At 42.2% G+C, this 57,671-nt stretch carries 45 protein-coding genes, 1 tRNA gene, 2 pseudogenes and 1 other annotated feature (1 of these 49 running past the window's edge); of the genes and pseudogenes, 22 read left to right on the top strand and 26 right to left on the bottom strand.

Annotated features, from left to right (window positions below; translation table 11 throughout):
* The 5 genes from rpoB to NWP25_RS14940 form a co-directional block, all read left to right on the top strand.
* Positions 1-1,288, top strand: partial view of a DNA-directed RNA polymerase subunit beta gene (gene rpoB, locus NWP25_RS14960; protein ID WP_280651565.1) — the 3' end only. Its footprint begins 2,021 nt before the window's first position; the window shows 1,288 of its 3,309 coding nt (coding positions 2,022-3,309); the start codon falls outside the window, past its left edge; its stop codon occupies positions 1,286-1,288.
* Between the two features lie 116 nt (positions 1,289-1,404).
* Positions 1,405-3,282, top strand: a complete 1,878-nt coding sequence (locus tag NWP25_RS14955) for a DNA-directed RNA polymerase subunit gamma (protein ID WP_280651564.1) — start codon at positions 1,405-1,407, stop codon at positions 3,280-3,282.
* A gap of 40 nt (positions 3,283-3,322) precedes the next feature.
* A complete protein-coding gene (locus tag NWP25_RS14950; protein WP_280688569.1) occupies positions 3,323-7,375 on the top strand; it encodes a DNA-directed RNA polymerase subunit beta'' in 4,053 nt (1,350 codons plus the stop codon).
* A 137-nt stretch (positions 7,376-7,512) separates the two neighbouring features.
* Positions 7,513-8,058: a GIY-YIG nuclease family protein gene (locus NWP25_RS14945; RefSeq protein WP_280651562.1), complete on the top strand. Its 546-nt coding sequence runs from the start codon at positions 7,513-7,515 to the stop codon at positions 8,056-8,058.
* A 224-nt stretch (positions 8,059-8,282) separates the two neighbouring features.
* Complete coding sequence (locus tag NWP25_RS14940) at positions 8,283-10,067, top strand: serine/threonine-protein kinase (protein ID WP_280699686.1); 1,785 nt, start codon at positions 8,283-8,285, stop codon at positions 10,065-10,067.
* Between the two features lie 70 nt (positions 10,068-10,137).
* Here the strand turns inward: NWP25_RS14940 and rplL are convergent, their stop codons facing one another.
* The 8 genes from rplL to rplS all read right to left on the bottom strand — a co-directional run bounded on the left by rplL (position 10,138) and on the right by rplS (position 14,934).
* The gene (rplL, locus tag NWP25_RS14935) at positions 10,138-10,533 is read right to left on the bottom strand and encodes a 50S ribosomal protein L7/L12 (protein WP_280651560.1); all 396 of its coding nucleotides are present in this window, start codon (positions 10,531-10,533) and stop codon (positions 10,138-10,140) included.
* A gap of 101 nt (positions 10,534-10,634) precedes the next feature.
* Entirely contained in the window at positions 10,635-11,192 is a 558-nt protein-coding gene (gene rplJ, locus NWP25_RS14930) for a 50S ribosomal protein L10 (RefSeq protein WP_280651559.1), read from the bottom strand.
* 316 nt (positions 11,193-11,508) lie between these two features.
* Positions 11,509-11,677 (bottom strand) — a sequence feature (ribosomal protein L10 leader region).
* Positions 11,678-11,741: 64 nt separating this feature from the next.
* Positions 11,742-12,458: a 50S ribosomal protein L1 gene (gene rplA, locus NWP25_RS14925; protein WP_280651558.1), complete on the bottom strand. Its 717-nt coding sequence runs from the start codon at positions 12,456-12,458 to the stop codon at positions 11,742-11,744.
* A gap of 106 nt (positions 12,459-12,564) precedes the next feature.
* Positions 12,565-12,990, bottom strand: a complete 426-nt coding sequence (gene rplK / locus NWP25_RS14920; RefSeq protein WP_280651557.1) for a 50S ribosomal protein L11 — start codon at positions 12,988-12,990, stop codon at positions 12,565-12,567.
* A 5-nt stretch (positions 12,991-12,995) separates the two neighbouring features.
* A complete protein-coding gene (nusG, locus tag NWP25_RS14915; protein ID WP_280651556.1) occupies positions 12,996-13,628 on the bottom strand; it encodes a transcription termination/antitermination protein NusG in 633 nt (210 codons plus the stop codon).
* Complete coding sequence (gene secE, locus NWP25_RS14910) at positions 13,628-13,849, bottom strand: preprotein translocase subunit SecE (RefSeq protein ID WP_280651555.1); 222 nt, start codon at positions 13,847-13,849, stop codon at positions 13,628-13,630. The genes nusG and secE overlap by 1 nt, the downstream gene beginning before the upstream one ends.
* A 499-nt stretch (positions 13,850-14,348) precedes the next feature.
* A tRNA-Trp gene (locus NWP25_RS14905) sits at positions 14,349-14,421 on the bottom strand.
* A 150-nt stretch (positions 14,422-14,571) separates the two neighbouring features.
* Entirely contained in the window at positions 14,572-14,934 is a 363-nt protein-coding gene (gene rplS / locus NWP25_RS14900) for a 50S ribosomal protein L19 (RefSeq protein WP_280651554.1), read from the bottom strand.
* Positions 14,935-15,108: 174 nt separating this feature from the next.
* On the opposite strand from rplS, the gene NWP25_RS18730 reads away from it, so the two are divergent.
* Positions 15,109-15,270 carry a hypothetical protein gene (locus NWP25_RS18730; RefSeq protein ID WP_374914072.1) on the top strand — a complete coding sequence of 54 codons (162 nt, stop codon included), beginning with the start codon at positions 15,109-15,111 and terminating at the stop codon, positions 15,268-15,270.
* Here the strand turns inward: NWP25_RS18730 and NWP25_RS14890 are convergent.
* Both NWP25_RS14890 and NWP25_RS14885 read right to left on the bottom strand, forming a co-directional pair.
* Positions 15,267-18,500, bottom strand: a complete 3,234-nt coding sequence (locus tag NWP25_RS14890) for an efflux RND transporter permease subunit (protein WP_280688567.1) — start codon at positions 18,498-18,500, stop codon at positions 15,267-15,269. The two genes, NWP25_RS18730 and NWP25_RS14890, sit on opposite strands and share 4 nt — an antisense overlap.
* 77 nt (positions 18,501-18,577) lie before the next feature.
* Positions 18,578-20,032, bottom strand: a complete 1,455-nt coding sequence (locus NWP25_RS14885) for an efflux RND transporter periplasmic adaptor subunit (protein ID WP_280651552.1) — start codon at positions 20,030-20,032, stop codon at positions 18,578-18,580.
* 479 nt (positions 20,033-20,511) lie between these two features.
* Between NWP25_RS14885 and NWP25_RS14880 the strand changes: the two genes are divergently transcribed.
* Complete coding sequence (locus NWP25_RS14880) at positions 20,512-21,048, top strand: phycobiliprotein lyase (protein WP_280651551.1); 537 nt, start codon at positions 20,512-20,514, stop codon at positions 21,046-21,048.
* Positions 21,049-21,065: 17 nt separating this feature from the next.
* On the opposite strand, the gene NWP25_RS14875 is transcribed toward NWP25_RS14880, so the two are convergent.
* Both NWP25_RS14875 and NWP25_RS14870 read right to left on the bottom strand, forming a co-directional pair.
* Entirely contained in the window at positions 21,066-22,775 is a 1,710-nt protein-coding gene (locus NWP25_RS14875; RefSeq protein WP_280699684.1) for a diflavin flavoprotein, read from the bottom strand.
* Between the two features lie 89 nt (positions 22,776-22,864).
* Positions 22,865-24,589, bottom strand: a complete 1,725-nt coding sequence (locus tag NWP25_RS14870; RefSeq protein ID WP_280651549.1) for a diflavin flavoprotein — start codon at positions 24,587-24,589, stop codon at positions 22,865-22,867.
* 404 nt (positions 24,590-24,993) lie between these two features.
* On the opposite strand from NWP25_RS14870, the gene NWP25_RS14865 reads away from it, so the two are divergent.
* Positions 24,994-25,764: a pantothenate kinase gene (locus tag NWP25_RS14865; RefSeq protein WP_280651609.1), complete on the top strand. Its 771-nt coding sequence runs from the start codon at positions 24,994-24,996 to the stop codon at positions 25,762-25,764.
* Between the two features lie 89 nt (positions 25,765-25,853).
* Here NWP25_RS14865 and NWP25_RS18570 read toward each other — a convergent pair whose 3' ends face one another.
* From NWP25_RS18570 to NWP25_RS14855, 3 genes are all read right to left on the bottom strand, one after another.
* Positions 25,854-26,060, bottom strand: coding sequence for a hypothetical protein (locus tag NWP25_RS18570; protein WP_313958981.1), 207 nt, complete (start codon positions 26,058-26,060; stop codon positions 25,854-25,856).
* A 39-nt stretch (positions 26,061-26,099) separates the two neighbouring features.
* A complete protein-coding gene (locus NWP25_RS18565) occupies positions 26,100-26,621 on the bottom strand; it encodes an alpha/beta fold hydrolase (protein ID WP_313958982.1) in 522 nt (173 codons plus the stop codon).
* Between the two features lie 100 nt (positions 26,622-26,721).
* Positions 26,722-27,216: an NUDIX hydrolase gene (locus NWP25_RS14855; protein WP_280699683.1), complete on the bottom strand. Its 495-nt coding sequence runs from the start codon at positions 27,214-27,216 to the stop codon at positions 26,722-26,724.
* Between the two features lie 464 nt (positions 27,217-27,680).
* Between NWP25_RS14855 and NWP25_RS14850 the strand changes: the two genes are divergently transcribed.
* A complete protein-coding gene (locus tag NWP25_RS14850; protein ID WP_280651548.1) occupies positions 27,681-27,845 on the top strand; it encodes a hypothetical protein in 165 nt (54 codons plus the stop codon).
* A 164-nt stretch (positions 27,846-28,009) separates the two neighbouring features.
* On the opposite strand, the gene argH is transcribed toward NWP25_RS14850, so the two are convergent.
* Positions 28,010-29,395, bottom strand: a complete 1,386-nt coding sequence (argH, locus tag NWP25_RS14845; RefSeq protein ID WP_280657727.1) for an argininosuccinate lyase — start codon at positions 29,393-29,395, stop codon at positions 28,010-28,012.
* A gap of 547 nt (positions 29,396-29,942) precedes the next feature.
* On the opposite strand from argH, the pseudogene NWP25_RS14840 reads away from it, so the two are divergent.
* Positions 29,943-30,910, top strand: a pseudogene (locus NWP25_RS14840) (IS4 family transposase).
* 485 nt (positions 30,911-31,395) lie between these two features.
* Here NWP25_RS14840 and larB read toward each other — a convergent pair.
* The 4 genes from larB to trmD all read right to left on the bottom strand — a co-directional run bounded on the left by larB (position 31,396) and on the right by trmD (position 35,424).
* Entirely contained in the window at positions 31,396-32,184 is a 789-nt protein-coding gene (larB, locus tag NWP25_RS14835) for a nickel pincer cofactor biosynthesis protein LarB (RefSeq protein WP_280651546.1), read from the bottom strand.
* 36 nt (positions 32,185-32,220) lie between these two features.
* Positions 32,221-34,005: an ABC transporter substrate-binding protein gene (locus tag NWP25_RS14830; protein ID WP_280688565.1), complete on the bottom strand. Its 1,785-nt coding sequence runs from the start codon at positions 34,003-34,005 to the stop codon at positions 32,221-32,223.
* Positions 34,006-34,167: 162 nt separating this feature from the next.
* Complete coding sequence (ispF, locus tag NWP25_RS14825; RefSeq protein WP_280651544.1) at positions 34,168-34,650, bottom strand: 2-C-methyl-D-erythritol 2,4-cyclodiphosphate synthase; 483 nt, start codon at positions 34,648-34,650, stop codon at positions 34,168-34,170.
* Between the two features lie 30 nt (positions 34,651-34,680).
* Complete coding sequence (gene trmD / locus NWP25_RS14820; protein ID WP_280651543.1) at positions 34,681-35,424, bottom strand: tRNA (guanosine(37)-N1)-methyltransferase TrmD; 744 nt, start codon at positions 35,422-35,424, stop codon at positions 34,681-34,683.
* 655 nt (positions 35,425-36,079) lie between these two features.
* On the opposite strand from trmD, the gene NWP25_RS14815 reads away from it, so the two are divergent.
* Both NWP25_RS14815 and cphA read left to right on the top strand, forming a co-directional pair.
* On the top strand, positions 36,080-36,943 hold the full coding sequence (locus tag NWP25_RS14815; RefSeq protein WP_280651541.1) for a cyanophycinase: 864 nt from the start codon (positions 36,080-36,082) through the stop codon (positions 36,941-36,943).
* A gap of 172 nt (positions 36,944-37,115) precedes the next feature.
* A complete protein-coding gene (cphA, locus tag NWP25_RS14810) occupies positions 37,116-39,818 on the top strand; it encodes a cyanophycin synthetase (protein ID WP_280651540.1) in 2,703 nt (900 codons plus the stop codon).
* 39 nt (positions 39,819-39,857) lie between these two features.
* On the opposite strand, the gene tatA is transcribed toward cphA, so the two are convergent.
* Together tatA and NWP25_RS14800 are read right to left on the bottom strand one after the other, a co-directional pair.
* Positions 39,858-40,031 carry a twin-arginine translocase TatA/TatE family subunit gene (gene tatA, locus NWP25_RS14805; protein ID WP_280651539.1) on the bottom strand — a complete coding sequence of 58 codons (174 nt, stop codon included), beginning with the start codon at positions 40,029-40,031 and terminating at the stop codon, positions 39,858-39,860.
* A gap of 47 nt (positions 40,032-40,078) precedes the next feature.
* Positions 40,079-41,533, bottom strand: a complete 1,455-nt coding sequence (locus tag NWP25_RS14800; RefSeq protein ID WP_280651538.1) for a serine/threonine protein kinase — start codon at positions 41,531-41,533, stop codon at positions 40,079-40,081.
* Between the two features lie 94 nt (positions 41,534-41,627).
* On the opposite strand from NWP25_RS14800, the gene cbiT reads away from it, so the two are divergent.
* Complete coding sequence (gene cbiT, locus NWP25_RS14795; protein WP_280651537.1) at positions 41,628-42,230, top strand: precorrin-6Y C5,15-methyltransferase subunit CbiT; 603 nt, start codon at positions 41,628-41,630, stop codon at positions 42,228-42,230.
* 91 nt (positions 42,231-42,321) lie between these two features.
* Positions 42,322-43,212, top strand: a complete 891-nt coding sequence (locus NWP25_RS14790) for a phosphatidate cytidylyltransferase (RefSeq protein ID WP_280651536.1) — start codon at positions 42,322-42,324, stop codon at positions 43,210-43,212.
* A gap of 127 nt (positions 43,213-43,339) precedes the next feature.
* Here the strand turns inward: NWP25_RS14790 and NWP25_RS14785 are convergent, their stop codons facing one another.
* Positions 43,340-44,047, bottom strand: a complete 708-nt coding sequence (locus NWP25_RS14785; RefSeq protein WP_280651535.1) for an LmeA family phospholipid-binding protein — start codon at positions 44,045-44,047, stop codon at positions 43,340-43,342.
* 146 nt (positions 44,048-44,193) lie between these two features.
* On the opposite strand from NWP25_RS14785, the gene NWP25_RS14780 reads away from it, so the two are divergent.
* Complete coding sequence (locus NWP25_RS14780; protein ID WP_280651534.1) at positions 44,194-44,988, top strand: pseudouridine synthase; 795 nt, start codon at positions 44,194-44,196, stop codon at positions 44,986-44,988.
* On the top strand, positions 44,985-45,788 hold the full coding sequence (locus NWP25_RS14775; RefSeq protein WP_280651533.1) for a helix-turn-helix domain-containing protein: 804 nt from the start codon (positions 44,985-44,987) through the stop codon (positions 45,786-45,788). Before NWP25_RS14780 ends, NWP25_RS14775 begins: the two co-directional genes overlap by 4 nt.
* A gap of 83 nt (positions 45,789-45,871) precedes the next feature.
* Here NWP25_RS14775 and malQ read toward each other — a convergent pair whose 3' ends face one another.
* Positions 45,872-47,380, bottom strand: coding sequence for a 4-alpha-glucanotransferase (gene malQ / locus NWP25_RS14770; RefSeq protein ID WP_280699681.1), 1,509 nt, complete (start codon positions 47,378-47,380; stop codon positions 45,872-45,874).
* A 198-nt stretch (positions 47,381-47,578) separates the two neighbouring features.
* Between malQ and NWP25_RS14765 the strand changes: the two genes are divergently transcribed.
* Positions 47,579-48,016: an NUDIX hydrolase gene (locus NWP25_RS14765; protein WP_280651607.1), complete on the top strand. Its 438-nt coding sequence runs from the start codon at positions 47,579-47,581 to the stop codon at positions 48,014-48,016.
* Between the two features lie 160 nt (positions 48,017-48,176).
* Positions 48,177-48,632: pseudogene (locus tag NWP25_RS14760) on the top strand (RidA family protein); the annotation flags it as partial.
* A gap of 127 nt (positions 48,633-48,759) precedes the next feature.
* On the opposite strand, the gene NWP25_RS14755 reads toward NWP25_RS14760, so the two are convergent.
* Positions 48,760-49,416 carry a (2Fe-2S) ferredoxin domain-containing protein gene (locus NWP25_RS14755; protein WP_280651531.1) on the bottom strand — a complete coding sequence of 219 codons (657 nt, stop codon included), beginning with the start codon at positions 49,414-49,416 and terminating at the stop codon, positions 48,760-48,762.
* 57 nt (positions 49,417-49,473) lie between these two features.
* The gene (locus tag NWP25_RS14750) at positions 49,474-49,737 is read right to left on the bottom strand and encodes an Asr1405/Asl0597 family protein (RefSeq protein ID WP_280651530.1); all 264 of its coding nucleotides are present in this window, start codon (positions 49,735-49,737) and stop codon (positions 49,474-49,476) included.
* 556 nt (positions 49,738-50,293) lie between these two features.
* On the opposite strand from NWP25_RS14750, the gene dpsA reads away from it, so the two are divergent.
* From dpsA to NWP25_RS14730, 4 genes are all read left to right on the top strand, one after another.
* Positions 50,294-50,842, top strand: coding sequence for a DNA starvation/stress protection protein DpsA (gene dpsA, locus NWP25_RS14745; RefSeq protein WP_280651529.1), 549 nt, complete (start codon positions 50,294-50,296; stop codon positions 50,840-50,842).
* An 853-nt stretch (positions 50,843-51,695) separates the two neighbouring features.
* Positions 51,696-54,962, top strand: a complete 3,267-nt coding sequence (gene carB, locus NWP25_RS14740) for a carbamoyl-phosphate synthase large subunit (RefSeq protein WP_280651528.1) — start codon at positions 51,696-51,698, stop codon at positions 54,960-54,962.
* Positions 54,963-55,748: 786 nt separating this feature from the next.
* Positions 55,749-56,705 carry an RNA polymerase sigma factor, RpoD/SigA family gene (locus tag NWP25_RS14735; RefSeq protein WP_280651527.1) on the top strand — a complete coding sequence of 319 codons (957 nt, stop codon included), beginning with the start codon at positions 55,749-55,751 and terminating at the stop codon, positions 56,703-56,705.
* Positions 56,706-56,950: 245 nt separating this feature from the next.
* Entirely contained in the window at positions 56,951-57,298 is a 348-nt protein-coding gene (locus NWP25_RS14730) for a DUF760 domain-containing protein (RefSeq protein WP_280651526.1), read from the top strand.
* The last annotated feature ends 373 nt before the right edge of the window (positions 57,299-57,671 follow it).

The following is a 57,671-nucleotide window of genomic DNA, read 5'->3' as shown; positions in this document are numbered from 1 at the left end:
AATTTCCGAAAGACTCGTCCAAGAGGATATCTACACCTCTATTCACATTGAAAAATACGAAATTGAAGCCAGACAAACCAAACTCGGTCCCGAAGAAATCACCAGAGAAATTCCCAACGTGGGAGAAGACGCTTTGCGTCAGCTAGACGAACAAGGAATCATCCGTATCGGTGCTTGGGTAGAAGCCGGAGATATTTTAGTTGGTAAGGTCACTCCCAAAGGAGAATCAGACCAACCACCAGAAGAAAAACTCCTCCGCGCCATCTTTGGTGAAAAGGCCCGAGACGTACGAGACAATTCACTGCGAGTTCCCAATGGTGAAAAAGGACGCGTGGTTGACGTACGTTTATTTACCCGTGAACAAGGCGACGAATTGCCACCAGGAGCCAACATGGTCGTCCGGGTATACGTAGCCCAAAAGCGGAAAATCCAAGTGGGCGATAAAATGGCGGGTCGCCACGGTAACAAAGGCATTATTTCCCGCATTTTGCCTATAGAAGATATGCCTTATCTAGCAGATGGTTCCCCAGTGGACATTGTGCTCAACCCCTTGGGTGTACCGAGTCGTATGAATGTCGGTCAAGTGTTTGAATGTATGTTAGGTTGGGCGGCTCATAACCTAGGAGTACGGTTTAAAATTACTCCATTTGACGAAATGTACGGGGAAGAATCATCCCGGCGCATCGTTCATGAAAAACTGCAAGAAGCACGGGACGAAACAGGCAAAGATTGGGTATACAACTCAGATAACCCCGGCAAAATCATTGTGTACGACGGTCGCACCGGTGAACCCTTTGACCGACCCATCACTGTGGGCGTTGCCTATATTCTCAAACTTGTGCATTTGGTCGATGACAAAATCCACGCTCGTTCCACTGGACCATACTCCCTCGTGACTCAGCAACCCCTAGGAGGTAAAGCACAACAAGGTGGTCAGCGCTTTGGAGAAATGGAAGTGTGGGCCTTAGAAGCTTTTGGTGCCGCTTACACCTTGCAGGAATTACTGACAGTGAAATCAGACGATATGCAAGGACGCAACGAAGCTTTGAACGCCATAGTCAAAGGAAAATCAATTCCCCGACCAGGCACACCAGAATCTTTTAAAGTGCTGATGCGAGAACTGCAATCCTTAGGACTAGACATTGCCGTGCACAAGGTAGAAACCCAAGCAGATGGTAACTCCTTAGATGTGGAAGTCGATTTAATGGCAGACCAATCAAACCGACGCACACCACCTAGGCCAACTTACGAATCTCTCTCCCGCGAATCTTTAGAAGATGAAGAATAGGGACTAGAAACCGGAGAATTTTGGATTTGAAAATTTCAATCAACTTGAAACCACAAATCCAAAACTCATTGCCCCATGTTGATTAGGAATTGCGAATTAAAAGTTACAAATTAATTATGAGAACTGCCCAAACTAATCAGTTTGACTACGTAAAAATCGGATTGGCATCACCGGAACGCATCCGCCAATGGGGAGAGCGCACATTACCCAACGGTCAACTTGTAGGTGAAGTTACCAAGCCAGAAACAATTAATTACCGTACGCTCAAGCCCGAAATGGACGGCTTGTTTTGCGAGCGCATCTTTGGCCCCGCCAAAGACTGGGAATGTCACTGTGGTAAATATAAAAGAGTCCGTCACCGGGGTATAGTCTGCGAACGCTGCGGCGTAGAAGTTACTGAGTCCCGGGTTCGTCGTCACCGCATGGGTTACATTAAACTGGCGGCTCCAGTGGCCCATGTTTGGTATCTCAAAGGCATCCCCAGCTACATCTCCATTCTCCTGGATATGCCTTTGCGAGACGTAGAGCAAATTGTTTATTTCAACTCCTACGTCGTCCTCAGTCCCGGTAACGCCGAAACATTAACCTACAAACAGCTTCTCAGCGAAGACCAATGGTTAGAAATAGAAGACCAAATTTATAGTGAAGACTCTCTACTCCAGGGCGTAGAAGTGGGCATTGGTGCAGAAGCATTACTGCGCTTACTCGCCGATATTAGTTTAGAGCAAGAAGCCGAGAATCTCCGGGAAGAAACCGCTAATGCCAAGGGACAAAAACGAGCCAAATTAATTAAACGACTTAGAGTAATTGACAACTTTATCGCTACTGGCTCTAAACCAGAATGGATGGTGATGTCAGTTATTCCTGTGATTCCCCCAGACCTGCGCCCCATGGTACAACTCGACGGCGGACGCTTCGCTACCAGTGATTTAAACGACTTGTATCGACGGGTAATTAACCGCAACAATCGTTTAGCTCGTTTACAAGAAATATTAGCCCCAGAAATCATCGTCCGTAACGAAAAGCGCATGCTGCAAGAAGCGGTGGATGCTTTAATCGACAACGGTAGGCGCGGACGCACGGTGGTGGGAGCTAATAACCGACCCTTAAAATCTTTATCCGACATTATTGAGGGTAAACAAGGACGTTTCCGGCAAAACTTATTAGGTAAACGAGTAGACTATTCCGGACGCTCTGTTATTGTTGTCGGGCCGAAACTGAAAATTCACCAATGCGGCTTACCCAGAGAAATGGCCATTGAGCTATTTCAGCCCTTCGTCATTAACCGCCTGATTCGTAGTGGCATGGTCAACAATATCAAAGCTGCCAAAAAACTCATTTCTCGCAACGACCCCAGCGTTTGGGATGTCCTCGAAGAAGTCATAGAAGGACACCCAGTCATGCTCAACCGCGCTCCCACACTGCACCGCCTCGGTATTCAAGCCTTTGAACCGGTGTTAGTGGAAGGACGAGCTATACAACTACATCCCTTGGTCTGTCCTGCCTTTAACGCTGACTTTGACGGTGACCAAATGGCGGTGCACGTGCCCTTGTCTTTGGAAAGTCAAGCAGAAGCCCGATTATTAATGCTCGCTTCTAATAATGTCTTATCTCCGGCCACAGGCAGGCCAATTATTACACCTAGCCAAGATATGGTCCTAGGAGCATATTATTTAACAGCAGAAAACCCTAAGGCCACCAAAGGTACAGGTCGTTACTATGCTTCTCTCGACGACGTAATTATGGCTTTCCATCAAGACCAAGTTGATTTACACGCCTACATCTACGTCCGCTTTGACGGAGAAGTGGAATTAGACCAACCAGATCCTGACCCCCAGGAAATAACACAAAACCCTGACGGCACTCGGACTGTGATTTATAGAACCCGCCGCGTCAGAGAAGATGCCCAAGGCAATGTTATTTCTCAGTATATACGCACCACGCCAGGACGTGTTATTTACAACAAAGCAATTCAAGAAGCACTAGTGGTTTAATTGCGAATTACCTTGATTAAGGACTAAGGACTAAGAACTAATGACTAAAGAAAAAGCTGTTTTTCGCAATCGTGTCGTTGACAAAGGTCAGCTGAGAAAATTAATTTCTTGGGCGTTCACTCATTATGGTACAGCGCGCACTGCTGTCATGGCAGATAAATTAAAAGATTTGGGATTTCGCTACGCTACCAAAGCGGGGGTTTCCATCAGTGTAGATGATTTGATGATTCCTCCCAGTAAAAGATCTCTTTTGGACGCAGCCGAAGCGGAAATTCTTGCCACAGAAACTCGTTACCAACGCGGTGAAATCACAGAAGTAGAACGCTTTCAAAAAGTAATCGACACCTGGAATGGTACCAGTGAAGCTCTTAAAGACGAAGTAGTAGTTCACTTTAAAAAAACTGACCCCCTTAACTCGGTTTACATGATGGCGTTTTCTGGAGCACGGGGTAATATTTCCCAAGTGCGGCAGTTGGTGGGAATGCGGGGACTCATGGCAGACCCCCAAGGAGAAATTATTGACTTACCCATTAAAACCAACTTCCGCGAGGGATTAACGGTAACAGAATATATTATTTCTTCTTACGGTGCCCGCAAAGGATTAGTAGATACCGCCTTACGCACCGCCGATTCTGGTTATCTTACCCGCCGTTTAGTGGATGTCTCCCAAGATGTGATTATCCGCGAAATTGATTGCGGCACTACCAGGGGTATTCCCGTACGGGCAATGACCGAAGGCAATAAAGTTTTAATTTCCTTGGCGCAACGCTTACTGGGACGAGTAATTGCTGAAGATGTAGTACATCCCACCACCGGCAAAGTTATTGCCCCACGCAACACTCCTGTTTCCGATGAATTAGCCACGGAAATTCAAAAAGCTGGCATTACTGAAGTCATGGCTCGTTCCCCCTTGACTTGCGAAGCTGCTCGTTCTGTGTGTCAACATTGCTATGGCTGGAGTTTAGCCCATGCCAAGATGGTAGACTTGGGAGAAGCTGTGGGCATCATAGCTGCCCAGAGTATCGGTGAACCTGGTACACAGTTGACTATGCGTACCTTCCACACAGGTGGTGTATTTACTGGGGAAGTAGCCCAGCAAGTGCGTTCTACAACCGAAGGTACTATTCGCTTACCCCGCAAACTACGGACTCGACCTTATCGCACCCGTCACGGTGAAGATGCTCTTTATGTAGAAGCCAACGGTGTGATGCTGTTGGAGCCGAAAACAGATGGAGCTAAAAGCACCACACCACAAGAAATTCATGTCACTCAGGGTTCCACTTTATACCTCCAAGACGGAGCGCAGGTCAAAGTCGGTCAATTGCTGGCAGAAGTTGCCCTCGGTGGGCGCACAACTCGTGCTAACACCGAAAAAGCAGTCAAAGATGTAGCCTCGGACTTGGCCGGCGAAGTCTTGTTTGCTGAGGTAGTCCCGGAACAAAAAACAGACCGTCAAGGTAACACTACCACCACAGCTGCCAGAGGTGGTTTGATTTGGGTACTATCCGGGGAAGTGTATAACTTGCCCCCTGGTGCTGAATTAATGGTCAAAAATGGTGACAAAATCGCCACCAACGGAGTATTGGCGGAAACCAAATTAACCACGGTTCATGGTGGTGTAGTCCGTTTACCAGAAACTATCCCTGGTAAAAGTACTAGAGAAATTGAAATTATCACTGCCTCTGTGGTTTTGGACCAAGCCACGGTGACTGTAGAAAGTTCCCAAGGACGCAACCACTACTTAATTACCACTGGTAATAACCAAGTATTTAACCTCCGTGCTACCCCAGGGACTAAGGTTCAAAACGGTCAAGTAGTCGCCGAATTAATTGACGAACGCTACCGCACCAACACCGGCGGTTTGCTCAAATTTGGCGGTGTGGAAGTGCAGAAAAAAGGCAAAGCCAAACTCGGTTATGAAATCGTCCAAGGTGGGACGTTATTGTGGATACCAGAAGAAACCCACGAAGTTAATAAAGATATCTCTTTATTGTTGGTGGAAGACGGACAATTTGTGGAAGCCGGCACTGAAGTAGTTAAAGATATTTTTTGTCAAAACAGTGGCGTTATCGAAGTCACCCAGAAAAATGATATCCTCCGTGAAGTCGTTGTCAAACCCGGCGAGGTGCTGATGGTGGATGACCCCGAAGCTGTCATGGGACGAGATAACACCTTTGTCCAACCGGGAGAAGAATTTTTCGGCACCGTGGCCACTGAGTTACGGTATATCCAATATGTAGAGTCCCCAGAAGGCCCTGCTTTATTGAGCCGTCCCGTGGTCGAATTTCCTGTCTCCAGTCATCCTGATGTACCATCCACTACATCTATTAGCCAACAAACCGGACGTTCCATTCAAATGCGGGCAGTACAAAGATTGCCTTATAAAGATTCGGAACGAGTGAAGTCTGTTGAAGGTGTAGAACTGTTACGAACACAGTTAGTATTGGAAATTGAACAAGATGGGGAACAAGACCACACAGCATCTCCTCTAGCAGCAGACATTGAATTAGTCCAAGATGCTGAAAATCTCGACATTCAACGGCTGCAACTCGTTATCTTAGAATCTTTGGTTATTCGCCGAGACATTGCCGCCGATGCTACCCAAGGTAGTACTCAAACTAGCTTGGAAGTGGAAGATGGACAAAGCATTCCTCCTGGGGCTGTGGTAGCTCGGACACAAATCTTAGGTAAAGAAGGTGGTATTGTCCGGGGTGTCCGCAAAGATACTGAAGCGGTACGGCGCTGCTTAGTATTACGTAACAACGACCAATTTGCCATGACTACTAAAGTCAAACCCACGGTCAAAAAAGGTGACTTGTTGGTAGAAGGTGACGAAATAGCTCCCGGTATCTACGCTTTGGATTCTGGGCAAGTATTGGATGTGGTAGAAAACACCCCTGCACAACCCCAGCCGGGAGAATCGGCTTTAACGAGTGGTGAGTATTCTGTTCACATCCGCGTTGGTCGTCCCTATCGAGTCAGCCCTGGTGCTGTGTTGCAAATCGAAGACGGCGATTTGGTGCAACGGGGTGATAACTTAGTGCTGTTGGTATTTGAACGGGCTAAAACCGGAGATATTATCCAAGGTTTGCCTCGCATTGAAGAATTACTGGAAGCCCGCAAACCCAAGGAAGCTTGTATATTAACCCGTCGATCTGGTGAACTCAAAGTGGTTTATGGCGATGGTGATGAAGCTATTGGTGCCAAGATCATAGAATCTAACGGTGTGGTCACGGAATATACTTTGGGTCCGGGACAAAATTTAGTCTTCCCTGATGGCTCTATGGTTTCAGCCGGGGAACCGTTGAGTGATGGACCATCCAACCCCCATGAAATTTTGGAAGTGTTCTTTAGCCTTGGCTCTGAAGAAGGAGTTTATGCTTGTGCTAGTCATGCTTTGCAAAAAGTACAAACTTTTCTGGTGAATGAAGTGCAGATGGTTTATCAGTCCCAAGGAATTGATATTGCCGACAAGCACATTGAAGTTATTGTCCGTCAAATGACTAATAAGGTCAGAATTGATGATGGTGGGGACACTACTATGCTTCCTGGGGAATTGGTGGAACTGCGCCAAGTGGAACAAGTCAACGAGGCTATGGCAATTACTGGCGGGGCTAGAGCGCAATACACCCCTGTATTGTTAGGGATCACTAAGGCATCTTTGAACACAGATAGCTTTATTTCTGCAGCATCTTTCCAAGAAACAACCAGGGTGCTGACGGAAGCTGCCATTGAAGGTAAATCTGACTGGCTGCGTGGGTTAAAGGAAAACGTGATTATCGGTAGATTGATTCCGGCTGGTACTGGCTACAACACTTATGAAGAAACGGTGCTGGATGAATATACTGGTTTAGAATCTAATAGTGTGTTGGATGAAGTTGATGATCCTTTGGACATGGTGCTCGATGACCGTACAGCCCGCGCCTACAATCTAGATGCTTCTGGACTGGTGGATTCTGGTTTTACTAACCGCCGCACTGAAAGAAGCGTTTTGGATGAGGAGGATGAGTTAATTGCTGATGAAGTCATTGACCTTGTGGATGAAGATGAGGATGATTACGAGGATGAAGATGAGGATGATTTTGAAAGTTAATACAGCGTGGCTATTGATGATTAGCTGTTAAGGCTATTTTTTCATGAGTGAGAGGCAGAAGAATATTTTCTTTTGCCTTTTTAATTTATAAAGCTGAATTTTATATCCTAGTTGTTAGGGATTTTTAGGTTTGATATATGAGTACTGAAGTTAATGTTGCTTCTTTGGCAAATTTGGAGTATTTTCCTTACATTGATGACCAAGGTCGCATACCTGAAGTATTTGCTGGAAAAATAGGAGTATACGCTATTTTTGACCAAGGTCAAGTGCTCCAATTTGTGGGATATTCCCGGGATGTTTATCTGAGTCTGAAGCAGCATTTGATCCGTCAGCCTCATGAATGTTTTTGGGTGAAAGCTCAAACTATCTCGCGCCCTAGCCGCACAATTTTAGAAAATATTGAAAATGTTTGGATTGCTGAAAATGGTACTGTTCCTTCAGGAAATGCAGATAATCAGGAAAGGTGGACACAACCTATTAATGTCCGAGGATTAATGACTCCTGAAGAAGAAGAGAATTATGGTAATTCAGCTAATGATGAATTTGCTCAAGTTAAAATCATTAAAAGTGTAGCCCGGCGAGTGGAAGCAGAAATTTTAGTTGTTTTGGAAAGAAGGGGGTTGAAAGAACAGTTGCGGTTTAATCCTAAGTTGAAGGAGGAAGGATTATTGGATTTAAAGTGAGGCTGTTTGCTAATTGTTAAGCTGGGAAAGGGTGAGACCGTTAAAAAATATATTGAAGAACAAAGACATCATGATACTACCTGATGGACTGCTCCTAAAAAAGCTTTGCCCTCCCCTACATCCTGCCTAAAGTATAATGGAATATCTTCGCCACGCTCCGATACCTTATCTCGGTGGTTTTGGCTCCCTCGATTTTCTTATAAGGCGATCGCTTGTAAATTTTCATGACAAAAACGCTTCTGAACAATCGCTATCAAGTAGTTGAGGTACTGGGTGCAGGTGGATTTGGGGAAACATTTCTGGCAGAAGATACCCATATGCCTTCTCGCCGTCGCTGTGTGATCAAGCAACTCAAACCCATAGTCAATGATCCAAAAACTTACCAAATGATTCAACAGCGCTTTGAAAGGGAAGCTGCAACTTTGGAGTATCTGGGTGAAAGTAGTGACCAAATCCCGACGTTATATGCTTACTTTTCCGAGAATGGACTGTTTTACCTGGTTCAAGAATGGATTCAAGGGCAAACTTTGACAAATATTGTCGAAGCCAAAGGCTCTCAGAGTGAAGCTACTGTTCGGGAGATTGTTGTCAGTTTGTTATCTGTTTTGGATTATGTCCATGGCAAGGGTATTATTCATCGGGATATCAAACCAGATAATATTATTGTCCGGTCAAGTGATAATAAGGCGTTTTTGATTGATTTCGGCGCGGTCAAGGAGACTATACGTTCAGTGGTTGGTTCTTCTCCTCATGGTACGCGATCGCTTGTGATTGGTACACCTGGATATATGCCGATAGAACAGGCTATGGGAAGGCCTGTTTATGCTACTGACATCTACAGCTTGGGTTTGACTGCGGTCTACTTACTAACAGGTAAACATCCACCAGAATTACAGACAAACCCGCAAACGGGGAAAATTCTCTGGCAAGATTTAGCCCCAGATGTGTCACCGCATTTAGCAAAGGTAATTAATCAGGCAATTCAACCTCAAGTGAGCCAGCGCTATACTACTGCTGGTAAAATGCTGTATGGTTTAAAACCTGCTCCTGATATTAGTTCAGATTCAATTACTAAGCCCACAGTTAGCTTTAGTCCTGGTAGTATTGCATCAAATCACCAAACCCAAGCAGTAATTTCTCCGCCCACGATTCCTAGTAGGAAATCGCAAAGGACCCCTGCTTTAATTATTGGCAGTTTAGTTTTAGGTGGCTTAGTTGGAGGCGTAGTGATTTCTGGCTTGACTCGTCAACCACAGTCTCAAGAATCTCTAAGCACGTTATCAAAATCCACACCATTTTCCGATTCTAATAAGATTGAACCCACTCCTAGTCCCACAACTTCCGCTTCAGTAGGTATCACTAAGCCTGTTGCTGTAGAACCCGGTTTAGATGCAGCAGTACCTGTAGAACAAGGGCCACAAGTAACTCGGACATTCCCACCAGAACCACCAGAACCACCAGAACCACCAGAACCACCAGAACCAACAGAACCACCAGAACCACCAGAACCACCAGAACCACCAGAACCACCAGAACCACCAGAACCACCAGAACCACCAGAACCACCAGAACAATCAAATCAACAAATTGCTCCCAGCGAAACCAAAGCTTTTAGTGTGCCGGCATTTCCTACCGGAACTTCTCAAGATACGGTCAAAGCAGCTTTGGGAAAGCCTAGTAGAACTTCTAAAGGATTATGGAATACTCGTGCTTTTCTTTATCGTTTAGAAAATAATGTTGACCTTGGTTATTTATTTGACCAAAACACCGGAGTATTGCGCCAAACTGAAGTATCCTTTGCGCCATCTGTACAACCACAAATAATACAAAACACGTTACAGGGGATGCTTGGTGGTAATGCTAATAGTGAGATCAAGCAAGGGCTGCAAAAAGTAAGCGATCGCGAAACTAAGCGATACTCTTTTAATGTGGGGAAATTAAAAGGTGTAATTGAACGCAATGCCCAGGATCGGATTTACATTGGTGTGTGGGATGGGGATTTGCATTAAAAAAAGCCTGCACAAGCAGGCCTTTTCTGAAATTCCCTAAACTCAAAGTTGGTGGGTGCTAAGTTGTTGATTACTTAACAGTTACTTTACCACCAGCCTCTTCGATGCGCTTTTTAAGATCTTCGGCAGCTTCCTTGGGAATACCTTCTTTGACAGGTTTCGGAGCAGCTTCCACCAGGTCTTTTGCTTCTTTGAGACCTAAACCAGTTAATTCACGGACAATCTTCAGTACAGCGATCTTCTTGTCAGCTGGAACGGAATCTAGGATCACATCAAACTCGGTTTTTTCTTCTACTGGTTCAGCTGCAGCTGCTGCACCAGCACCGGGAGCCATCATCATCATCCCACCAGCAGGTGCAGCAGCACTTACGCCGAAGGCTTCTTCAATTTGCTTAACTAACTCAGCTGCTTCCAGCAAAGAGAGAGTTTTCAATTGTTCGAGAATTTGATCAGTTGCAGCAGACATTGATATAACTCCTGTAATCTTGTAAATTTTGTTTTTGCTGACCCAAAGTTCCAATTAAGGGTAAATTGCAGCAGATAAACTTGGGGGTAATTTCGTGAATTTTATTCAGCCGCACTTTCGGTGCTTGCATCTTGGTCTTTGTCTTTCTCAGCCACAGCTTGCAAAGCACGAGCCAAAGAGCTGGGAACTTCGTTGATACCAACAGCTACTTTGGTAGCTAAGGCGTTGATAGCTCCTGCAATTTGCGCCATGAGTTGGTCTTTAGTTGGCAAGTCTCCTAGAGCCTTGACATCAGGTTCCTTCAGCAGGCGACCTTCCATAACGCCGCCGCGAAGTTCTGTCTTCTTGGTGGCTTTCTGAAAGTCTTGATAAGCCTTAATTGCAGATGAAAAATCTTCTTGAACTAGCAAAAACGCGGAAGAACCTTTGAGCAATTCCGAAAGTGGTTCCCAGTTTTTGTCCCCTTGAATAGCGATGCCCATAAAGGTATTTTTAGTTACCTTACAAACAGTACCAGTGGGACGCAGACGCCTACGTAAGTCGGTAATTTGAGCAACTGTTAACCCCTGATAATCAATCACCAGTGTCAAACTTGACTTACTCAGAGTTTCTTTGAGATCGGCTACAATCTCTTTTTTGTTTTCTAGTGTTCTACCCATGCTTAGTTTCACCTCCAAGGGCAAAATCATTATTTTCCATTAAGTAAAACTTTGTTAAATCTACTGATTAAGAGTAAATTCCGTTTTACTTGCGGCGTTAATTCAAGCTGTTGCTGGATTTTTGTTTACAGGTGTCAATTCAGGAGCAACCAATTCAAAAATGCTCATGCAATTTTCTTATGAGGATGCGCTGAATTTTTTTGTATTTGGCTTTGTGTCTTTTGTGTGTTTTGTGGTTCGTTCTTTGGAGTCAATGAACTAGAGATGAACACATAGGAACACAGATAAATTACCTGAGAGGGTTTTACCATGAGCCAGTGAAAACAATTAACCCCAGCTATATCAGCCGGGGTTGGATAGAAAAACTCAGAGCACCTGATTAATGACACCTTAATGAGTGGCGTTTCAGGTAAATTGAGCTTTAACCTCGGCAGGATATTTGAGCCAATGGCTCCTGCTGTCTCCGGCTTTGCTTATTTAGTTTTGCGGCGGGAGTGCAGTAGGTACTGAGCTTAAGAAATGGATGATGTCTTTAGTCTCTGTTACCAATTAAGCTACTTCGGTCAGTTTTAAATCCCGTAAAGCGTTGATATCGACTTTAATTGATGGTCCCATGGTGGAGGCTACATAAATTGTGCGCCAATAACGACCTTTGGCTCCCGAAGGACGGTTCCGATCAATTGTTTCTTGCAACGCCTTCAAGTTTACCAACAAATCATCAGGCGCAAAGTCTGCCTTACCAAACATAACATGGACAATACCAGTGCGATCAGCTCGGAATTCTAGTTTACCAGCTTTGAACTCGGAGATCGCACTTACTAGGTCAAATGTCACCGTTCCACCCTTGGGTGATGGCATTAAACCACGGGGACCTAGTAACTTACCCAGCTTTGCCACCTGTGGCATGACATCGGGGGTAGCAATGAGCTTGTCGAAATCCATCATACCTTGTTGAATTTCGTTAATCAGCTCTTCAGATCCAACTATATCCGCACCGGCGTTGGTGGCTTCAGTGACCTTTTCACCTCTAGTAATTACTGCCACACGCACGGTTTGTCCTGTACCTTTGGGCAGTGTTACTGTTGTTCGCAGTTGCTGGTCTGTGTATTTCGGGTCAATGCCTAGTCGGATATGAGCTTCTGCTGCTTCAGCAAATTTGGCTGTTGCTGTTTCTTTGAGCAGGGTTAAGGCTTCTAGGGGCACATATTCCCTATCTTCTACTTTTTCCAGTAGCGCCTGCAAGCGGCGCGATATTTTTTTTCCCATTTTTTCTCCTGGGGTAATTACGAGACTGGATCTCTCCCCCGATAAAGTTAGTGCACTGTGCTAAGAGTTTAGCGTTTTACTAATTCAGGTGAACTTCCAGTTTTAACTAATCTAAAACTGTTACGCCCATATTCTTGGCAGTACCTGCCACAATTTTCATTGCGGCTTCTATATCATTGGCGTTGAGATCGGGCATTTTGGTTTGGGCAATTTCTTGGAGTTGAGCTTTTGTAATTGAGCCAACTTTCTTTTTGTTCGGTTCATTAGAACCTCTTTCTATTTTCGCTGCCTTGCGAATCAGTACTGATGCTGGTGGTGTTTTCAGTACAAACGTGAAACTCCGGTCTTCAAACACCGAAATTTCCACAGGTACTACCATTCCAGCTTGGTCTGCCGTTTTGGCGTTGTACTCTTTGCAGAACATCATGATGTTCACACCATGTTGACCCAATGCTGGGCCTACTGGTGGTGCTGGGTTGGCTTTTCCAGCATTCAGGGCCAGTTTAATGACCGCTACTACTTTCTTCGCCATTTGTGTTAGCTCTGTTTTTCTACCTGATTAAATTCTAATTCTACTGGTGTGTCTCGCCCAAAAATGGAGAGCAAAGCTTTTAATTTGCTTCTTTCTGGACTGACTTCAATGACCTCGCCTTCAAAGTCTTTAAAAGGACCGGAAAGTACAACTATCTTATCACCAGCAGCCATGTCAATTTTGAGAATTGGCTCCTGTTCGCTAGTCTGTTTGAATATCCGTTCTACTTCTGATGGACCTAAAGGCACTGGTTTTACGTGACCACGGCTTTTGCTGCCGCCGCGTTTTTGCTCTGCTCCCACAAAATTAATTACGTGGGAGGTGTTTCGCACCACTTGCCAGGTATCATCTTCCATGACCATTCGTACTAACACATAACCGGGAAAGACTTTTTCCTCTGTGTGCTGACGACTGCCATCTTTGCGGATTTTCACTGCTGGCGTGTGAGGAATTTCTACTTGAATAATTTTGTCAGCTACGTCAAAGGTTTGGATACGTTGCTCCAAGTTTGTCTTGACGCGTTTTTCACAGCCTGAGGCTACTTGTACTGCGTACCAGCGTGCTTGCTTTAGGGCTGTTTCTGCCGCTTCCTCAGAGTGGAATGCTGAGTTATATGGTTCGTCTGTTGCAGAAGTCATCAGAATACCTGTTGTGCCACCCAACCGAACAATCCATCGACCAAATATATCAAAGATGCAGAGAGTGTGACCATTAATAGGACACCTGCTGACTCGCTCACTAGTTGCTTTCTACTTGGCCAAACTACTTTTTCCAGTTCTTCTTTTGTACCCTCAAAGAAGTTGGTCAAGCTAAACCCACTGGTGTTTACTGGCATTTCCGCTTCATTTTTTTTTGTCATTGTCGTTTATCCCTCAGTTTGTAATAGAAGCTTTACCGCTCATAGAAATCTTGACAACAGTGGCTAAGGGCAGCCAATGCTGGAAAACTACGTTTGTAATCCTAGTCCCAGGTTCTAAAATTACTGGGATAAACGGTAATCCCTCTATTCCCTCAAAAATATTGGGAATTACTTTTCTACGTAGATCAATTTTTTTTGCTGATAACTAGATAAACTGATGTCTAGCATGTAACTGAGGGACTGCTTAAGATAACCCAAGCATATCAGATCAGATTGCTGTCTTATTACCAACTAAAGGTGTAATGTTGGTGATATTTCCACTATGTTCTGGAATTGTGTGAGTACAAATTGAGTTACGGTTTTCTGCCCAGTACAATTTTACCCAGATTTACTGTTCTCACTCCATCATACTCGCTGGAAGCAAAAAAAGGTGCAAACTGCAATATTGAAAATCATTAGGCCCGAACCAAAAGTTCGGGCTGTGTTTTTTGCTTTCAAGCGCGCCCTGGAGGACTTGAACCCCCGACATCAGGTTTTGGAGACCTGCGTTCTACCAACTGAACTAAGAGCGCACAGGGTGGCTTGGATTCAGTTATTGCGCTGAACCTTCTCTAGTATAGCGCAACTTTCGCTTTATATCTTACCTTATTTTTGTCGGAGGAGCAAATCAGCGGCAAATGCCGCTTGCTAGTAGAAATTTCTCCCATACTTTGAGCCGAAATTTACAGGGTACGGTCAAACCGTTGCTTGATACGGGTAGCTTTACCTACACGTTCGCGCAAGTAATACAGTTTAGCGCGGCGGACTTTACCTCGACGCAGAATTTTAATGCTGTCGATGCGTGGAGAGTGTAACAAAAATACTCGTTCAACACCAATACCTTGAAACACACGGCGGACTGTAATAGTTTCGTTAATGCCACCATTACGTTTGGCAATGACTACGCCTTCGTAGGGTTGTACGCGAAACTTTTGCCCTTCCTGAATCTTGACTCCAACTTTGACAGTATCGCCCACATGGATGACGGGCAAATTTGATTTGAGTTGTTCCGCTTCAATGGAGCGAATAATCTCTTGAGCGCTCATGGTTTTGCTGCTTTAAAAACTCACAATCATTAATGATAAATCGATAATCCTATTTCAGTCTACTTGTTTAGATCAAAATTTGGATAATTTTACCGATCCTAATGGGCTGGAGTTAGAAGCTATATTACAAAAGTCTGTATTACAAGCATCAAAACTATCAAATTTAGGGTGGTGATGACCACCTACAACCATTTAAAACTGCTCAAACGAGCCATTAACCCTGCTCTTAACCAAACGATGCTTTGTGAAGTAGTGGTTTTGCCCATGACCTGGGCAAGCTCGGCTGTGTTTGTATATTGGTGGGCAAGATGCCCCCACTACAAAGAAATGGGTTAGTTTATTTTTTTCCTGACCATACCGAAATAAATTAAAATTCGCTTTGCGCCATGCCAATGTAGTAAATCGTGGAGGATGGTATAAAAACAGGGTATGATCAACAGTGTTAGCAATGTGGCTATAGACAAGCCAGAAAATACTACCACGCCTAATGGTTGAAGAAATTCTGAACCTGCGCCAATTCCTAATGCTAGGGGAAACATACCTAAAACTGTAGTAATGGTGGTCATTAGTACTGGGCGCAAGCGTTGAGGAGCAGCTTGTAAAATCGCCGTTTTTCTGTCAACTTTGTGGCGATGGCGAATTTGATTTGCTAGTTCTACCATGATAATTGCATTGTTAACAACAATACCTACCAATAACACTGCACCTACGATTACCGTCGCACCAATGGGGGTATTGGTAATGTAAAGCCCAAAAATTCCCCCAGCTAGAGCCAGAGGAATTGTTAACATAATTACCAAAGGGTCAATGAGTGAGTTGTACTGCACGGCCATGACTATAAAAACTAGAAAACTAGCCAATCCACCTAATAGTTTCAGGGAGTTTTGTATTTCCTGATTGGATGTAGCCGTCGCACTAGGTAAAACACTCACACCTTGAGGTAAATTTACACTACTTATAATTTGATTTACTTCGCTAAAAGCATCACTGAGGTTAGCTCCTGCGGTTAAATTGCCTGCAAATATCACAACCTGACGTTGATTAATGCGCTGAATCTCCCCAGGAGCTTGTGCTTTGGTAATTGTGGCTAAATCGCTCAGACGGACTTGGCGATTGTCCTTGACAAATAAAGGTAATCTTTCTAATTGAGAAACCTTTTGTAGTGATATTTCCTTCAACTGGACTCTGACATCAACTAAACGGTTACCGCGTTGTATTTGGGTGGGTACAGTACCTTCTATAGCTGTCTGAATTGTATTGCCAATATCTTGGGTGTTTAGGCCAAAAGTGGCGACTCGTTCCCAGTCAGGACGAATTTGTAGTTCTGGTTGACGGTCATCAGCTTCGGGACGAAATCTCACTAGGGTAGCTTGCTGTTCTAAGGCAGTGAGGACTTCTCGAGCGGTTTGTTCTAGGGTATTTGTATCACTACCTTGAAGGATGATATCAATATCAGCGCCACGTGCGGGGGAGTTGTTGAGAATTAAACCCCGCACTTGACCAGGAAATAGGCGCAGGCGAATTCCCACTAAATTGAGCTTGTCAAACTCTTGGGTGACTCGTTCTATATAAGCTTCAATGTCAGTTCCATCTGCGAGGGTAATTGTGCTGGTACCTCTGAGGGGATTAGCATTAACATTTCTACCAAAAATTGCGCCGCCTGCTGTAGAGAAGACATATTCGGTTTCTGGCTGGTTCAAAAGGATCTCATCCACCATAGCCATAACTTTTTGATTAGTTTCTAAAGGGGTACCTGGTGGAAACTGAGCACTTAATGCGGCTTGTCCAGTGCTAATGGTAGGGAGGATTTCTTGGGGAATTTGGGGAGCCATCCACAAACTACTGCTTGCACAGAGGAAAATAGCGATGGCCGCTGTTAAAAATCGCTGGCGCAATATAATCGCTAAAAAACGACTATATGTTTTTGTGGCTGCGTCAAAGCGACGGTTGAATTCTTGTAGTAGCCAAAGCTTACTCAACCCAGTGGAAAATTTCCATGCCAAGGTGCGGGAGGTAAGCATAGGTACAATTGTAAGGGCAATGACAATTGAAGCTGTGACGGCAAAGGTGATGGTAAGAATTAGCTCATTAAATAGTAGTGAAATAAAGCCACCGATCAGTAAAAATGGTATTACTGCTACTAAGTTAGTACTGGTGGAAGCAATTAAAGCTGATTCTATTTGTTGACTACTTTGTTCAGCTTGTTCAATGAGTTGTTGGGAATTGAGGGGAGTTTTGCTGTTTTTACCGGGAGTTATACCTGCACCCTCAGCAATGTTTTCTAACATGACTATGGAGTTATCTACGACAATACCCACCCCTAAAGCTAAACCACCCAAGCTAAATATATTCAGGGATAAGCCAAATATTCCCATGAGGATTATGGCTGTTAAACTGGCTAAGGGAATAGCAATGACAATAATGAGAGTTTGTCGCAAGGAACCAAGAAATAAGAAAACGGCAAAAGCGGCTAGTCCTGTGCCAATTAACCCGGAGGTAGTAACGTTGGAGATGGAATTGCGAATAAATTGGGACTCATCTAATGTAGATGTGAGTATTGTTCCTTCGGGAAATATACTAGAGGCTTCGAGTTGTTGGAGGCGTTTTTTTACGCCATCAACAACGTTGACTGTGTTGGCATCTGGCTGTTTTTGAATGCTGACTTTGACAGCTGGTTCCTTGTTGAGAGAAACGTAGATTCGCTGTTTTTCTGAGCCATCAATGACCTCAGCAAAGTCTCGCAAGTAAACACGACGATTGGGATTTGGGGTCTGGGTATTGGCTACTGAGGAAGAAGTTACTTCAAAAGACAAGTTTTCAATTTCATCAATACTTTGGAAGCGTCCCACAGTCCGAGTCAATGGCTCAGAGTTTGACCCTAAAAGCCGACCACCGGAAAGATCTTGATTGCGGTCTCTGAGTTCTTCTAGGACATCAGTTACACTGACACCTAAAGCTTGCAAACGATCTAAATCTAAATTGACTCTCACTTCTTCTTTCACTCCTCCCGATACGTCTACCCCTGCGACCCCGGGAACAACGTTTAGTTCGCGAGCTAATTCTTCTTCGGCAAAAACACGTAAATCAAGGCTGTTGAGGGAGGGTGAAGTTAAGGCAAATTCGTAAACTGGTAACTGGGAAGGATCGAATTTGAATAAGCGCGGTGTTTGAATAGTGTCGGGTAAATTATTTCTAGCTCTATTAAGGGAGGCTGTGGCATCATTTAAAGCTTGATCAATATTTCCTCCTGGTTGAAAATAAAGATCTAAACTTACTTGTCCTTCACGAGTTTGAGAAAAAATCTGTAGTACACCTTCTGTGGCGGAAAAAGTTGATTCTAAAGGTCTTGTTATTTCATCAATTGCTACCTCTGGAGAAATTCCTGGTGCATCTATGCGTACACCAATTCGCGGATAGGTAATTGATGGTAGTAAATCTACTGGTATTTTGATTAGATAGAATACACCCATAACCAATAGTGCCAAGGTTAGCATGAGTGTGCCGATATGTCGGCGGATGGCAATGGTGGTAATACTAAATCCGCCGCCTTTATTTGTTTGCTGCATCTATTGGTAATCTCCAATCAAAGGGCTATTGCTAAGTCCTAATTCCTAATTAAGAATCTTGGGTTCGTTCTGGGCTTTTAATTTTTAATGTTTCCGGAGGTTGATTCGATTGTTTCTGATAAGGCGGAAAGAACTACAGGTTCACCCTCTTGTAATGGTCTACTACTACGGGCAATGTAACGTTCCCCGGCTTGCAAGCCAGATACAATTTCTACTTTGCCATCGGCTTTATTACCTAAAGTAACAACACGGGCAGTAGCTTTGGTTTCACCTTCTGTTTCTGTAATTAGGAAGACTTTACCACTAGTATCTTCTCTGGACTGAGAAGAATTATTGTTGTTTGCTGCTTTTTGAATGGCTGCTGCTGATACCACTACTCGCTGTGATGTTTGGGTTTCAAATTTAACTCTTGCCAGGAGTCCACTACCTATTTTGTTGTTATTGTTGGGAATTACTATTTCTACGGGAATTAAACGAGCAATGGCATCGGCAGATGGAGAGATGCGTGTAACTCTGCCAATTAATGATTCGTTGGGGAAGGCATCCAAGCTGACTTGTACGGATTGTCCAATTTGAATTTGCGACAGTTCTAATTCGGAAACTTCTACTACGACTTTGATGCGGCTAAAGTCGGCAATCTGTAGGACTTCGTTTCCTGGTTGGAGTAAATTACCTGGTTCTGTGATTCTTTGTGTAATTACACCTGTGATGGGGGAGATTAAACGAGCGTAGGATCTGCGCTCCTGAAATTGAGCAACTACGGCTTGTTGTGCTATTACTCTACCTTGGGCGGCGGCGACGGCTTGCTGTTCTGTGCGTACTCGTTCTTCCGCTGCTCGTAGTGATTGGAGTGCTGTTTTTGCTTTGGTGCGTGTTTGTTCGGCGGTTTGTTGGGCAATGGCACCGACTTGAAACAGTTCTTGTTGTCGTTTTGAGTCTGCTTCGGCTTGGATTAGTTCTAATCGCGCTTTTTCAACTTCTGCACGGGCATTACTGACTTGAGTTTGTGCCCTAGCTACTTCTGATTTCAGGGCTGCTAGTTCTGCTTCTGCTTGTTTTAATGATTTTAATAACAGTGCATCATCTAAAAATCCGACTTTTTGCCCTTGCTTCACCTTGTCGCCTAAGCCTAAGTTCAAGGCTAATAACCTTCCTTCTACTTGCGATCGCAATGATACGGTGCGATATGGTGTGGTATTACCTGTATAAGTCGGTTGGAGTTGCAATAAGCCAGTGCGGGCGATCGCTACGTCTACGGCTGTTGCTTTGTTAGAATTTGCTCCTTGACCGCGTTGTTGAGGTTGGGCTTGAGCAGATTGTTTGGGTATTGATGTACAACTGACGGTCAATAGTCCAATACCTAGTAAATAAGTAATGAGTAAGACTCGTATGGACAAGGGACTATTAGCTGTTTGTGTTGTTTGTTTTGTTGGTGAAGTTGAATGTAATTGGCAATTAATTACCTGATTTAAGGAGCCTTGATAGCTTGGTAATTGTGCCTGTTTCTTAGGCATTTTTTTCTCCAAAATCATTTATTTTGCCTTTTATGGGTAGTTATTGGCTGCAAGGGCTTGTGTATTTGAAGGTAATGTGAGGTAGATATCAGTAACTTTTTAGAAGCATAAATACATCAAGGTCCTCTGATAGCTTGTTTTGCTTTTTTGTTGATTGTTTGAGTCTATCGAATATTTACTATTATGTTGCTTATGCAACAAGTAAATATTTTTTAACACTGATGAAAATTACGTTCTAAGTATAACTCTTTGCTCGTGAGCTAGTTTTTACTCCTTGGTTTATTAATTGAGAATAGTGATTTCCAGGAATTTTTGAGATTTCTGGTGGCAAATTAAGCAACATAAACTTATAAAACTTATTTTTACATAAATATACATAATACTGCAAATTTGATGGTATCTTTGGATATCATTAAAATTTATAACTAAACATTGTGTTTTATCTCGATGTATTATATGGGTAATTCTAATTTTTGCTCAGGCGAGGACAATTAAGAGTGACTTCACCGCTAAAATTTGCACAAACCGTTAATGAATCCCAGATTGCAGAGTTTTTTCAAGAATCAGTTGGTCAGTGGCGCTCTGAAAGACGCTACTATACTTTGCCAGAGGGTGAAACGAAGGAAATGGAAAGTCTAATCACTATCCGGTTTTTAACAGAAGGATGTGATGAATTGCAAAATCTCGGTCAGATGCACGATTTGGCAAAGTCCATGAGTTTAATTTGTGGTGCAGAGGTTACCTGGGACAGTAGAAATGTCCTAAAGGGTAGAAAGGAGTCTCAAGGTTCGACACTATTTGGGGTCTCGGGTAATATTTTGTATCGCGATCGCGGTTTTGCTACTTCTAAACCAGTTACGGCTAAATATTATTTCTCCAACACTAAAACATTATGTTTGCGAACTGAGTATAACGGTTCAGTCTTTGAGGAGGAGTTAAAGTTGATTGGGAGTAAATATCGGACCAGACAAACAATTATTTCTCGTGCTGGTGAGCAGTTGATGATTGGTCAATATTTAGAAAAGAGAATTTAAGGGTAATGGGGAGGAAATTAATAGTGACTTCCCGTTTTGCGTTGATGGACGGCTGTGACACCATCTGATTTTAAAACTTTGCCACTGTCTACGGTTGCATACACGATCCAGTGATCACCAGATTCCATTCGGGTTTGCACAGAACATTCTAGGTATGCTAGGGAATCTGTGAGGATGGGTGCGCCGTTTTCAGATTTTTCGGCGGGGACATTGGCAAATCGGTCTTCTCCAGGGCCAAAAGGTTTGAGGAACTGTTTCATCAAGCCGATGTGATTGCCTTCTTGGAGAATGTTCAGGACAAACTTATTACCTGAGTGCATAAGCATTTCTAATGCCCGGTCTTTAGCCACGGCTATAGTTAAACCAGGTGGATTAAAGCTAGCTTGAGAAACCCATGAGGCTAACATGGCACTGGATATGTCGCCTTCTTTGGCTGTAACGACGCAAAGGGAACCGACGATGCGACCCACTGCTTGTTCTAAATTTGTAGCTGGAAGACTGGGTACTCGAACTTTTTTGGCTTTTTTCAACCCTTGGGCAAAGTCGGTTGCTGCTTCTTCACACATTTGTAAGGTGACATCGTTGGGTTTAAATTTGACACGAATGGTATCAAAACCGAATTTGTAGCCTGCGTCTTTGAGTTTGTTTTCTATTAAATCTACTGCTTCTCCACTCCAGCCAAAAGAACCGAAGACACCGGCAAGTTTATTGTTAGTGGCGGTAGATAGAACTATTCCTAGGGCTGTTTGTACTGGTGTGGGGGCGTGGCCGCCAAGGGTGGGTGAACCGATAATGAAACCAGCAGATTTTTCTACGGCTGTGCGGATTTCTTCTGGTTCTGTAAATTCACAGTTGATTGATTCTACTGCTACGCCTGCTTTGGTAATACCATGAGCGATGGCTTGTGCTAAAGTGGCGGTATTTCCATAGGCTGATGCATAAATCAGTGCTACTGTCAAGTCACATGCAGCTGAGGAAATCCATTGGTAATAAGCTTTGGTGAGTTCGATTAAGCCATAACGCACTATGGGGCCATGTCCAGTGGCATAGACTCTGATGGGTAAATCAGCGATTTTATCTAGTGCTGTTTCTATTTGCCGGGGGTGGGGAGCCATGAGGCAATCGAAATAATATCGTCGGTCTTCGTTAATGCTTTCCCAGCCTTCATCAAATACCTGATCTCCGCAAATATGAGCCCCAAATAGTTTATCTGAGTAGAGAATTTCTGTTTGTGGATCATAGGTGCAAAGGTGATCTGGATAACGGGGGTTGGGGGTGGGAATGAACTGTAAATTATGACCTTTACCCAAATTGAGAGTTTCTTCCCCCCGCATGACCATTATTGGTAAGTCTTGATTTTCTGAAGCGGTGCGTAAATTTTTAGCCCCCGGATTGGAACAGACAAAGGTCACTTGGGGTGCAAGTTTCCATAAAGCTTTAATAGTGGCGATGCGGTTAGGATTGATATGACCAAGAATTACATAATCAATGGTTTTTAAGTCAATCCGTTTCTGCAAAGCTGCCAGGTAAATTTGGGTAAATGTTTCTCCTGGAGGGTCAATTAGAGCAATTTTATCAGCTTGAATTATATAAGAATTAGCAGTTGTACCTTTGGCAAGGGCATATTCAATTTCAAATCTCAGTCTTGACCAACTACGCGATCGCACTGCTGTCGTGTTGGTAGCAATGGGAAGGATTTGAACGTCGCGGGGTTTGCTTGTTGACATAGCCTTTGGGTATGAGGAATAAGGAGAATTCGTAATTCGTAATTACGAATTCAGTTAGCGAGCGGTGCCTCTTTCAGAGGCATGAGGAATTAGTAATGGTTACCGACTTTACGATGATGGACAGCGGTGAGTGCTTCTGGTTTAGAAACTCGTCCTTGGTAAACGTTGCTGTATACTACCCAATGGTCGCCACAGTCCATTCTACTGACAACTTCACATTCCATGTAGGCTAGGGCATCTGTGAGGATGGGTGCGCCGTTTTCGGCTGGCTGAGTTTTCACACCTTCAAAGCGATCTGCACCGGGAGCGAAGCGCTTTAAGAAGTGTCTCATGAGTTTTTGGTAGTTACCTTCCTCCAAGACGTTGAGGACAAAGCGATCGCCTACTTGCATGAGTGATTCAATGGCTCGGTCTTTGGCTACGGCTATGGATAGTCCCAGGGGCTTGAAGCTGGCTTGAGAAACCCATGAGGCCAACATGGCGCTGGAAACGTCGCCTTTTTTGGCAGTGATAATATATAGTCCCCCACTAATTCTACCTAGTGCTTTATCTAAGTCTACACCCAGGGATTTCATGGCCTTGATGCTGCGATCGCGTGTTACCCATTGTCCTAGGTCTGTGCCTGCTTCTTCACAAAGTTGGTAAGTGTTTTCTGTGGGTGTTTGCTTAATGCGAATGGGGGGGAAAACTGTTGTTAATCCGAAGTTGCGAAATTTATTCAGTAGGGGGTCTATGGGTTCGTCGTCTCCACCGCCCGTTTCAAATATGCCTATGGCTTGTTTTTCTTTGACAGATCCCAGAATAGTGCTGAGTGCAGCTTGGATATTGGCATTACTTGCTGCTGGAGGTGTACCGACCACGATTCCTGTACAACGGCTGACTAATTCCCGCAGTTCTTGTAAATCTACTCCTGAGCTTAAGTCCAAGATTTCTACGGCTACATCAGTTTTACTGATACCTTTGGCAATTGCTTGGGCGAGGCGATCACTATAACCGTATTCTGAGACGTAAAATATCCCCACACAGTTTTCTGCTTTGGTTTGGCTTTGGCTCCAAGTGCGGTAACGTCCGGTTAACTCTTGGATATTGTAAGATAATAGGGGTCCGTGACCAGTGGCTATGATATTGATGGTTTTCAGTTCTGCCATGCGCTTGAGTGCGGATAAAACTGATCTGGCATTGGGACCCATTAAGCAGTCATAGTAATATTTAAAGTCCGCTTCGATTTTTGCCAAATCTTTGTCAAAGGTACTATCCGAGCAATAATGCAGCCCAAAAGCATCACATGTGTAGAGAATTTTGGTTTTGTGATCGAAGCTGAATATGGTGTCTGGCCAGTGTAGATTTGGGGCGATGACAAATTCAAATTCGTGACCATGGCCTAAATCTAAGCGATCGCCATTTTTGACTATTTGGCGTTTGAATGGCCGATGTAATAAACTTTCTAGAAACTGGATTGCTACTTTAGAAGCGACAACTGTAATTTCTGGAGCCATTTCCAGCAAATCTTTGACTAAGCCGCTATGATCAGGCTCGGTATGGCTAATAATCAGATAATCAATTTCTCTGGGATTGATTAATCCTGTGAGGGTATTAAAATATAACTCGCGAAACTTTGCGTGAGAGGTGTCAACTAGGCCAGTTTGCTCACCGCGAATTAGAAACGAGTTATAAGTTGTACCGTTTTGCAGACCGAATTCTATATCAAAGCGATCGCGATCCCAGTCTAAAGAACGAATTGCCGTGGTTTCTTGAGCAATTTCCACAGTCTCTATGGTGAGCCGTTTTGCTGTTTTTTCGGTAAGTGCTACCATAGTTGCCCTCCTTGACACAATGAGTATATTTTCCTCTGATTCTATTGTTACCATACTTTAGCAGGAGGGTGAAAGTCCTACCAGAAGCAGGAACGTAGTTGGGTACTTTGTGCTTTGGACAGGGGATGAAATGGGAGACGCCAGGCTTTAGAGTCAGGAACTGGTCAAGGAACTCTGTGAGTACTATTCCACGAAATTTGTTGAATCAGAGGAATCCCACACCAGTAAAGCTAGTTTTTTAGATGGTGATTTTCTGGCCATTTTCGGCGCAAAACCTGAAGGGTGGGTATCAAGTGGAAACTGAAACAGGAAAAGTTATTAACGCTGACTTAAATGGGGGTGCGAATATACTTCGCAAAGTAGGGAGTGTGAAACCAAAAATAGGCAGAGGAAAGAGAGAGAATATTTGGTTAGCTTTGGAAATTGGTAATTCCCGGCTGCACTGGGGGTTATTTAGAGATAAAAGCCTGGATTACACTTGGGATACTGACCATTTGAGTGAATGTCAAACAATAAATGATTTACCAGCAGAACTTTTGCATTTCAGTATCTCTAGGGAAGTAGGCGAAAAAATCTCTTTTCATACTCCTATTTTTTTAGCTTCCGTTGTTCCCCATCAAACAAAGCTTTGGCAAACTCATCCTCATGTACGTGTGATTGCTTTGGAGCAAATCCCGCTATTGAATATGTATCCTACTTTGGGAATTGACCGGGCCTTAGCTTTGTGGGGAGCTGGAAAAACTTGGGGTTTTCCGATGCTAGTCATTGATGCTGGGACTGCACTAACTTTTACAGGTGCAGATGGTCATCAGTCTTTAGTTGGGGGTGCAATTATGCCGGGTATAGGTTTACAGTTTACTACTCTCAGTGAAAAAACAGGACAATTGCCACAGGTAAAAACCGAGATTATGTCTTTACCTCGACGCTTTAGCCTAAATACACAAGAGGCGATTCAAAGTGGAATTATTTACACTGTGTTAGCTGGAATTAAGGATTTTATTGCCGCTTGGTGGCAGTTATTTCCTGAAAGCAAAATTGTTCTTAAAGGTGGGGATGCCATTTTAGTGGTAAGACATCTAAGATTTCTGTTTCCGGAAATTGCAGAGAATTTAATTTTGGAACCAAACTTAACTTTTTGGGGTATGTGGGAAATAGTCAGTTTAATTCTTGATTGATAGTTGGTAATTACTAGTCTTAAAAGTAAAAAATTGGAGATTTGCTTAGGAAATGCCAATTAAAGTTAATCCTTGTAAAAAACACATCGCTAATTGACTACAAAATTCAAATTAGCCATGACAAAACTATGGATATATCTAGCTACAATTCCATCACAAAAAACAGGTAAATCATTGCCAGCCTGGGCACTAATTTTTAACTCAACTTGAGGCAAAAGTTTAGTGTAGGTATGACCTTGAACTACCACATCTAGTGAGTCTTGCCGGCCTTGCAAAATTAAAACTTGAACCTGCATGAGGTGCAATCTTTAATGTAGTAATTCTGCTTCGATTTCTCACTGCTGCCTTTGGAATAATAATTGACATGCGGCAGAATTTTCTAACAATTGCCTACGCAAATTAAAATGTTTGTCGATTTTGTCTTTTAAGCTGGTAATTTTACATAAAGGTGCAAATATTTGGAATATTTGTGAGATTATTCGTGTAATTCTCATTATTTTTTGCATTTTCCGCCAATATCTTTTTTCTCCTTCTGTGCCTACACCTTCTGGCGCTAGTAAGACTAAACCACTAACTTCGTCTGGATATTTTAAAGCATAGCTAGCTGCAATCCAAGCGCCAAGAGAATAGCCCAATAAGTATACTTTTTTGAGTCGCAGAGCTTTAATAAATTCAGAAATCCACTCTGCCTGTAAATCAATTGAGTGATGAAAATCAGGATTTTCTGACTCACCAAACTCTAATAAATCTGGTACTAGAAAATGAAAATTATCAGATAATGAATCAATGACTGATACCCACTGGCCGCTATCATTCCAAGCACCATGTAAAAAAAAATGCAGGGATGCCCACCCCACTTTGTCGCCAAAATAACAGCCATTGAAAAAGTTTCTTCCGGGAATTACGGAATAGGGTATCGATTTTTATTCAACGTTAAATGTCAAATTCAAAACATTTTTACGCCAGTGTCGTCAAGCCATTCAAGTAGTCTTGCAACTGCCTAGTGTGGTCATGAGACATTTTTCCCGGGGGTAAAGAGTCAGGAAGAAAAGCTTGGATTTCCATAACTTCTAAGCTATCTTGAATTTCCATTTTTCCTTGAACTTTTGCTTCAACTACAATACATATTGAATGAATGCGAGGATCACGGTCAGGTGACGAGTAAACTCCTACCAAACGGGTAATTTTTACTAACTCCAATCCAGTTTCTTCTATCAATTCTCGGTAGACTGTTTGAGGAATATCTTCCCCCCAGTCGACCATGCCTCCAGGTAATGCCCAACAGCCATCATCGCGCCGCTTAATCAGTACAATTCGGCCGTCTGGCAAGATGGGAATGATACTAGCGCCAGTAATGGGATGACGGAAAATGATACCCAATACTGTTTGTCCTACACGCCACAAGTTACGTGTAGATTGGAAAATTCTCCTCAAGAAAGCATTAACGTTCAAACTTAACTTATATATGCCTATTGTTTTTTCTAATTTCCCACTACTTACATAAAGCTGCTCATTATACGATTGATTTTTTTGTAACACAAATATGTCCGTAGTTGAGGATTTGATGTTAATAACTTCCGTATAGTATATCAAGCTTCTGATTTATTGCCAAAAATTTTAAAAAATTGTATTAATTTATACAATTTTTTAAGCTGGATAATTTACATTGTTTCGATGTAAATTCAGAAAATCCGTAATATGTTACCCAGACCAATTGACCAAAAAATAGCTTGGGATGAGATAAATGATTCTGAGTAGTATTGACGTAAATAAATTGAATACGATAGACTAGTATATTGTTAAATATGTAGATTGCTGAAACTAGGCCAAAAGTATATCAATGACATCATAAGTAGCTGATATGGCTTATGTGATTCCTAGTTAGACTTTTTTGTTGTTTATTAAATGAGGTGAATATGGCCAAGCGCCGTAACCCGAAAAAAGAAAAGGCGCTACGGAACCAGGCGTATGCCAGAAAGTTTCGTAAACGAACTACTACAGGAAGAATGCAGAGAAGGTTCCAACAAAGATCTCCCAAGGGTGAGGAAGAAGAAGAGGCAGCAGCAGCTGATACTGAGTAAGCCGATACTTTTTCGCTAACTTAAGGTCAACAAATACATAGGTTGAGATTCTCTCTGGACTAAGGCCTATCAAGCAATGCGCGAAGATAAATTCCTCGCGCACTATTTGGGTAGCCATTCATGGTCAAACCATTTATCCGGGATTTTTTGGCTGATGCCAGTTTTTATTCAGTTATTTGAGCGCGGGCTGTAGCAATTGCCTGATTGACCTGTGCAAAACCTGTGCCACCGTAACTGTTGCGTGCTGCTACAACTTGACGGGGAGATATTGCTTCGTAGATATCTGTGGCAAATGCTGGGTGCAGTTGTTGCCATTCTTCTGGGGTCAAATCTTTCAAGAGTTTACCTGCGGCAATACTGGTTTTTACTACTTTGCCTACAAGATTATAAGCTTCTCGGAAAGGCACACCCTTAGCAGCTAAATAATCTGCTACATCTGTAGCATTGGAGAAATCTTCAGCTACGGCTGCTGCTAAACGGTGGGTGCGAAATTCCAAGCCTTCCTGCAACAATATTGTCATTGCTGCCAAAGAGGCTTTAATGGTGTTAACGCTGTCAAATAAACCTTCTTTATCTTCTTGAAGGTCTTTGTTATATGCCAGAGGTAGACCTTTCATAATTACCAGCATTGCTTGGAGATGACCAAACACCCGCCCAGTTTTTCCTCGAACCAATTCTGGTACGTCTGGGTTTTTCTTTTGAGGCATAATGCTGGAACCAGTGGCGCAGCTATCTTTGAGGGTGACAAAACCAAATTCTTCAGATGACCAAAGAATAACTTCTTCTGCAAGACGGCTGAGGTGAACCATAATTAAGCTAGCAGCACAGAGAAATTCAATTGCAAAGTCGCGATCGCTGACTGCATCTAAGCTGTTAGCATAAATATTGTCAAAATTCAACAGTTGGGCTGTGTAATGTCTGTCAATGGGGAAAGTTGTTCCTGCTAATGCACCACAACCCAGGGGGGAAATGTTCACCCTTGGGGTTATATCTCTGAGGCGTTCCCAGTCCCGTTGTGCCATTTGGAAGTAGGCTAAGAGGTGATGAGCTAAACTCACGGGTTGGGCGCGTTGTAGGTGAGTATAACCGGGAATTAGAGTTTCAATGTGCTGTTGGGCTATATCCAGCAATACATTTTGGAATTCCCGCAGTTGGCTACGGATTTCTTGAATTTGGTCGCGGAGATAAAGTCTGGTATCAGTGCCAACTTGGTCATTACGTGAGCGCGCAGTATGGAGTTTTTTACCTACATCACCAACAATTTCTGTCAATCGCCGTTCCACGGCAAAATGTACATCTTCCGCATCAATCCCCGGATTAAATTTGCCTTGGCGGTGTTCTTGGCGAATTTGTTCTAAACCTGCTACAAGTTGTTCACCTTCTATAGGGGAAATAATACTTGTGTGGGCTAACATTTTGGCGTGGGCTTGAGAGCCAGTGATATCGTACTCGATTAGTTCGATATCGAAGCCGATACTAGCATTAAAACGAGCGATGGCCGGATGCAATGCTGATTCAAATCGTTGACTCCAGGTTTGTTCTTTGGTCATAAATTATCAGGGTAATGGGGAGTGGTCATTGATGAATAGTTACTAGAAATATTTGACTATATTTCTAGTTTTGTAAGGTGTAAACATTACCGGGCTAACTACAAGCCCGTCTATTGAGTTTCTATCAAAGATAGAATCCCCGACTACCTTTCTTGATATATTTAGGGAATTGTTTAAATCTGTTGAATATTTTTCCCAGATTTCGACCTAAATCTACGTCTCTTAATCTTAATTATTTTGCCTAAATATTGCCCATGCTTTTTGATGGGTTGAAATTCAGAAAACTACATTATTCGTTTCACCTTAATTCCAAGAAGTTTAGCTTTATATTCTAATTGTTGGATAAATCGACCATGAGGAATACTGATAAAATTTACATTGCTTTTGCTTCCTAATTTTATTTGTATTTATTACTATTATCTCACAGTTTTTTTTATAAATCAAATATTAGTGCTCATAAGTATTGAATGTTAACAAAAAGCTGATAAAAATAACCCAAAGTATGTTAAGTTTTGGGCGAAGTATTAGAATATCTTAATCAGCGGTAATTACAAACTCATTTCCCAAAATTGTCAAATATATCTTGAGCAAACTGCCTAAAAAGGATTATCCAGTATTGAACAGCCCTCTGTTCTTTGAGTTTTGGCTATCTTATCTATTGGATAATAGCCTCACAAGTATGCGAGATTTATTTAAGAGACTTAATGATACGGGGTTTGAAGTAGATATTTCTACTTTTTCCAAAGCCAACTTCCATCGCAGTCAAAAACCATTCCAAGAAATTTATAAAAAATTAAACGAGTTAGTACAAAGTAAAACTCACAAAAAATTACATGATAAATATGCTATTTTTCCAATTGATTCGACAATTATTACATTGACAAGTAAGTTTTTATAGGTGCTAGGTCATCACCAAGTCAAACTTTTTAGTTCGCTGAATTTAGCTACAGGAAGTCCAGAAGATAACCTCATAAACTTTGGGAATAAACATGATTATAAATTCCGCTCAACAATGATATCAAATTTACCAGAAAATGCTGTAGGAGTAATAGATAGAGAGTTCGCTGGATTAAAATTTATTCGAGAATTAGTTCAGGAGAAAAAATATTTTGTTCTGCAAATAAAGAATAATTGGAAACTAGAATTTGAAGAATCAACTGACTTAGTTAAAATTGGTGCATCTGATGATGCTCAAGCCTATAGGGTAGTTAACTTTTGTGATTTAGAAACGAAAACTGAGTTTCGTTTAGTAACTAATTTACCTGGGTCTGGAGAAGCCGCAGTTAGTGATGATGAAATCAGAGATATTTATCAATTCCCTTGGTTAGTCCAATTGTTGTGGAAGTTTTAAAAATGCACTTAAAGCTTGACAAATTAATTACCAAGAACGTCAATAGCATTACGATACAAATATATGTGAGTTTGATAGCTTATCTCATTTTACAGCTTTCATGTATTCCTCAACAATGGGGAAACACACTATTAGATAAAATTCGCTATATTCATTGGTTTTAGGACATAATGTTATGTTGACAATTTCACGCTTTGTAGACTTATTATAATCAACAATGTAAAGTTTTGTATCAACATTCAACGTTTCTGGTTGCAGTGCTTTGTCTCTGGATTTATTGCGTAATGCAATTTTTGCTTTTCATGGTCGTCAATTTGTGAATCCCACTTTGTAAAATTACTTCAGAAGTTAATACTAAAGAAAATCTTACTCCGGCTCTAGAAAAACGTCCAGAAAATCCATTAATTGAACCTATGGAAGCTAATCAAGAAATCTTTATGGAATTCATGAATAATCAAGAGTTTAAAGCTGTTGTATTTGAGGAATTATTATCTATTATTCATAATACCATCAAGGATGTAGCTTAGAGGTTGTTTTATAACTTTTCAACAGGTAATTTTCATCTTAGGGAACGGGTAATTATTCTCAGTGATGTTACTATTGTGTCTTGTCTTTTCTACTCTGGAAGAAACTACTCTACAGCAACAACTCAAGGTGTACCGGACAACATCCGTAATTTCTCAGCTGTTCGCAAAATTTGTCCAGCTAAGACAGCAGCACCAAATCCATTGTCGATATTCACTACACCTACACCAGCTGCACAGGAATTCAGCATTGTTAATAGGGGGGCTAAACCACTAAAATTCGCCCCATAACCGATGCTAGTAGGAACAGCAATTATGGGACAATCTGCTAAACCTGCGACGACGCTGGGTAAAGCGCCTTCCATACCGGCGACGACGATGAGAACTGATGATGATTCAATGACATGGCGATTACTTAGTAAGCGGTGAATTCCAGCAACACCCACATCCCAAAGACGCTGGACACGAAACCCAGACAGTTCTGCTGTGACAGCTGCTTCCTCAGCTACGGCTAAATCCGCAGTACCAGCAGAGAGAATACCAATTAATCCGCCAATTTTTGGTTGGATGTTTAGGGGAGTAATGGCGCAAATGCGCGCTAGTTCGTAATACCGTAAATCTGGAATTTTGAGTTGCAGTACATTGTAAACTGCGGGTTCGATGCGGGTTGCCATTACTACCGGGTTACGGAGACGCATTACCTCTATAATCTGAGCGATTTGTTTGGGAGTTTTACCTGGACCCCAAATTACTTCAGGAAAACCAGTTCTGAGTTGGCGATGGTGGTCAATTTTCGCAAATTCACCCACTGGTTCATAGGTTAAATCTTTGAGTGAGTCTAAGGCTTGGTCTGGGGTCAGTTTACCATTGGCAACTGATTGAAGAAGCGATCGCAAGTTTTCAGGGTTAGTCACGGTAGTTCGTAAAATAGTCTTGTGTTTTTATATTGCTTAATTAATAATCTTGATCTCATGAATATTCCAAAATGCGCCGCCTAAAGCTGAGTATTGAATACCTGTAAACTTATTACGCACTGCTGATAATGAGTAAGGGTTAACTAAATAAATGAAGGGTAAATTTTCTTGGGTAATTTTCTGGGTTTCGGCATAAATTGCTTTTCGTTTGGCTGGATCTAATTCCCTGGCTGCTTGGATGTAAAGTTGACCGATTTTGGCTTCCCAAGGAGCGATTTCCCAACCTTCTATGGGTTTTTGTCCAGCTTGGGGTTTTTGATTAAACATATGTAATCCGCCTTCTGGTGACCAGACGTTAGCGCCGCTATTGGGTTCTAAACCACCGGTTAATCCTAGTAATGAAGCATCCCAGTCAAGAGTATTAGAAAGTTTATCTATGTAAGTATTCCATGCTAATGGTGTGAAATCAACTTCCATACCAATTTGGCCTAAATCTTGTTTAATTTGCGCTCCCATTGCTTCGCGTATTTTGTTACCTGCGTTGGTGAGTAAAGTGAAACGAATGCTATTACCTTGAGCATCTAATAGTTTGCCTTGGTCATTGTATTGAAATCCAGCTTTCTTTAACAATGCCTTAGCTTTTTCGGGGTTGTAATCATAAGTTTTTAGTCCTTCTTTTGGGGAAAGATAAAAGGGGCTTTGTATGGTGATTGGGGAATCTTGGGTTTGACCTAAGCCACGAAAAGTATTATTAATCATGGTTTGACGGTCAATAGCATAAGCTACTGCTTGGCGAAATTCAACTGTATTAAACCAACGTGATTTAATGGGATTTACCAGTGGTTTACCGTCTTTCTTACCTTTGTTGAGATTAAAGAAAACAAAAGATGTGCCGGTGGCTGGGCCGCCGTTGTAGATTGTGAAATTACCTTGTTTCTCTTGCTTTTTTAACAAAGAAAAGTAATCTGGTGTAACTCCTATAGTATCTAAACTACCAGAACGAAATTGCAGTAATGAAGTATCTGTGGATTCAACAATAGGCCATACTATTCGTTCAATGTAAGGTTGAGATTCTCCTTCCAGTCTTTGACGCCAATAGTAGGGGTTACGTTGGAAAATTACACGTTGACTTGTGTGATAACTCTCCAGTTTGTAGGGGCCATTGACGACAATTTCATCTACAGGAGTATCAACGCCCCACTTGCTGAGAAATATTGGCTTACCTTCTTGGTCTTTTGTTTTGATAGATTCTTTGAGGCTATGGGCTGGTAAAATTGGTATTCCTAAACTACCTAAAAAAGGGGCAAATGGTTCTGGAGTGGTGAATTTAACCCGTCGGTTATCAATTTTTTGTACATTAGGTAATGATCGACTTTCACCAATCCTGAGAATATCTCTAGCGTCTGTGGGAATTGCTTCGTTCAGGTAAATTTCGTTGTAGGTAAAAACAACATCATCTACTGTTAGTGGTTGTCCATCAGACCACTTTAAACCTGATCTGAGAGTAAAGATAAATCCCAAGTTATCATCTGTAGTTTCCCATGATTCTGCTAAGTTTGGCTCGATATCACCAGTGATGGGATTTTGGATAGTTAATCCTTCGTAAGTTAAACTAAAAATATTAGGAAATTCTGAACTGAGGGCGTAGTTAAAGGTTTTCGGGTCACTCAGAATGCTGGTTACTAATTGCGGTATTTGAGCAGATTTACTTTTAAAGTTAGACGGGTGGCAACTTGTGATTGTAATTGCTGTCAAGGCAATTATACTGATTAGTAACCAAAAATGTTTGTTGTAATTAGAGATTTTTTTAATTAAGCTCATCCTTTTTCGTTTATTATCATTAGTTGAATGTAACCAAGTCCAGAGAATCCTGTGTTATGGTGAAATACTTCATCCCAACTGGATGTAAAGGCTGTTGATAATTGGCATGATTTTGATTATTCTAAGTAATTGAGTATGCTGATTTTTGACTAGATAACTTGATTAATCATTGGCTAGTAATAAAATAACAGCGTAAGCACATATACCTTCTTCTCGACCAACGGGACCTAACTTTTCGTTAGTGGTAGCTTTGATGCCAATTTGATTAGGTGGTAATTCTAGGACAGTGGCTAACTTATCCCGCATTTTTTCAATATGTGGTTTCAATTTGGGACGTTCTGCGACTACTACCGAGTCAATATTGCCTATGTGCCAACCTTGGTCTTTAATGAGCTGATGTACTTGAGTTAATAGCAGCAAACTATTGGCTCCTGCCCATTGAGGATCTGTAGGAGGAAAATAATGGCCAATATCCCCCAAGGATAATGCCCCTAACATGGCATCCATAATGGCGTGAGTTAGTACATCAGCGTCACTGTGCCCTAGTAAACCGAGGGAGTGGGGAATGGGGATTCCTCCTAAAATTAAAGGGCGATCGCTGACTAACCTGTGGATATCGTAGCCGTTACCAATACGAATGTTCATAGTTTTGAGTGTTTAGTTGTGATTCAGTGGTCATTGGTCGTTGGCAAGTTTATTGTCTGCGGGTATTTTTTCCCCATTGCTGGTATGGTGATTTTTTTGCCATTGTTCGAGCAAATCGGGACGGCGATCGCCTGTTCTTTTGATTTGTTGTTCATGTCGCCAGCGAGCAATTTCGGCATGATTTCCAGACAGCAAAACGTCAGGTACTTTCCATCCGCGAAAATTTGCCGGGCGAGTGTACTGGGGATAATCTAGTAAGCCTTCTTCAAAACTTTCTGCTTTGAGGGACTCAACTTTGCTTACAGTACCTGGTAGAAGTCTGACCACACCATTGAGCAATGCCATTGAAGGAATTTCGCCACCAGTAAGAATAAAATCTCCTAAAGATACTTCACGTGTGACTAAATGCAGTACCCTCTCATCTACTCCTTCATAATGCCCGCAGATCACTACTAGCTGGTCATAATTTTTAGCCAATTCTTTGAAGAGGTGTTGATTTATGGTTTGACCTTGGGGACTCATTAAAATAATTTCTCTCCGGGGTAGAGTGGGTAGAGACTCTACAGCAGCAAAAATGGGTTCTGGCTTTAACAACATCCCCACACCACCACCGTAGGGCTCATCATCAGCCTTGTGGTGCTTATCGGTGGTAAAATCTCTGGGATTAACCAGATTGACTTGGGCAATCTGTTTAGCTAAGGCTTTACCCAACAGTCCAGAATTTAAAACCGAGGTAAAACAGTCAGGAAAAAGTGTAACTATATCAAAGCGCACAGTAATTCGTATTCGAGAACACTAATCTTAAATTTGAATGTCTAGCAAACACAATCAATCAATGTAGGATAGAACTACAGATAAGTTTAATCAATAGTGACTAAAAGTACCAGAACTATTGATTTCAGAGAGGATCAAAAGTTTTTCTAATTACTTAATTTGTGTTTAAATATTGTCACAAGTACATTTAAATTAATAATCTGACCAAGTTAACAACTTCCAGGATGCACAGGCCCAGCCTCAAAAAAAGCGTGTTAAAACCTGCTTGCCCCAATACCAGAGGTAAAACAGACATTTTTTTCGACGGGCTAACCCCCCCCACAAAAGTGTCATCTCTAGTCTCCCAAGCATTATTTTGCCAGTCTGGAAAAAGTGTACAGGTGAAAAACAAGGCACTGGCTTTGAGGAACAGTCAAGAACACATGAATATTGAGGCTTCTCTTGACAAAGACGCTGCTGCGCGAATATGTGGATCAGGTGAGAAGTTAAATGGGCAATTCACCCCGATCTTAACTTCCGAGGGGTTTCTGCTTAAAAAAGCAAAGTGCGATAGCTTGCGTGGTCATCCCAAGAAATGCTCAGTCCTACTGACAGCTTGTGTGTCCATGGCCATACCTTGTTAAATTCACCTGAAGTTGTTGACAGGAGAAACATAATGCCGCAATTAAAAGCTAAATCGCTGGAAATGAGGACACCCCAAGCAACTAAAACCGCCGTTCTGGTGATCGGAGGCGCAGAAGATAAAGTTCATGGACGCGATATCCTGAGAACTTTTTTTGGTCGAGCTGGTGCTAGTAAGGCCTATATTACAATTATTCCATCTGCTTCTCGCGAACCCGCTATCATCGGTGGTAGATATATTCGCCTGTTTGAAGAAATGGGTGCTGAAAAGGTCGAAATTTTAGACATCCGTGAACGCGAACAATGTGAAACAGCCCCTGTCAAAGAATCCTTGGCGGCCTGTAGTGGGGTATTTCTCACTGGAGGCGATCAATTACGCCTTTGTGGCGTAATGTCAGACACGCCAGCAATGGAAATCATCCGACAACGGGTACGCGCAGGACAACTGACCCTAGCAGGTACTAGTGCAGGAGCTGCTGTCATGGGACATCACATGATTGCTGGCGGTGGTAGTGGTGAAACTCCAAATCGTTCCTTGGTCGATATGGCAACGGGTTTGGGTTTTATCCCTGAAGTTATTGTTGACCAGCATTTTCACAATCGCAATCGTATGGGTCGCCTGATCAGTGCGATCGCAGCTCATCCTGACCGTCTAGGTATTGGTATTGATGAAGACACTTGTGCTGTCTTTGAACGTGATGGTTGGTTACAAGTTGTAGGCAAAGGCAGTGTAACGATTGTCGATCCCACAGAAGTAACTCATACCAATGAACCTCATGTCGGCGCTAACGAACCTCTAACTGTGCATAATTTACGATTGCACATCCTCAGTTATGGTGATCGCTATCACTTGTATCAGCGGACTGTGTTGCCTGCTGTGCATCGCATCTCTAACTGAGGGAATAGCGTATTAGAGGTTACACTGTGTTGATCGATTACTTGGTTGCTTGCTGTAAAAAAGCCATAAGCATACCATGAAAAAAGAAAAAACTGTTTATTCTGAACAGTTTGACGGTCAATTTCAGTAAGAAACTAGAATTTTGGTTCCGAATCTCCATCTACCTATTCCCATGAGAATCCTCAAGATCCAGACCTTACGTGGCCCAAACTACTGGAGCATTCGACGCCATAAGCTGATCGTCATGCGCCTTGATTTAGAAAACCTTGCCCAAACACCCTCCAATGAAATCCCTGGCTTTTATGAAGGATTGGTAGAGGCGCTACCCAGTCTGGAAGGTCACTACTGCTCGCCCGGCTGTCGCGGTGGTTTTCTGATGCGGGTCAAGGAAGGCACCATGATGGGCCATATAGTGGAACACGTGGCCTTAGAACTCCAGGAATTAGCTGGAATGCATGTAGGCTTTGGGCGCACCCGTGAAACCGCCACACCTGGAATCTTCCAGGTAGTGATCGAGTACCTAAATGAGGAAGCGGGGCGCTACGCTGGAAGAGCGGCTGTACGGCTGTGCCAAAGTATCGTTGATAGAGGTCGTTATCCAAAAGCAGAACTCGAGCAAGACATCCTCGACCTGAAGGACTTATGGCGTGAGTCTTCTTTGGGTCCTTCCACAGAAGCCATTGTCAAAGAAGCCGAACTAAGGGGCATTCCGTGGACGCAGTTGAGCGCTCGCTTTTTGATTCAGCTGGGTTACGGCGTCAATCAAAAGCGGATGCAAGCTACCATGACCAATAAAACTGGCATTTTAGGTGTCGAGCTAGCTTGCGACAAAGAAGCTACTAAACGCATTCTCGCTGCGGCTGGAGCGCCAGTGCCCAAGGGTACGGTGATCAACTTTTTAGATGACCTGGAAGAAGCTATCGAATATGTTGGCGGCTATCCCATTGTCATCAAACCATCAGATGGTAACCACGGACGTGGTATTACTATTGATATTAGAAACTGGGATGAAGCTGAGGCAGCTTACGAGGCGGCAAGAGCTATTTCTCGGTCAATTATTGTTGAGCGTTACTACGTTGGGCGAGATCATCGGGTGCTAGTTATAGACGGTAAAGTAGTGGCTGTGGCAGAACGCGTGCCTGCTCACGTAGTTGGTAATGGCAGGTCCACCATTAGCGAACTGATTGCCGAAACTAACAAAGACCCAAACCGGGGTGAAGGCCATGATAAAGTCCTCACCAAAATTGAACTAGACCGCAACAGCTACCAGCTGCTAGAAAGGCAAAGCTACACTATCAACAGTGTACCACCAAAGGGAGCAATTTGTTACCTGCGTGCAACAGCTAATTTAAGCACAGGTGGTATTGCTATAGATCGCACTGATGAAATTCACCCAGAAAATGTTTGGCTGGCACAAAGGATAGTAAAAATTATCGGTCTAGATATTGCCGGACTCGATATTGTGACTACAGATATCAGTCGTCCTCTCCGAGAGATGGACGGTGTGGTAGTAGAAGTCAATGCTGCTCCCGGTTTCAGGATGCACGTTGCTCCAAGTCAAGGTACTCCCCGTAACGTTGCTGGAGCAGTTCTGGATATGCTGTTTACCAACGAACAATCCAGTCTGATTCCTATCTTGAGTGTTACGGGTACTAATGGTAAAACCACTACGACCCGACTGTTAGCACATATTTACAAGCAAACTGGTAAAGTAGTAGGCTATACAACTACTGATGGAACTTATATCGGTGATTACTTGGTCGAATCTGGAGATAATACAGGTCCCCAAAGTGCTCATGTGATTCTCGAAGACCCCACTGTAGAAGTAGCAGTGCTGGAAACGGCTCGTGGTGGCATTCTCCGCTCCGGGCTGGGTTTTGCCAATGCTAACGTCGGTGTGGTATTGAATGTAGCTGCTGATCATCTGGGTATAGGTGATATAGATACTATTGAACAGTTAGCTAATCTCAAGGGTGTGGTAGCAGAAGCTGTGTTCCCCGATGGCTATGCAGTGCTGAATGCTGATGACCACCGTGTGGCAGCCATGGCAGAAAAAACAAAAGCTAATGTTGCCTACTTTACAATGAATCCTGATTCAGAATTAGTGCGAAAGCATGTTCAAAAGGGAGGAGTGGCGGCAGTTTACGAAAATGGCTATCTGTCAATTGTTAAAGGTGATTGGACACACCGAATAGAAAGGGCAGAAAATATTCCTTTGACTATGAGTGGACGTGCGCCGTTTATGATTGCCAATGCTTTAGCAGCTAGTTTGGCGGCCTTTGTGCAGAATGTCACCATTGAGCAGATTCGTGCTGGTTTGAAGACTTTCCGCGCTTCGGTGAGTCAAACCCCAGGACGGATGAATTTATTTAATTTAGGCAAATATCATGCTTTAGTAGATTATGCTCACAACCCGGCTAGTTACCAAGCTTTGGGTTCCTTTGTCCGTAATTGGACTACAGGAGAGTGCATTGGCGTAGTTGGGGGTCCGGGCGATCGCCGTGATGAAGATTTTGTTACCTTGGGTAAATTGTCAGCAGAGATTTTTGACTACATTATTGTTAAAGAGGATGATGACAGTAGGGGGCGGTCACGGGGATCAGCTGCGGATTTGATTGCTAGAGGGATAAACCAAGTTAATCCAAATTGTCGCTATGAGTCGATTTTGGATGAAACCGCAGCGATTAATAAAGCTTTAGATATGGCTCCGGATAACAGTTTGGTGGTAATTTTGCCAGAAAGCGTCAGTCGAGCTATTAAGTTAATCAAGGTGCGTGGTTTAGTAAAAGAGGAGGTACAGCAACAAAATACCTCCACAACAATTGTAGATCCCCAGAACGGGGTGACATCTTCTGTGATCAATACTTTGTTTTAGTCAGACAGTAGAGACGAGATGATTGCGTCTCTACATTGACTATTGCTGTTCGCGTTCAGCAGTTGTGTCATCATTATTGGAGTTCAATTCTTCTTTGAAACCTCGTAAGGTTTTACCCAGTGCATTTCCCAGTTCAGGAATTTTTTTGGGCCCAAAAATGACGACAGCGACTATGGCGATTATGACTACTTCTGGCCATCCCAGTCCAAACATTTTGTTTCTCCTGTAAGGGTTCTTTAATAACTATAGACACTAAAAGACTATTTATTTCTTGCTCTGGAAAAAGAAGCAGATTTGCGTTGGATTCCCAGGTCAGGGGAAGAGGATGTTAATTCTACACCTAACCAATCGCTTAATTCATGGGCTAACCATTCTAGTTCTGCTTCAGATTGAATAGATCCCGAATCCATCCTAAGGGGGTATTTATGTACTCCTGCCCAAATATCCAATTGCGGTGGTACAGAAATCTTATCACCCTCAGAATCTTTTGTTACGTGCCTGGGAATATAAACGAGTTTACTAATACTGTCTCTGGGGGCAGGACGGGGATGATGAAATTTAAATCCGAATAATTCATATAGCAAGGTAATTTGCTGCTGATCTAAACGCAGTTGAATTTTGCCAAATAAGCCGAGCAATAAATTACATAGCATCATCAAGCCAACCCCCCAAAAAGGTAGTGAGAATAAAGCAAAGAGTAAACTCAAAGGAAAAGCCGGGGTAAGAAGCACGCCAATTGTCCAAAACAAAACAAAGGAGTTCCAGGCAATGGCAAAGCAAGCTGTGAATAACATCGAGAACTTAAAGCCACCTGGTGGAATGAGAATTTCTAGATGATCCCAGGTCTTGGTGAGTTGAATTTTGCTGTCGGCAGGTTTAACACAATTTAAGGGGCGGGGAATGTCTAATTGGGATTCGTTTAAAGCTTTCAGAGCTGCCATAGCGGAACTTGTCCGCCGTTCTAGACTCGGTTCAGTCATCCACTGTAACCAGCGAGTTAAACTGGGACTAAGATGACAGTGTTGCTCAAACTGAATGCGAAAATCTTTTTGAGGTAAATCGGCAGGATGATTACCGGTGACTAAATAAATTAAAGTTGCCCCCAAACTATAAAGGTCGGATGCGGGGACTGTTCGCCCACCAAATTGCTCTGGTGGCATATATCCATAAGTTCCCACCACAGTCCTAGTTCCGCCTTCTGTACCCAAGACAGTTTGTACCGAACCAAAATCTACTAGGTAAACTTGACCGACACTATGAGCAGAACGCTCGCCCAATAAAATATTGCTAGGCTTAATATCACGGTGAATCACAGGCGGATGCAGCCCATGTAAGTAAATTAGAATTTCCAATACAGCTGTGGCGACTTGTTTGACTTCAGTTTCCGTAAAAGTCCGCCCGGTTTGTAAGTATTGCTCTAAAGTTCTAGCTGCGATATAAGTCTGTAATAAAGCAAATCCTTTGATTTTAGGTGAATTTACGGCAAAATAGTCTAAATATCGAGGGATGGCGGGATGAGACAAAGATTTTAATGTTTCGGCTTCACGTTCAAACAACTTAAGATCGTCCCATTCAAAGTCACTATCAAAAGAAAGTAACTTGATCACAACCAATTCACCACTTGTCTGATCCCGAGCTAGTAGCGTCCGCCGCCCCGACTTTTTTCCCAACACCTGCTGAATTTCGTAACGGTCGCCTAAGATTTCGCTGACCATAGTGATTGCTGATAACGCTAAGTTGAAAAGCTTTTCTAGCTTATGGTTTGTCAAACTAGGCAAGCTGATATCTTTAGTATAAAAGTATCTTTCTATGCCCTCCCAACTTTGGCCTTATGTTACCCCTGGTATTCCCGATGAATTGTTTGATCATTTGCCTGGTATTCCTTTTAGCCAGCGAGAACTGCGGTTGTTATTAATTTCCCAACTGCGCCTAAAATCTGATTCAGTATTATGGGATATTGGCGCGGGCACAGGGACAATTCCTGTAGAAGCCGGGTTACTTTGTCCTGATGGACATATTCTTGCTGTGGAGCGCGATGAAGAAGTAGCTAACTTGATTAAGCAAAATTGCCATCGCTTTGAAGTCAGAAATGTAGAAGTAATTGAAGGTAGCGCTCCTGAGTGTTTGCATAATCTCGAATTAGCCCCTGACCGCGTTTGCATTGAGGGTGGAAAACCCATACAAGATATTTTGCCAGTGGTATGGGATTATTTGCCACCATCAGGTAGAGTTGTGGCCACAGCAGCTAACTTAGAAGGTTTGTATGCTATCTCTCAAAGCTTTTCCGTGTTGCGGGCTAGAAATATTGAAGTGGTGCAATCTGCGGTTAACCGCTTGGAGACGCGAGGCTTTTCTCAAACCTTTGCAGCTGTTGATCCCATTTTTATCCTCAGTGGTGAGAAACTAGACTAGATTCCCAGGATGAAAACTGAGGGATAAAGGATAAATCACACCTCATGCTTCAGAGTTCATCCTTTATAATTTATACTTCATACTGACTTCTATGCCCTGGTCCCGGATTATTAGTGGAATTGTTGCCATCGCTCTTGCTTTAGTTGCCACGCTTTTGGGTGGCTGGTACTTTACTATCGCAATTGCGGTAGTCGTATTTTTAGGTCAAGAAGAATATTTTAATTTGGTGCGAGTTAGAGGTATATTTCCTGCTGCTAAAACCACGATGTTTGTCAGCCAAGTTTTACTGGTGATTTGTATACTTGATGGTAGTTTGGCTGATGCTGTTATGCCAATAGCTGGGACACTGATTTGTTTTTACTTGTTGTTTCAGCCGAAAATGGCGACCATTTCTGATATTTCTGCTTCAATTATGGGGTTATTTTATGTTGGTTACTTGTCGAGTTATTGGGTGCGGTTACGCACTCTCGGTAGTGCAGCTGGTAGTAACCTTCCTTTCGGTGGTTACTGGCCTAGAAATTGGTCAGATATTCTGCAACAGGAAAGTTTAGCTTCTCTACCCCAGGGATTGACCTTGACGGTGCTAACTTTTTTATGTATTTGGGCAGCTGATATTGGCGCTTACATTGTTGGTAAATTTTTTGGTAAAACCCGCTTGTCTGAGATCAGCCCTAAAAAAACTGTTGAAGGCGCAGTGTTTGGAGTTACCGCCAGCATTGCTGTGGCTTTAGCTGGAGCAGATTATTTGCATTTGCCAAAATTTTTATTGACTGGTGTATCATTGGGTTCCCTGATTGGTATTTCCAGTATTTTAGGTGACCTCACAGAGTCTATGCTCAAACGTGATGCAGGAGTTAAGGATTCAGGGCAGTTGATCCCCGGTCACGGTGGGATCTTAGACCGGACGGATAGTTATATTTTTACAGCTCCGCTAGTCTACTATTTTGTAACACTGTTGTTGCCCTTGATAGCAGATATCTAGGCCGAACTACCCCGCTGATGAATCCGGGGGGTTGCAACTGACCATGTAAGTTTCGTTTACTATCACAGGTTACCACTCCTCAGGAGTTATTGGATGACTTAACATCCACTCCATCTCACTGTCTTGTTCAAGGATTGACGTTAATTTTTCCTTGACAGATTAGTTTACCGGGGAGCAAACTGAGTTCTTGAATATCAACATCTGAACCAAGATCGAGGTTGTAACTATGCTTATGCTCTAAAAGCGGTAGTTCATCTTTGATCACCTGGATATTTTCTAGCCTCAACTCATGGTTACTGATTAAACTTAAGTTTAAAGAAATTTCTAATGGCTGAGGTTTACTTGCAGGTGATACAATACTCTTAAGTATGATTTGCTGGTGAGCAAGTACTATTTTTTGCCAAGACAGGCTGTTTGATTTTGAGCAGCATTCTGGTAAAATTTCCGAAATTACGGCACATAAAGCTGTAGATAATAGTTCAGATAAAAGAGAACTATTGAGATCCTTCTCCTCCACGAGCAGATTGCCAAAAACTGGCACTGTTTCTAATAGTTTGACTTGTTTACCCTTGAGTATTGACCCGATATTCACCTGAATATTTTCTGCGACGAGTTGAATTCGTGTAATATTGAGGCCTTGATACACGGCATCACTCGCAATAATAGATACCCAAGGGATACAACCTGAGAGAATTTGGCGATCGCTGGCTTTGATATCAACTTCTAAGTGGGATACTTGGCTGACTTGTGATTTTAACCAAAGCTTAAGGGCTGTTGTGAGGACGTTAGTAATAATACGTATTTTGTGTGGAGTTTTTGCTGATGATCTTTCCATTGAACTACTCTGTTGATTGGGTATTTACTCAACCAATAACTGGAATAAAATAAGCTTCCAATTTAACATTGATGGCTACCCAGTACAAAACACAAATATGATGTTGGTTATCTAAAAAAAATAAAATTGTACATAGTAATTTCAACATGGAGGCACGATTACAAAAAATTATGGCTCATTGGGGTATTGCCTCGCGGCGTGAAGCTGAAGAAATGATTCGGCGAGGGCGTGTGCAGGTCAATGGTGTAGTGGCTAATTTAGGTCAAAAAGTTGATACACAAACAGATAAGATTTTAGTAGATGGTCAGCTAGTATCCAGTCATAAGCCACCGCCCTTAATATATTTATTGCTAAACAAACCAGCAGGGGTAGTTTCTACTTGCCATGACCCGCAAGGAAGAAAAACTGTTTTGGATTTACTTTCTCCAGAATTACGCAAGGGTTTGGGTCTGCACCCAGTAGGTCGTTTGGATGCAGAATCCACCGGAGCATTAATATTGACAAATGATGGAAATCTAACATTTGCACTTACCCATCCTAGCCACAGTATTCCTAAGACATATCAAGTGTTGGTCAAGGGACATCCAACGGCAGCAGTGTTGGAAAGGTGGCGTAAAGGTGTGGTCTTGGAGGGGAGAAAAACACGTCCCGCTCAAGTAACTTTAATAGAAAGTCTTGCAAAAAATAGCCATTTAGAAATAGTTTTAAAGGAGGGGAGAAACCGACAAATTCGCCGTGTAGCCCAGGAGTTGGGATATCCAGTTATTAAGCTACATCGTAGTTCCATAGGCCCGATTCAATTAAAAATGCCAAAACTACCCTTGTTACACGAGGGTAAATATCGTTTACTCAACGATGCTGAAATTAGCTTTTTGCAAGAGCGTATTAAGCGTCTACCTGTTAAAGATTCATTTGAGGTCAGGAGCGGAATAAAAGCATGAAATGGCTAAGAGAAAAGAAAAAGCACCCAAAGCCTTCTTTCAAACAACAACAATCGGAAAAATTGGCAGAATTAGGAGCTTGTTTGCGGACTTCTCGTGAGGAGCGGGCTTTATCACTGGAAGAAATGGTAAGTATTACCAAAATTCCCCAACGGTTGTTACAGGCGATTGAACAAGGTGAATTAGATGATTTGCCAGAACCAATTTATATTCAGGGTTTAATCAGGCAATTTGCCGACGCATTAGGCTTTAAAGGAGTAGAATTTGCCAGCAACTTTCCTGTTGATTTTCAACCCATGAGTGCACCCCCTAGGAAGATAAATTACTCAATTGGTCTACTACGTCCTTTTCACCTTTACTTTCTTTACATATTTGTCATTGTGTGCTCCGTAAGTAGTTTATCTCGATTACTTCATAATACTGCTCTAAGCGAAAGCAATGGAAATTTGAAGGGAGAAACTGTTTTAAACCCGGAGTTATATCAATTAAACTCCCAGCCGTCAACGAACTTACAACCTGTTAGCGATAAATTAAATAACATCAATAACCCTCAGTCAGTACGTATTGGTGTCATGTTGAAAGCATCATCTTGGATTCGTGTAGTAGCTGATGGCAAAATCGAGTTTGAAGGAGTTTTACCGGAAGGAAGTCAGCGCACTTGGCAAGCTCAAGAGCAACTAACGGTAAAAACTAATAATGCAGGTAGTGTGTTGATGAGTATTAATCAGCAACAAGCACAAAGAATGGGAGAACCTGGGAAAGAAACAGAAATCAAGATAGGTAATAAACCCAAGTCTTAAAGAGGAAATGGAAACTGGGAATCTGGGAGAAAAATTCTGGCAACAGCCGAATGACTTCTCCCTTTTATCCAGCACTTCTGTATTTACTTTTCCTGGGGTGCGCGTCCATAGAGTTGAGTGAGATTCTTGAGGCGCTGGCTTAATTCTTCGGTCAAAACTGACTGCTGATAACGCCAACCCCAGTTACCTTCGGCAATACTGGGAAAATTCATTCTGGCCTCGGTTCCCAAACCTAGGATATCTTGCAAAGGAATAATTGCTTGATTGGCAACGGAACTTAATGCTAGTCGAATGACATCCCAGTGGATACCTTCAGCACTGATACAACCTAAATACAGTAGCAAGTTGCGCTTTTCCCAATGGTTAGCTTGATTAAACCAGCCTACAGTTGTGTCATTATCGTGAGTTCCAGTATAAACTACAGCATTGCGTCTGTAGTTAAAAGGTAAAAATGGATTACCGGGGTCAGAACCAAAAGCAAATTGCAAAACTTTCATCCCCGGAAAGTCATACTTATCCCGTAATGCTTCTACTTCTGGGGTAATTACGCCTAAATCTTCTGCTAAAACAGGTAACGTACCCAATTTATTTTTAATGGCATCAAACAATTCTTCACCTGGAGCTTTCATCCACTCTCCGTTAACAGCTGTTTCTTCTCCTCGTTCTACAGCCCAGTAAGCTTCAAAACCTCGGAAGTGGTCAATGCGAATTACGTCTATATAGTCGAGCATTGCTTCAAAGCGACCTATCCACCATTTAAAGTCTTGTTTTTGTAATTCTTCCCAGTCATAAACGGGATTACCCCATAATTGACCAGTTTCACTAAAGTAATCCGGTGGAACTCCTGCCATTAAAGCCGGTTCTCTGGTTTCTTCATCTAAACAAAAGATATTGGGGTGCGCCCAAACATCGGCGCTATCTTGGGCTACATAAATAGGGATATCGCCAATAATGTAAATGCCGCTCATGTTGGCATAAGATTTGAGTTCTGACCATTGGCGAAAGAATTCAAATTGCACAAACTTATAATAAAAAATTTCAGAGGCTAATTGCTCCTTGGCTTGATCCAATGCTGTTGGTTCGCGCTTAATAAGTTCTGTCTCCCAAGTATGCCAACTTGTGTCATTGTGAGCATCTTTCAAGGCCATAAATAAAGCATAGTCATCAAGCCAATAGGCTTTACTGCGACAAAAACCTACAAATTCGTTTTGTTGGAAAGGTGTTGCCTGAAGTTGAAAATTTTGGCAGGCTTTTTTGAGCAAGGGAATTTTAATTGATTTTACTTGCTCGTAATCTACCTGAGATTCGTTAAATGCTGGTAAATTAGCAAAGTCTTCTTGGCCTAGTAAACCTTGTTCTTGCAGTAGTTCTGGGCTAATCAGCATGTGGTTTCCCGCCATTGCTGAATAAGCAGCATAAGGAGAATTACCGTATCCAGTGGGACCTAAGGGTAAGACTTGCCAATATTGCTGGTAACTTTCTCTGAGAAAATCAATAAATTTGTAGGCTTCTAATCCTAAATCCCCAATACCAAATCGACTCGGAAAAGATGTAGGATGCAATAAGATGCCACTGGACCTAGGAAAAGGCATATTTAACTTCAAATATAGGAAGAGGTTATTCTATCGAATTTATCATGGTCGGGTCAGCATTGAAAGCTGTCGGCAGATGGAAGGATTTCTGACATCAATCCCTCTGGCCAATAGAAGTCGCAGCACCAGTCAAACCAAGTCTATTTAGGTAAAATTAGAGAAAATCAACAGTTTTGAACCTGCCAATTACTCATGACCATAACTTATAGAAATCCCGCACCAACAGTTGATGTCATTATTGAGTTGGTGGATCGGCCTCATCGACCCATAATTTTAATTGAGCGACATAATTCACCTTTGGGTTGGGCTATTCCTGGTGGGTTTGTGGATTACGGTGAACCTGTGGAGGTAGCGGCGCGGCGGGAGGCTGAGGAAGAAACGGGTTTGCAGGTGGAGTTAGTTGAACAGTTTTTGGTCTATTCTGACCCTAGTCGGGATGACCGTCAGCATACAATCAGTATTGTGTTTTTGGCAAGCGCTACTGGAAAACCAGTGGCGGGTGATGATGCTAGGGATATAGGTATTTTTGACTCCTGGGGTGTGCCGAGTAATTTATGCTTTGACCATGACCGGATTTTACGGGATTATTGGCGTTATCGGCATTATGGGCAGCGTCCGAGGTTGGGTTTTGACTAGGAAACCACAGAGACAGGCAGGGGGCGGAGAAAAGAGATAATTTCTGCGATTATCATGGGAATATATTGATATAACCATATTTTTAGGTGCATTAGGGATGCTGAAGAATTGTTGGAGAGATATGCACAAGGAGAACGGAAATTTCAACAAGCAAATTTAAAATGCTGACCTAACTGATGCAATAATCCCCCATGGGGAAAAAACAATATTAGAAAAAGTGATATCTATGACTATTCAAGTAATTCGTACTGATAACGCACCGACTCCTGTGGGTCCTTATAATCAAGGGATCATCGCTTCTGGTCAAATGATATTTGTAGCTGGACAAATTGCTATTGATCCTCGACTTGGTGATGTTGTTTACACAGATGATGTCAAAAAGCAAACTGAGCAGGTAATGGCAAATTTAGAAGCTATTCTCAGTGCTTCTGGTGCTAGTTTTGCCAATGTGGTCAAAACCACAGTATTTTTAGCTGATATGAATGATTTTGCCGCAGTGAATACGGTCTATGCCAAATATTTTCCTGAAGAAACAGCCCCAGCCCGGGCTTGTGTGCAGGTTGCTCGCTTGCCAAAAGATGTTTTGGTAGAAATTGATTGTATTGCAGTGGTGTAAGCAAGGGTTTTAAGCGATCGCTTTGACCAACCATGGCAAAATCTAGGCGATCGCTGAACTCAAGTCTCTTGCAAAACCTTGACAATATTAAATCTTTTATTAAAAAATCCCAACTTTGGGAGCATCATCACCAAAATTTGCCAGGGCGTACTACCACTTCTGAGCAATTTTCTTGACGTTTCTGTTCCCTTGTGTCAGCAAAGTACTTGTCGATGATTGCAGGGACTTGTCCTGCTTCAACGGGGCTATACCGGGTTTTGTCTGGCATGACCACATTGGGACCTGCTTTACATTTTTTCATGCAGCCAGTACCTTTAATAGTCACTTGGTCTTCCAAACCGCGATTACTTAAAGCAGCCTCTAATGCTTGACAAACTTGTTTACTACCACGTTTCATGCAATCAGACTTTTGACACACCAAAATAGTTTGTTTATTTTTGACTGATTTCCCCTGAGTGGTGTTGGTAGCTGGGGCTTCCTGTGCAGGGGTAAGAGTGGCAACTTTCCCCACATCAGCCCGTGCTGCCATAATGCCCTCGGCTTTTAAAGTCACTTGGTCTGTTTTTATATCATGCTTTTTATAACCAACAACTTGCAGCCAAGTACCCGATGGTAAACGCAAGTCAAAAGCTGGGCGTAAATGTTTGGCAAGCTTAACATAGCATTCTCCTTCGGAAGTTCGCAACAACAAGCCTTTTAGCTTGTAGCCATCTTTGATGACAAAATCGATAAATCTTCCTTCCAGTGCAAATTCTGAGATTTCTGTACTATAAGACTTACTCATTTTCCTTCACCCATTCTTAAGTAAATTCAGTCTAAACATCCGTTATGCGCCAAAACTTCAAAACTTTTGGTAGCGAATTTTCCAGCAATGCTCTAGGGTGCAAATTAAGTCTTTTCGAGATGCTGTTAATTGCTGCATTACAGACCAAAATTGAACCAGTGCTAAAGGGTTGTTAATCTCAACCCTCAATGGCTGGTTATTGTCACACCAAGAGCTAATCCCTAGCTGTTGTAAGCGTTGATAGACTTGCCATCGGTCTGCCCAGTCTACTTCTACCCTTACGACTAAATTTTTCTCGATTTGTGAACTTAACGGTTTCAAAAGACTAGTCCTCAACCTGCGGCTAAATTACTGTAACTACCGTGCTTTGACCCCCTAATTTGCAAAATGATTGGGAGTACAACCTCTTTATATCACCATAGCTTAAGTGCAAACTTTTCTCAACTGTATTAGTAAAAGATATCAAAATCTTGTCACAATTTCCGGTTATCAATCTCTGATTAGGTAGTGAGGACTAGGAAGTGTGGGAGGTGTGGGAGATAACACAAGACAATCTAAATACTCACCTCATGACTCAATGTGATAGTTCAACATATGAAAACCACCTCATTTAGTCATGGATAAAATCAAAGTTGGGTAGGCTTAGGTTAGCAGATATTGACGTTTATAAATTAGTTCCTAAATATTCTCATTAGTGGTAACTCAACATTAGATGATAGCTTTGTCTTCATCCCAGCTTATGAGGAAAAATTGTACTTTTGCTGACATAAAAATATAATTTTTTTGAGATTAATGAGGGTTCTTTTTATTTTTTCAATGTTAATATGTAGAATATAACCAATTAAAAACTATCACTGTTAAAAGCGAGAGGAGAACCATGTCTGATACACAAACCTTATTACAAAATTTTGGACAGGTTTATGATAATCCTGTTTTCCTGGACTCTAGTGTAACAGCTCCAGTAACCGAAGGTTTTAACGTTGTATTAGCTAGCTTTCAAGCACTATACTTGCAATACCAAAAGCATCATTTTGTAGTGGAAGGTGCAGAGTTTTACTCACTGCACGAGTTTTTTAGTGACAGCTATGAGCAAGTACAGGATCACATCCATGAAATTGGTGAGCGGTTAAATGGATTGGGTGGTGTACCAGCTGCTAGTTTTAGTAAATTAGCAGAATTAACTTGTTTTGCACCAGAACCAGATGGTGTATATTCTTGTCGCCAAATGATAGAAAATGACTTGGCTGCAGAACAAGCCATAATTAATGTAATTCGTCGTCAAGCTTCTCAAGCAGAAAGTTTGGGTGACCGTGCTACACGCTATCTCTACGAGAAAATTCTGTTAAAAACTGAAGAACGGGCTTACCATTTAGCCCACTTCCTGGCTAAAGATAGCTTAACTTTAGGTTTTCTCCAACGTGCTTAATATTAGTGCTGTAGTGATTTCACTGTGGTGAAGCCTAGACTAAACCTTGAAAAATTCTAAAGATGGCAGGGGTATTTTGACTACCCTCTGCCATCTTTAATTTCAGCGTATTTTAGTAGGATGACAAAATTACCTGGGTTAGGGATAAAGATGTTCTACCTAGTTAGTAAATATTGTAAAATGTTCTCAATTAGCTAGGGAGAATTTTTTTTATTAACTTGAAACCTGGAAATTAAACTGCTGCTAAAATTTTCAGGCAACAATCAGGCAATAAATAGTTAATTAATTAGTTCAACTTAAAAGAAGCCAATAAGCAGATACCGGACTTCTTGGAAAAATTAGTAATCTATATTCTCATCATTTTATTTTTAATTATCTTGACCTACTTATTTGTTTATAACTTCATTCCATTACAAATATTTGCAAATAATTAAGTCTAAATTTACTGAGAATTAATTAAAATTGTCTGGGAGAGACATTAAAAAAAGAAAAAAATACAAGCAATGCTCTCTAAGTAACTAAGCTAAAGATACCTAAGTAATTCAAGCAGTTAGGGTCTGAGCCTATGAAAGGAAATGCACCGAAGAATTTGGGAGTTATTGCGCCCCTGTTATCGGCTTTCCTGTCCTGGGCTGCTGGTAGCCATGTCTAGGATGGGCTGGGCCTATGCCTGCGCTACTGATACACTATAGCTACGGCAGTTGCCTTAATTAATATAGCTGGCGTTCCAGATGAGAAAGACTAACGTCTGTGCTAACTCAAACCTGGAAAACTTAATAATAAATAGTGTGACGAAGGGGAAAGACCCTTAAAATAATCAGGATTTGTATTCTCTTACTCCAACTCAACGACTATGCCCCGCCGTCAAGACCTCCGTAAAATACTGCTGTTAGGCTCTGGTCCTATCGTCATTGGACAAGCCTGTGAGTTTGACTATTCTGGTACTCAAGCCTGTAAAGCACTGCGAGAAGAAGGCTATGAAGTAGTGTTAGTCAATTCTAACCCAGCAACGATTATGACTGATCCACAAACGGCTGACCGCACCTATATTGAGCCGCTAACACCGGATATTGTTGAAAAAGTAATTGCTAAAGAACGTCCTGATGCTTTGCTCCCCACCATGGGAGGACAAACTGCTCTTAATATTGCTGTAGCGTTGGCGAAAAATGAGGTATTGAATAAGTATAACGTTGAGCTAATTGGCGCAAAGTTACCAGCGATTGAAAAAGCAGAAGATCGCAGATTGTTTAATCAGGCCATGGCCAAGATAGGGGTAAATGTTTGTCCTAGTGGTACAGCTTCATCTTTAGCAGAAGCCAATGCGATCGCAGCAAGAATTGGTACTTATCCCCTGATTATTCGTCCTGCCTTTACAATGGGTGGTACTGGTGGGGGTATTGCCTACAATCAAGAAGAATTTGAAGAAATGGCACAGGTAGGTATTGATGCTAGTCCTGTTTCGCAAATTCTGATTGACCAGTCTCTACTCGGCTGGAAAGAATACGAATTGGAAGTAATGCGCGATTTGGCAGATAACGTGGTGATTATCTGTTCTATCGAAAACCTTGACCCGATGGGTATCCACACAGGAGATTCGATTACTGTGGCTCCTGCTCAAACCCTGACCGATAAAGAGTATCAGCGCTTGCGGGATATGGCAATTAAAATTATCCGTGAGATTGGTGTTGAAACTGGCGGTGCTAATATTCAATTTGCCGTTAATCCTGTGAATGGGGATGTAGTGGTTATTGAAATGAATCCCCGTGTTTCCCGTAGTTCGGCTTTGGCTTCTAAAGCCACAGGGTTCCCTATTGCTAAGATAGCGGCGAAGCTGGCTGTGGGTTTCACTCTAGATGAAATCAAAAATGATATCACTAAGAAAACTCCTGCTTCCTTTGAGCCGGCTATTGACTATGTAGTTACGAAAATCCCTCGCTTTGCCTTTGAAAAGTTCCCGGGTTCAGAAGCGGTCTTAACTACTCAAATGAAGTCCGTGGGTGAAGCAATGGCTATTGGGCGGACATTTAATGAATCTTTCCAAAAGGCGTTGCGTTCTCTCGAAACTGGGCGGGCTGGTTGGGGTTGTGATCAATCAGAAAAGTTACCCAGCGGAGAACAAATTCGCGCTCAATTACGAACACCTCATCCTGATCGAATCTTCTCGCTGCGTCATGCTTTACAACTGGGGTTAACTACTGAGGAAATTTACGAACTCACTGCCATTGATCCCTGGTTTTTGGATAAATTGCAACAACTGCTGGATGTGGAGAAATTTTTAAAGCGGACACCTTTAAAACAGTTGACAAAAGAGCAGTTATATGAAGTAAAGAGTCATGGCTTTAGCGATCGCCAAATTGCCTTTGCCACTAAAACCACAGAAGATCAAGTCCGTGATTACCGCAAGCAATTAGGAGTTATCGCGGTTTACAAAACAGTAGATACTTGTGCAGCTGAGTTTGAAGCTTTTACTCCCTACTATTACTCGACTTACGAAGAAGAAACAGAAGTATTACCGACAAGCAAGCCCAAGGTGATGATTTTGGGCGGTGGACCCAACCGCATCGGACAGGGAATTGAGTTTGACTATTGTTGTTGTCATGCCGCTTATGCTTTGAAAAAGGCGGGATTTGAAACAATTATGGTCAATTCTAATCCTGAGACAGTCTCGACGGATTATGATACGAGCGATCGCCTGTACTTTGAGCCGTTGACCAAGGAAGATGTAATTAACATTATTGAAGCTGAAAGTCCTGTAGGGGTAATTATTCAGTTTGGCGGACAAACGCCTTTGAAATTGGCGGTTCCTTTACAAGAATTTCTCAATAATAACCCTTGTGTCCCCACTAAAATTTGGGGGACATCACCTGATTCCATTGACATGGCAGAAAATCGGGAACGGTTTGAGAAGATTCTCAATGAGTTGAAAATTTCTCAACCACCCAATGGTATTGCCCGCAGTTACGAAGACGCCCTAATTGTCGCTCAACGCATTGGCTATCCAGTAGTTGTGCGTCCTAGCTACGTGTTAGGAGGAAGGGCGATGGAAATTGTCTATTCTGATACGGAACTGGAACGCTACATGACCTTTGCAGTGTTAGTGGAACCAGAACATCCAATTTTAATTGATAAGTTCTTGGAAAATGCCATCGAAGTAGATGTGGATGCCATTGCCGATCATACCGGACGAGTGGTAATTGGTGGTATTATGGAACACATTGAGCAAGCGGGAATCCACTCAGGAGACTCTGCTTGTTCTTTACCATCTATTTCTCTGTCACCAGCTGTCCTCCATCAGATCCGCACTTGGACGGTGCAATTAGCGCAAGCCTTATCAGTTGTAGGATTGATGAATATTCAATTTGCTGTTGTCGGCACTCAAAGTTATTCTCCCCAAGTTTACATTTTGGAAGCTAATCCTCGCGCTTCGCGCACAGTGCCATTTGTTTCTAAGTCTACGGGTATACCTTTGGCAAAAGTAGCATCCTTAATTATGTCAGGTAAAACCTTAGAGGAACTTCAGTTTACCGAAGAAGTGATTCCATCTCATATTGCTGTTAAAGAAGCAGTATTACCCTTTAATAAATTCCCTGGAACTGATACGATACTGGGCCCAGAAATGCGCTCTACTGGCGAGGTAATGGGTATTGACAAAGACTTTGGGCGGGCGTTTGCTAAGGCAGAATTGGCGGCTGGAGAGTTTTTACCCCTCAAAGGTACTGTGTTTGTCTCCATGAGCGATCGCCATAAATCGGACGCCGTTAGTGTAGTTAAAGAATTGATGATGTTGGGGTTTACGGTGATGGCCACTATGGGTACGCGCCGTATCCTCCAAGAACATGGGTTAGATGTTGAGTTAGTACTAAAACTTCATGAAGGCCGTCCCCATGTCCTAGATGCGATTAAAAATCGGAAAATTCAACTGATTATTAACACACCTTCAGGAGAGGAAGCCCAAACCGATGCTAGGTTAATCCGGCGCACAGCTTTAGCTCACAAAATACCCATTATTACTACCATCGCCGGGGCAAGAGCCACTGTGGCTGCTATCCAGTCACTACAAAGTACTACTTTAGACGTAAAAGTTATCCAAGATTACTCCAAAGTTTTTGAATTAGGCTAAAAGCCTAGAAAGTAGGAAAACACTAATCTCTGGGCAAAGAAGTTGGGGGCTATGGGGGGGAATTCTCAATGTTAATTCCCCCCTTTTGTTTGCTTAATCTGCATTAGGCAGTATTTACAAGGAAAATTAAGTAATTATTATAGAAGCATAATTATTGTTCGTATTGAGATATGTTAAGAAATATGAGCAGTGTTTTTTATATCGAAAAAAAATACTTTCAAGTTTGTTGTCAGGATGATTTCTGATTAAACAGTAGTGCAAGTGCTTTGGTAAAAGTACGTGCCTTCTATACGATTAGAGTTAGCCTGTGGGTGGTTGTCGAGACATTGTTTCTCTTTGAATGTTTCAGTGATAGGGAGCGTAGGCAGCCAGGTCGCTGGTGTCAACCTACTGGCTAGGGCTGCACCTACCAATGTTGAAACTAGAATAAAATGTGGTAATTTTAACAACGGTGCTGATGACATAGACCAGAAAACCTAAAAAAATCACAGCCGCGGGTCTTTTCATTTTTTCTCATAAATGTTACAATTATTAATATTCCCACGCTACACAAACTTTTTGTTTATTACGTTTTATCTAAGCTAAAACAGTTGTAAAAAATGAAGAAACATTGTAGCGTCTGGGAGTCACAACGTTAAATTTGATGAATATGAGCAGCCGAGAATGTCGGAGGCGTAAATTACAACCCTAAGTATGGGTTATAAGTCTAACTGAGTAGTACCCCCCACTAGCATCTATTAGCTAATGAACCCACCGCCAAATCCATCATTACCAAAGAGTAGCGCCATGAAGACCGCTCAGACAGCCACAGATCTCGTGCGGACTTACCTGCGTGAGATTGGCCGTGTACCACTCTTAACCCACGAGGAGGAAATTCACTATGGCAAGCAAGTGCAATATTCCCGTGTTCTGCACGATGTGAGGGATTCTCTTGTCAACCAGTTAGGTCGTGAACCGAGTCTAGAAGAGTGGGCTACAGCCACTAATTTAGCAGTAGCAGAATTGAAAGACGCGATCGCCGATGGTGAAATTGCTAAACGCAGGATGGTAGAAGCCAATTTGCGTTTAGTAGTATCCGTTGCCAAAAAGTATATTAAGCGTAACGTTGACCTACTCGATTTAATTCAAGAAGGTAGTATCGGGATGCAACGGGGTGTGGAAAAGTTTGACCCCACCAAAGGTTACAGATTTTCCACCTATGCTTATTGGTGGATACGTCAAGCCATTACCAGAGCCATCGCAGAAAAAGCTCGCACTATCCGATTACCAATTCACATTACTGAAAAATTAAATAAAATTAAAAAGGCACAGCGTCAGTTATCTCAGAGACTAGGACGCGCACCTTCAGCCTCGGAACTAGCTCAGGAATTAGATTTGACACCAAAGCAGGTACGAGAGTATCTAGAAAGGGCGCGCTTACCCCTCTCTTTAGATTTGCGGTTGGGTGATAATTACGACACCGAACTGGGAGAAATGTTGGAAGATCCCGGCGCTTCTCCAGAAGAGTTTGTCATGCAATCTTCTCTGTCTCAAGAATTAGAGCGTTTGATGGACGAACTTACGCCGCAACAAAGGGAAGTGATTAAACTGCGCTTTGGCTTACTTGATGGACAAGCTTTAACTTTGGCAAAAATAGGTGATATTCTCAATATCAGCCGCGAACGAGTCAGGCAAATCGAAAGAGAAGCATTAACAAAACTTCGCAAGTCGAAAGCCAATATGAACGAATATTTGGCGAGTTGAGTAAAAATGCAATGAATCTCTTTTGACGACAACTGTTGGTTATTGATGGAAAAAGAAGACTGCATGGGGAAGAGAAAATACACTACCCTAGGTACGGTTACGCCGACTTTAAAATGGGAATGACACTGTTACATTAGTGGATAGGAACAGTTCATAGCCATTTCCATTCAGTCAACAACAGACATTTACTATTTAAGTTGCAAACACTACACCACAGGTAGTGGTGGTAGTACAGGAGGTAAAAAATGAGTAACAAATCCAATAAAGTCTCAGAATTTTTTAACGGTGAGTCAGAAAGCACTAACATGCTATGGCAATACGTTAAATCTCTGAGTCCGGAAACAGTTACACAGCTATCCAAACCTACTTCTTCTGAAGTTTTTCAGGTGATGGAACGTAATATCATTGGATTATTAGGTAACCTACCTTCAGAACACTTTGACATCACAGTGACCACCAGCCGGGAAAGTCTTGGTCAGCTACTGGCTTCTGCGATGATTAGTGGTTATTTTTTACGTAATGCGGAACAAAGAATGAATTTTGAAACTGTTTTGCAAGGAACTGAAAGTAATCACAGTAACGAAACCGAATAACAATTACCAATTGTTGCTAAAAAATTCAACATATTGGGTTTATCCATAAACCCACTAAATTTAACTTGAGCTAGCATTTTTGCAGTCTAACATTACTTTCCTAAAAATAAATTCCAAAATCGGCAGTGAATAAATTTACCCTGCCGATTTTTGGTATAATAGGCAGTTAATATCTTCATTTTATGTAGAATTAATTAGGAATTTGAATAACTGGAATTATTAATTAATTTACTGCAGAAATGTTGAATGTCGTTACAAAACTTTACATAGTTAGATATAGTAGTCCTATCAAAGGTGAAAATGTCAACATCTCATAATATCTTCCATCCAATGAACATAACTGATTTGTTGACACATACAAGCTTGAAGGTAG

It is taken from the genome of Umezakia ovalisporum Ak1311, from assembly GCF_029891685.1.
Lineage (GTDB): Bacteria > Cyanobacteriota > Cyanobacteriia > Cyanobacteriales > Nostocaceae > Umezakia > Umezakia ovalisporum.
The sequence above is the reverse complement of the archived record's forward strand: the minus strand, read 5'-3'. Positions and strand labels throughout refer to the sequence as shown.

Excerpts from the sequence above, each read along its gene's own strand:
- rplA (WP_280651558.1), bottom strand. The coding sequence starts at position 12,458 with ATGGGAAAAAAAATATCGCGCCGCTTGCAGGCGCTACTGGAAAAAGTA.
- NWP25_RS18730 (WP_374914072.1), top strand. The coding sequence starts at position 15,109 with ATGACCACCTACAACCATTTAAAACTGCTCAAACGAGCCATTAACCCT.
- NWP25_RS14735 (WP_280651527.1), top strand. The coding sequence starts at position 55,749 with ATGAAGACCGCTCAGACAGCCACAGATCTCGTGCGGACTTACCTGCGT.
- NWP25_RS14800 (WP_280651538.1), bottom strand. The coding sequence starts at position 41,533 with ATGGTCAGCGAAATCTTAGGCGACCGTTACGAAATTCAGCAGGTGTTG.
- NWP25_RS14870 (WP_280651549.1), bottom strand. The coding sequence starts at position 24,589 with ATGGTAGCACTTACCGAAAAAACAGCAAAACGGCTCACCATAGAGACT.
- NWP25_RS14940 (WP_280699686.1), top strand. The coding sequence starts at position 8,283 with ATGACAAAAACGCTTCTGAACAATCGCTATCAAGTAGTTGAGGTACTG.
- NWP25_RS14875 (WP_280699684.1), bottom strand. The coding sequence starts at position 22,775 with ATGTCAACAAGCAAACCCCGCGACGTTCAAATCCTTCCCATTGCTACC.
- NWP25_RS18570 (WP_313958981.1), bottom strand. The coding sequence starts at position 26,060 with ATGCAGGTTCAAGTTTTAATTTTGCAAGGCCGGCAAGACTCACTAGAT.
- tatA (WP_280651539.1), bottom strand. The coding sequence starts at position 40,031 with ATGTTTGGACTGGGATGGCCAGAAGTAGTCATAATCGCCATAGTCGCT.
- ispF (WP_280651544.1), bottom strand. The coding sequence starts at position 34,650 with ATGAACATTCGTATTGGTAACGGCTACGATATCCACAGGTTAGTCAGC.
- NWP25_RS14885 (WP_280651552.1), bottom strand. The coding sequence starts at position 20,032 with ATGATTTTGGAGAAAAAAATGCCTAAGAAACAGGCACAATTACCAAGC.
- carB (WP_280651528.1), top strand. The coding sequence starts at position 51,696 with ATGCCCCGCCGTCAAGACCTCCGTAAAATACTGCTGTTAGGCTCTGGT.
- nusG (WP_280651556.1), bottom strand. The coding sequence starts at position 13,628 with ATGACTTCTGCAACAGACGAACCATATAACTCAGCATTCCACTCTGAG.
- NWP25_RS14785 (WP_280651535.1), bottom strand. The coding sequence starts at position 44,047 with ATGGAAAGATCATCAGCAAAAACTCCACACAAAATACGTATTATTACT.
- NWP25_RS14890 (WP_280688567.1), bottom strand. The coding sequence starts at position 18,500 with ATGCAGCAAACAAATAAAGGCGGCGGATTTAGTATTACCACCATTGCC.
- cbiT (WP_280651537.1), top strand. The coding sequence starts at position 41,628 with ATGCCCTCCCAACTTTGGCCTTATGTTACCCCTGGTATTCCCGATGAA.
- NWP25_RS14730 (WP_280651526.1), top strand. The coding sequence starts at position 56,951 with ATGAGTAACAAATCCAATAAAGTCTCAGAATTTTTTAACGGTGAGTCA.
- NWP25_RS14775 (WP_280651533.1), top strand. The coding sequence starts at position 44,985 with ATGAAATGGCTAAGAGAAAAGAAAAAGCACCCAAAGCCTTCTTTCAAA.
- rplJ (WP_280651559.1), bottom strand. The coding sequence starts at position 11,192 with ATGGGTAGAACACTAGAAAACAAAAAAGAGATTGTAGCCGATCTCAAA.
- malQ (WP_280699681.1), bottom strand. The coding sequence starts at position 47,380 with ATGCCTTTTCCTAGGTCCAGTGGCATCTTATTGCATCCTACATCTTTT.
- argH (WP_280657727.1), bottom strand. The coding sequence starts at position 29,395 with ATGACCAAAGAACAAACCTGGAGTCAACGATTTGAATCAGCATTGCAT.
- NWP25_RS14850 (WP_280651548.1), top strand. The coding sequence starts at position 27,681 with ATGGCCAAGCGCCGTAACCCGAAAAAAGAAAAGGCGCTACGGAACCAG.
- NWP25_RS14780 (WP_280651534.1), top strand. The coding sequence starts at position 44,194 with ATGGAGGCACGATTACAAAAAATTATGGCTCATTGGGGTATTGCCTCG.
- secE (WP_280651555.1), bottom strand. The coding sequence starts at position 13,849 with ATGACAAAAAAAAATGAAGCGGAAATGCCAGTAAACACCAGTGGGTTT.
- NWP25_RS14945 (WP_280651562.1), top strand. The coding sequence starts at position 7,513 with ATGAGTACTGAAGTTAATGTTGCTTCTTTGGCAAATTTGGAGTATTTT.
- NWP25_RS14830 (WP_280688565.1), bottom strand. The coding sequence starts at position 34,005 with ATGAGCTTAATTAAAAAAATCTCTAATTACAACAAACATTTTTGGTTA.
- NWP25_RS14755 (WP_280651531.1), bottom strand. The coding sequence starts at position 49,416 with ATGAGTAAGTCTTATAGTACAGAAATCTCAGAATTTGCACTGGAAGGA.
- NWP25_RS14955 (WP_280651564.1), top strand. The coding sequence starts at position 1,405 with ATGAGAACTGCCCAAACTAATCAGTTTGACTACGTAAAAATCGGATTG.
- NWP25_RS14790 (WP_280651536.1), top strand. The coding sequence starts at position 42,322 with ATGCCCTGGTCCCGGATTATTAGTGGAATTGTTGCCATCGCTCTTGCT.
- rplS (WP_280651554.1), bottom strand. The coding sequence starts at position 14,934 with ATGAGCGCTCAAGAGATTATTCGCTCCATTGAAGCGGAACAACTCAAA.
- rplK (WP_280651557.1), bottom strand. The coding sequence starts at position 12,990 with ATGGCGAAGAAAGTAGTAGCGGTCATTAAACTGGCCCTGAATGCTGGA.
- dpsA (WP_280651529.1), top strand. The coding sequence starts at position 50,294 with ATGTCTGATACACAAACCTTATTACAAAATTTTGGACAGGTTTATGAT.
- NWP25_RS14950 (WP_280688569.1), top strand. The coding sequence starts at position 3,323 with ATGACTAAAGAAAAAGCTGTTTTTCGCAATCGTGTCGTTGACAAAGGT.
- NWP25_RS14815 (WP_280651541.1), top strand. The coding sequence starts at position 36,080 with ATGCCGCAATTAAAAGCTAAATCGCTGGAAATGAGGACACCCCAAGCA.
- cphA (WP_280651540.1), top strand. The coding sequence starts at position 37,116 with ATGAGAATCCTCAAGATCCAGACCTTACGTGGCCCAAACTACTGGAGC.
- rplL (WP_280651560.1), bottom strand. The coding sequence starts at position 10,533 with ATGTCTGCTGCAACTGATCAAATTCTCGAACAATTGAAAACTCTCTCT.